This is a genomic window from Labrenzia sp. ATLA3, from assembly GCF_057180185.1.
On record NZ_JBXUKV010000004.1, the window covers coordinates 339,605 to 394,187 of the forward strand.

General features: G+C 57.8%; 64 protein-coding genes (2 of these 64 cut by a window edge). 15 read left to right on the top strand and 49 right to left on the bottom strand.

Annotation, left to right across the window (positions count from 1 at the left end):
• The 16 genes from gpJ to AC2A6O_RS13090 all read right to left on the bottom strand — a co-directional run.
• Positions 1-2,225: the 5' portion of a TipJ family phage tail tip protein gene (gene gpJ / locus AC2A6O_RS13015; RefSeq protein ID WP_498927574.1), read on the bottom strand. Its footprint begins 775 nt before the window's first position; only the first 2,225 of its 3,000 coding nucleotides appear in the window; its start codon is at positions 2,223-2,225; its stop codon lies off the left edge, out of view.
• A complete protein-coding gene (locus AC2A6O_RS13020; protein ID WP_498927576.1) occupies positions 2,218-2,640 on the bottom strand; it encodes an NlpC/P60 family protein in 423 nt (140 codons plus the stop codon). Before AC2A6O_RS13020 ends, gpJ begins: the two co-directional genes overlap by 8 nt.
• Entirely contained in the window at positions 2,637-3,161 is a 525-nt protein-coding gene (locus tag AC2A6O_RS13025) for a hypothetical protein (protein ID WP_498927578.1), read from the bottom strand. Before AC2A6O_RS13025 ends, AC2A6O_RS13020 begins: the two co-directional genes overlap by 4 nt.
• Complete coding sequence (locus tag AC2A6O_RS13030) at positions 3,158-3,577, bottom strand: hypothetical protein (protein WP_498927580.1); 420 nt, start codon at positions 3,575-3,577, stop codon at positions 3,158-3,160. The genes AC2A6O_RS13025 and AC2A6O_RS13030 overlap by 4 nt, the downstream gene beginning before the upstream one ends.
• Positions 3,574-6,609: a phage tail tip lysozyme gene (locus AC2A6O_RS13035; RefSeq protein ID WP_498927582.1), complete on the bottom strand. Its 3,036-nt coding sequence runs from the start codon at positions 6,607-6,609 to the stop codon at positions 3,574-3,576. The genes AC2A6O_RS13030 and AC2A6O_RS13035 overlap by 4 nt, the downstream gene beginning before the upstream one ends.
• Positions 6,609-6,905 (bottom strand): DUF1799 domain-containing protein, encoded by a 297-nt coding sequence (locus AC2A6O_RS13040; protein ID WP_498927584.1) that lies wholly within the window; start codon positions 6,903-6,905, stop codon positions 6,609-6,611. Before AC2A6O_RS13040 ends, AC2A6O_RS13035 begins: the two co-directional genes overlap by 1 nt.
• Before the next feature lie 77 nt (positions 6,906-6,982).
• Positions 6,983-7,369 (bottom strand): phage-derived protein YdaY family protein, encoded by a 387-nt coding sequence (locus tag AC2A6O_RS13045; protein WP_498927586.1) that lies wholly within the window; start codon positions 7,367-7,369, stop codon positions 6,983-6,985.
• Positions 7,370-7,382: 13 nt separating this feature from the next.
• Complete coding sequence (locus AC2A6O_RS13050; RefSeq protein WP_498927588.1) at positions 7,383-8,312, bottom strand: phage tail tube protein; 930 nt, start codon at positions 8,310-8,312, stop codon at positions 7,383-7,385.
• 3 nt (positions 8,313-8,315) lie between these two features.
• Entirely contained in the window at positions 8,316-8,495 is a 180-nt protein-coding gene (locus tag AC2A6O_RS13055) for a hypothetical protein (protein WP_498927590.1), read from the bottom strand.
• The gene (locus AC2A6O_RS13060) at positions 8,492-8,920 is read right to left on the bottom strand and encodes a phage tail terminator protein (RefSeq protein ID WP_498927592.1); all 429 of its coding nucleotides are present in this window, start codon (positions 8,918-8,920) and stop codon (positions 8,492-8,494) included. Before AC2A6O_RS13060 ends, AC2A6O_RS13055 begins: the two co-directional genes overlap by 4 nt.
• The gene (locus AC2A6O_RS13065; RefSeq protein ID WP_498927594.1) at positions 8,917-9,513 is read right to left on the bottom strand and encodes a phage virion morphogenesis protein; all 597 of its coding nucleotides are present in this window, start codon (positions 9,511-9,513) and stop codon (positions 8,917-8,919) included. The genes AC2A6O_RS13060 and AC2A6O_RS13065 overlap by 4 nt, the downstream gene beginning before the upstream one ends.
• Positions 9,513-9,944: a gp436 family protein gene (locus tag AC2A6O_RS13070; RefSeq protein ID WP_498927596.1), complete on the bottom strand. Its 432-nt coding sequence runs from the start codon at positions 9,942-9,944 to the stop codon at positions 9,513-9,515. Before AC2A6O_RS13070 ends, AC2A6O_RS13065 begins: the two co-directional genes overlap by 1 nt.
• A gap of 232 nt (positions 9,945-10,176) precedes the next feature.
• A complete protein-coding gene (locus AC2A6O_RS13075) occupies positions 10,177-10,395 on the bottom strand; it encodes an HI1506-related protein (protein WP_498927598.1) in 219 nt (72 codons plus the stop codon).
• Positions 10,396-10,499: 104 nt separating this feature from the next.
• On the bottom strand, positions 10,500-11,396 hold the full coding sequence (locus AC2A6O_RS13080) for a Mu-like prophage major head subunit gpT family protein (protein ID WP_498927600.1): 897 nt from the start codon (positions 11,394-11,396) through the stop codon (positions 10,500-10,502).
• Between the two features lie 31 nt (positions 11,397-11,427).
• Positions 11,428-11,838, bottom strand: a complete 411-nt coding sequence (locus tag AC2A6O_RS13085) for a hypothetical protein (RefSeq protein WP_498927602.1) — start codon at positions 11,836-11,838, stop codon at positions 11,428-11,430.
• Entirely contained in the window at positions 11,835-12,875 is a 1,041-nt protein-coding gene (locus tag AC2A6O_RS13090) for a phage protease (protein ID WP_498927604.1), read from the bottom strand. The genes AC2A6O_RS13085 and AC2A6O_RS13090 overlap by 4 nt, the downstream gene beginning before the upstream one ends.
• 355 nt (positions 12,876-13,230) lie before the next feature.
• On the opposite strand from AC2A6O_RS13090, the gene AC2A6O_RS13095 reads away from it, so the two are divergent.
• Positions 13,231-13,731, top strand: coding sequence for a hypothetical protein (locus AC2A6O_RS13095; protein WP_498927606.1), 501 nt, complete (start codon positions 13,231-13,233; stop codon positions 13,729-13,731).
• Positions 13,732-13,834: 103 nt separating this feature from the next.
• On the opposite strand, the gene AC2A6O_RS13100 is transcribed toward AC2A6O_RS13095, so the two are convergent.
• From AC2A6O_RS13100 to AC2A6O_RS13210, 23 genes are all read right to left on the bottom strand, one after another.
• Entirely contained in the window at positions 13,835-14,623 is a 789-nt protein-coding gene (locus AC2A6O_RS13100; RefSeq protein ID WP_498927608.1) for a phage head morphogenesis protein, read from the bottom strand.
• A gap of 2 nt (positions 14,624-14,625) precedes the next feature.
• A complete protein-coding gene (locus tag AC2A6O_RS13105) occupies positions 14,626-16,185 on the bottom strand; it encodes a DUF935 domain-containing protein (RefSeq protein WP_498927989.1) in 1,560 nt (519 codons plus the stop codon).
• On the bottom strand, positions 16,074-17,873 hold the full coding sequence (locus AC2A6O_RS13110; RefSeq protein WP_498927610.1) for a terminase large subunit domain-containing protein: 1,800 nt from the start codon (positions 17,871-17,873) through the stop codon (positions 16,074-16,076). The genes AC2A6O_RS13105 and AC2A6O_RS13110 overlap by 112 nt, the downstream gene beginning before the upstream one ends.
• Positions 17,870-18,460 (bottom strand): DUF3486 family protein, encoded by a 591-nt coding sequence (locus tag AC2A6O_RS13115; RefSeq protein WP_498927612.1) that lies wholly within the window; start codon positions 18,458-18,460, stop codon positions 17,870-17,872. The genes AC2A6O_RS13110 and AC2A6O_RS13115 overlap by 4 nt, the downstream gene beginning before the upstream one ends.
• Positions 18,461-18,757, bottom strand: a complete 297-nt coding sequence (locus tag AC2A6O_RS13120) for a VpaChn25_0724 family phage protein (protein ID WP_498927614.1) — start codon at positions 18,755-18,757, stop codon at positions 18,461-18,463. It lies immediately after the preceding gene.
• Position 18,758: 1 nt separating this feature from the next.
• A complete protein-coding gene (locus AC2A6O_RS13125) occupies positions 18,759-19,082 on the bottom strand; it encodes a DUF2730 family protein (RefSeq protein WP_498927616.1) in 324 nt (107 codons plus the stop codon).
• A 6-nt stretch (positions 19,083-19,088) separates the two neighbouring features.
• The gene (locus tag AC2A6O_RS13130) at positions 19,089-19,481 is read right to left on the bottom strand and encodes a hypothetical protein (protein WP_498927618.1); all 393 of its coding nucleotides are present in this window, start codon (positions 19,479-19,481) and stop codon (positions 19,089-19,091) included.
• On the bottom strand, positions 19,478-20,680 hold the full coding sequence (locus tag AC2A6O_RS13135) for an N-acetylmuramidase domain-containing protein (protein ID WP_498927620.1): 1,203 nt from the start codon (positions 20,678-20,680) through the stop codon (positions 19,478-19,480). The genes AC2A6O_RS13130 and AC2A6O_RS13135 overlap by 4 nt, the downstream gene beginning before the upstream one ends.
• Before the next feature lie 126 nt (positions 20,681-20,806).
• Positions 20,807-21,499, bottom strand: coding sequence for a hypothetical protein (locus tag AC2A6O_RS13140; protein WP_498927622.1), 693 nt, complete (start codon positions 21,497-21,499; stop codon positions 20,807-20,809).
• Positions 21,500-21,564: 65 nt separating this feature from the next.
• Complete coding sequence (locus AC2A6O_RS13145; protein ID WP_498927624.1) at positions 21,565-21,972, bottom strand: hypothetical protein; 408 nt, start codon at positions 21,970-21,972, stop codon at positions 21,565-21,567.
• On the bottom strand, positions 21,969-22,604 hold the full coding sequence (locus tag AC2A6O_RS13150) for a regulatory protein GemA (RefSeq protein ID WP_498927626.1): 636 nt from the start codon (positions 22,602-22,604) through the stop codon (positions 21,969-21,971). The genes AC2A6O_RS13145 and AC2A6O_RS13150 overlap by 4 nt, the downstream gene beginning before the upstream one ends.
• Complete coding sequence (locus AC2A6O_RS13155) at positions 22,601-22,831, bottom strand: hypothetical protein (RefSeq protein WP_498927628.1); 231 nt, start codon at positions 22,829-22,831, stop codon at positions 22,601-22,603. Before AC2A6O_RS13155 ends, AC2A6O_RS13150 begins: the two co-directional genes overlap by 4 nt.
• Positions 22,832-22,836: 5 nt before the next feature.
• A complete protein-coding gene (locus AC2A6O_RS13160) occupies positions 22,837-23,118 on the bottom strand; it encodes a gas vesicle protein V (RefSeq protein ID WP_498927630.1) in 282 nt (93 codons plus the stop codon).
• Position 23,119: 1 nt separating this feature from the next.
• The gene (locus tag AC2A6O_RS13165) at positions 23,120-23,788 is read right to left on the bottom strand and encodes a DUF3164 family protein (protein WP_498927632.1); all 669 of its coding nucleotides are present in this window, start codon (positions 23,786-23,788) and stop codon (positions 23,120-23,122) included.
• A gap of 42 nt (positions 23,789-23,830) precedes the next feature.
• Entirely contained in the window at positions 23,831-24,151 is a 321-nt protein-coding gene (locus AC2A6O_RS13170) for a hypothetical protein (protein ID WP_498927634.1), read from the bottom strand.
• The gene (locus AC2A6O_RS13175; RefSeq protein ID WP_498927636.1) at positions 24,141-24,524 is read right to left on the bottom strand and encodes a transcriptional regulator; all 384 of its coding nucleotides are present in this window, start codon (positions 24,522-24,524) and stop codon (positions 24,141-24,143) included. Before AC2A6O_RS13175 ends, AC2A6O_RS13170 begins: the two co-directional genes overlap by 11 nt.
• Positions 24,521-25,147 (bottom strand): hypothetical protein, encoded by a 627-nt coding sequence (locus AC2A6O_RS13180; RefSeq protein ID WP_498927638.1) that lies wholly within the window; start codon positions 25,145-25,147, stop codon positions 24,521-24,523. The genes AC2A6O_RS13175 and AC2A6O_RS13180 overlap by 4 nt, the downstream gene beginning before the upstream one ends.
• Positions 25,147-25,905 (bottom strand): AAA family ATPase, encoded by a 759-nt coding sequence (locus AC2A6O_RS13185; RefSeq protein ID WP_498927639.1) that lies wholly within the window; start codon positions 25,903-25,905, stop codon positions 25,147-25,149. The genes AC2A6O_RS13180 and AC2A6O_RS13185 overlap by 1 nt, the downstream gene beginning before the upstream one ends.
• A gap of 67 nt (positions 25,906-25,972) precedes the next feature.
• On the bottom strand, positions 25,973-28,138 hold the full coding sequence (locus AC2A6O_RS13190) for a DDE-type integrase/transposase/recombinase (protein WP_498927641.1): 2,166 nt from the start codon (positions 28,136-28,138) through the stop codon (positions 25,973-25,975).
• The gene (locus AC2A6O_RS13195) at positions 28,135-28,593 is read right to left on the bottom strand and encodes a hypothetical protein (protein ID WP_498927643.1); all 459 of its coding nucleotides are present in this window, start codon (positions 28,591-28,593) and stop codon (positions 28,135-28,137) included. The genes AC2A6O_RS13190 and AC2A6O_RS13195 overlap by 4 nt, the downstream gene beginning before the upstream one ends.
• Positions 28,586-29,425, bottom strand: coding sequence for a ParB/RepB/Spo0J family partition protein (locus tag AC2A6O_RS13200; RefSeq protein ID WP_498927645.1), 840 nt, complete (start codon positions 29,423-29,425; stop codon positions 28,586-28,588). The genes AC2A6O_RS13195 and AC2A6O_RS13200 overlap by 8 nt, the downstream gene beginning before the upstream one ends.
• Positions 29,426-29,566: 141 nt before the next feature.
• Positions 29,567-29,869: a hypothetical protein gene (locus AC2A6O_RS13205; protein WP_498927647.1), complete on the bottom strand. Its 303-nt coding sequence runs from the start codon at positions 29,867-29,869 to the stop codon at positions 29,567-29,569.
• Positions 29,869-30,180 (bottom strand): helix-turn-helix domain-containing protein, encoded by a 312-nt coding sequence (locus AC2A6O_RS13210; RefSeq protein ID WP_416384426.1) that lies wholly within the window; start codon positions 30,178-30,180, stop codon positions 29,869-29,871. The genes AC2A6O_RS13205 and AC2A6O_RS13210 overlap by 1 nt, the downstream gene beginning before the upstream one ends.
• Before the next feature lie 198 nt (positions 30,181-30,378).
• Here AC2A6O_RS13210 and AC2A6O_RS13215 point away from each other — a divergent pair, with 198 nt between their 5' ends.
• Positions 30,379-30,813, top strand: a complete 435-nt coding sequence (locus AC2A6O_RS13215) for a helix-turn-helix domain-containing protein (protein WP_498927649.1) — start codon at positions 30,379-30,381, stop codon at positions 30,811-30,813.
• A 21-nt stretch (positions 30,814-30,834) separates the two neighbouring features.
• The gene (locus tag AC2A6O_RS13220; protein ID WP_498927651.1) at positions 30,835-31,686 is read left to right on the top strand and encodes a hypothetical protein; all 852 of its coding nucleotides are present in this window, start codon (positions 30,835-30,837) and stop codon (positions 31,684-31,686) included.
• Here the strand turns inward: AC2A6O_RS13220 and AC2A6O_RS13225 are convergent.
• Together AC2A6O_RS13225 and AC2A6O_RS13230 are read right to left on the bottom strand one after the other, a co-directional pair.
• Entirely contained in the window at positions 31,666-32,274 is a 609-nt protein-coding gene (locus tag AC2A6O_RS13225; RefSeq protein ID WP_498927653.1) for a GNAT family N-acetyltransferase, read from the bottom strand. The two genes, AC2A6O_RS13220 and AC2A6O_RS13225, sit on opposite strands and share 21 nt — an antisense overlap.
• Positions 32,275-32,610: 336 nt before the next feature.
• Positions 32,611-33,375 carry a PDC sensor domain-containing protein gene (locus AC2A6O_RS13230; RefSeq protein ID WP_498927655.1) on the bottom strand — a complete coding sequence of 255 codons (765 nt, stop codon included), beginning with the start codon at positions 33,373-33,375 and terminating at the stop codon, positions 32,611-32,613.
• Between the two features lie 162 nt (positions 33,376-33,537).
• Here AC2A6O_RS13230 and AC2A6O_RS13235 point away from each other — a divergent pair, with 162 nt between their 5' ends.
• Together AC2A6O_RS13235 and AC2A6O_RS13240 are read left to right on the top strand one after the other, a co-directional pair.
• On the top strand, positions 33,538-34,638 hold the full coding sequence (locus tag AC2A6O_RS13235) for a hypothetical protein (RefSeq protein WP_498927657.1): 1,101 nt from the start codon (positions 33,538-33,540) through the stop codon (positions 34,636-34,638).
• Positions 34,639-34,651: 13 nt separating this feature from the next.
• Entirely contained in the window at positions 34,652-35,116 is a 465-nt protein-coding gene (locus AC2A6O_RS13240) for a hypothetical protein (RefSeq protein ID WP_498927659.1), read from the top strand.
• A gap of 142 nt (positions 35,117-35,258) precedes the next feature.
• Here AC2A6O_RS13240 and AC2A6O_RS13245 read toward each other — a convergent pair whose 3' ends face one another.
• Entirely contained in the window at positions 35,259-35,858 is a 600-nt protein-coding gene (locus AC2A6O_RS13245) for a hypothetical protein (protein WP_498927661.1), read from the bottom strand.
• 309 nt (positions 35,859-36,167) lie between these two features.
• Positions 36,168-36,959: a hypothetical protein gene (locus AC2A6O_RS13250; protein ID WP_498927663.1), complete on the bottom strand. Its 792-nt coding sequence runs from the start codon at positions 36,957-36,959 to the stop codon at positions 36,168-36,170.
• A 697-nt stretch (positions 36,960-37,656) separates the two neighbouring features.
• Between AC2A6O_RS13250 and AC2A6O_RS13255 the strand changes: the two genes are divergently transcribed.
• The 4 genes from AC2A6O_RS13255 to AC2A6O_RS13270 all read left to right on the top strand — a co-directional run bounded on the left by AC2A6O_RS13255 (position 37,657) and on the right by AC2A6O_RS13270 (position 41,375).
• The gene (locus AC2A6O_RS13255; protein WP_498927665.1) at positions 37,657-38,151 is read left to right on the top strand and encodes a translation initiation factor 2; all 495 of its coding nucleotides are present in this window, start codon (positions 37,657-37,659) and stop codon (positions 38,149-38,151) included.
• Between the two features lie 261 nt (positions 38,152-38,412).
• A complete protein-coding gene (locus AC2A6O_RS13260; protein WP_148586309.1) occupies positions 38,413-39,216 on the top strand; it encodes a class I SAM-dependent methyltransferase in 804 nt (267 codons plus the stop codon).
• A 155-nt stretch (positions 39,217-39,371) separates the two neighbouring features.
• Positions 39,372-40,334, top strand: a complete 963-nt coding sequence (locus tag AC2A6O_RS13265) for a carbohydrate kinase family protein (protein ID WP_498927667.1) — start codon at positions 39,372-39,374, stop codon at positions 40,332-40,334.
• Between the two features lie 108 nt (positions 40,335-40,442).
• Positions 40,443-41,375, top strand: a complete 933-nt coding sequence (locus AC2A6O_RS13270) for a pseudouridine-5'-phosphate glycosidase (protein ID WP_498927669.1) — start codon at positions 40,443-40,445, stop codon at positions 41,373-41,375.
• A gap of 78 nt (positions 41,376-41,453) precedes the next feature.
• Here AC2A6O_RS13270 and AC2A6O_RS13275 read toward each other — a convergent pair whose 3' ends face one another.
• Positions 41,454-43,907 carry a DUF3772 domain-containing protein gene (locus AC2A6O_RS13275; protein ID WP_498927671.1) on the bottom strand — a complete coding sequence of 818 codons (2,454 nt, stop codon included), beginning with the start codon at positions 43,905-43,907 and terminating at the stop codon, positions 41,454-41,456.
• 307 nt (positions 43,908-44,214) lie between these two features.
• On the opposite strand from AC2A6O_RS13275, the gene AC2A6O_RS13280 reads away from it, so the two are divergent.
• The 4 genes from AC2A6O_RS13280 (at position 44,215) to AC2A6O_RS13295 (ending at position 48,576) form a co-directional block, all read left to right on the top strand.
• The gene (locus tag AC2A6O_RS13280; RefSeq protein WP_148586306.1) at positions 44,215-45,420 is read left to right on the top strand and encodes a cell surface protein; all 1,206 of its coding nucleotides are present in this window, start codon (positions 44,215-44,217) and stop codon (positions 45,418-45,420) included.
• A 62-nt stretch (positions 45,421-45,482) separates the two neighbouring features.
• A complete protein-coding gene (locus tag AC2A6O_RS13285) occupies positions 45,483-46,409 on the top strand; it encodes a DUF6384 family protein (protein ID WP_498927674.1) in 927 nt (308 codons plus the stop codon).
• Positions 46,410-46,446: 37 nt separating this feature from the next.
• Positions 46,447-47,913: a hypothetical protein gene (locus AC2A6O_RS13290; protein WP_498927676.1), complete on the top strand. Its 1,467-nt coding sequence runs from the start codon at positions 46,447-46,449 to the stop codon at positions 47,911-47,913.
• Between the two features lie 168 nt (positions 47,914-48,081).
• Positions 48,082-48,576, top strand: a complete 495-nt coding sequence (locus tag AC2A6O_RS13295) for a hypothetical protein (RefSeq protein ID WP_498927678.1) — start codon at positions 48,082-48,084, stop codon at positions 48,574-48,576.
• Between the two features lie 156 nt (positions 48,577-48,732).
• On the opposite strand, the gene AC2A6O_RS13300 is transcribed toward AC2A6O_RS13295, so the two are convergent.
• On the bottom strand, positions 48,733-49,161 hold the full coding sequence (locus AC2A6O_RS13300; RefSeq protein WP_498927680.1) for a VOC family protein: 429 nt from the start codon (positions 49,159-49,161) through the stop codon (positions 48,733-48,735).
• Positions 49,162-49,300: 139 nt separating this feature from the next.
• Between AC2A6O_RS13300 and AC2A6O_RS13305 the strand changes: the two genes are divergently transcribed.
• Together AC2A6O_RS13305 and AC2A6O_RS13310 are read left to right on the top strand one after the other, a co-directional pair.
• Complete coding sequence (locus tag AC2A6O_RS13305; protein WP_498927682.1) at positions 49,301-49,909, top strand: TetR/AcrR family transcriptional regulator; 609 nt, start codon at positions 49,301-49,303, stop codon at positions 49,907-49,909.
• Positions 49,910-49,996: 87 nt separating this feature from the next.
• Complete coding sequence (locus AC2A6O_RS13310) at positions 49,997-50,392, top strand: VOC family protein (RefSeq protein WP_498927684.1); 396 nt, start codon at positions 49,997-49,999, stop codon at positions 50,390-50,392.
• Here AC2A6O_RS13310 and AC2A6O_RS13315 read toward each other — a convergent pair.
• From AC2A6O_RS13315 to peaD, 4 genes are all read right to left on the bottom strand, one after another.
• Complete coding sequence (locus AC2A6O_RS13315; RefSeq protein ID WP_498927686.1) at positions 50,344-51,006, bottom strand: helix-turn-helix domain-containing protein; 663 nt, start codon at positions 51,004-51,006, stop codon at positions 50,344-50,346. The two genes, AC2A6O_RS13310 and AC2A6O_RS13315, sit on opposite strands and share 49 nt — an antisense overlap.
• Before the next feature lie 126 nt (positions 51,007-51,132).
• The gene (locus tag AC2A6O_RS13320) at positions 51,133-51,771 is read right to left on the bottom strand and encodes a S8/S53 family peptidase (RefSeq protein ID WP_498927688.1); all 639 of its coding nucleotides are present in this window, start codon (positions 51,769-51,771) and stop codon (positions 51,133-51,135) included.
• Complete coding sequence (locus AC2A6O_RS13325) at positions 51,768-53,510, bottom strand: ABC transporter ATP-binding protein (protein WP_498927690.1); 1,743 nt, start codon at positions 53,508-53,510, stop codon at positions 51,768-51,770. The genes AC2A6O_RS13320 and AC2A6O_RS13325 overlap by 4 nt, the downstream gene beginning before the upstream one ends.
• A gap of 156 nt (positions 53,511-53,666) precedes the next feature.
• On the bottom strand, positions 53,667-54,583 hold the 3' portion of the coding sequence (peaD, locus tag AC2A6O_RS13330; protein WP_498927692.1) for a quinohemoprotein amine dehydrogenase subunit beta. The gene runs 175 nt beyond the window's last position; only the last 917 of its 1,092 coding nucleotides appear in the window; its start codon lies beyond the right edge, outside the window; the stop codon is at positions 53,667-53,669.

Here is a 54,583-nt window from a genome sequence, read left to right on the forward strand (position 1 = left end):
ACACCGTGCACCACGAGTGGCCGGCTTTCAGAGGCAGATGGACCGAAGTGAACGATGTCACCACGCTTTGGCATCACACCGCCACCTTGGAGTCTGATCGCGTGACGTTCACCTTCCGCGAGAACGACTCCCCTGACCGTAGAGGTTCCGATCGTGTCTGCTTCACTGAGACCGCTGCGAAAACGGATCGCGTAGCTTTCGCCGGGAACCATGTAGACCGGTTCATCCAGCACAATCAGGTTCTCAAGGACGTTGACCACGCGGGCAGAGAGTTGTGTGCTGGTCAGGACATCGAATGAGCCCATGACCAGATCGCCACGCGTGGCAGCCCGGGCCACACCGTCCTGGAGAGCCGTGTAGCGGGTTGCTCTGTGTTCCAGCTCGTACATGCGCCGGCGCGCTTCAATCCAGATTTCGTCCGGATCGGTTTTGCCGGGAAGCTCGATCTCTTCCGTTAGAGTGATATCGCCGGCGAAATCCGGCCACGGCACGATCCGTTCGGCTGGTTCGTAATCGTTGGTTTCGTCAAAAAACGGGATACGGAAGGCGTGAGGCGGATCCAGATAGGCTCTCGACCACCTGAAATTGTCGGAGTTGCGGGAGTTGATGTGGTCGACAACGAGTTCCTGAGGTCTATCGATGACAACGCCCCATTTGACGCCATCATGGCGCGGGGTCGCTCGCCCGGCTGCAGCAATTAGAAAAAGCACCTCTCGGAGCGACAGATCTTCGTCCAGGACGTAGTTAAACTTCAGCCCTTTTGTTTGGCAGAACTCATGCCAATCTTCCATCTGATCGATATCGACACCGTTGTCAGCAACAGGATAGGCATTTGCGTTGCATTGCAGAACGAACCGGTAAAGCGAAGCCGGATTGTCGGTCTCTCGCTCGACCCAGGCCTCGGAGGCTGCGTCCCAGTCCAGGCAGATCCGCGAACCGATCGAGCTGAAATTGTCCAGTGCACCATTGAGCTGATAAGTGCCTTTCGCACGGCCCGCGACCAGGACAAGCGGCTTTTCGAAATTGAGCGGATACTCCGGGCGGAAGGTCTGGATCGCAAGCAGAACCGACCGATCGGAAACCCGACTGTCGTTTCTCTCGTCTGTCAGCCGGGTGACTTCGATTTCATAGCGCCCGCGCGAAGGGAAGTCCCAACTGTGCTGCCGGAAGAACGCTTCACGTTTGCCGGCATTAATGTTGAGCGTTTTCACGGTCTCCCAGGTGCTGCCGCCAAGTGGCCGTTGCCGGATGCGGATCGAAACTCTCAGGGATTGCAGGTTACCGCTGTCGCTATAGCGATAGAGGCCAGCGGGGAATTGAATGATGATCGAAGCGCCGGTGCCGTTGGCAGCGGAATAGCGGACGACCGGTTCTTCAGTCGCAGCTCCGGGTATCACGTTACCAGCATCGTTGCGCGGCAACGGCCGGGTAAGATCAGTCCCGACGGACTCTTCGATGACCTGCCGGGGATAGAGCGACACGGGTTCATCATCGGGCCTGCCCTCACGAACCTCGATTTCGATCTCGTCATATTCCTCGATATCGGTGGTTCCAATCTTGTGGCCGGAAAGGGTTGCGGGTCCGTAGCCATAATTGAACAGGAAGCGGATGTACTGCAGGTCGCCGACGATTTCCGTGTAGCTGATCGCCGCGAATGGTGGTGCATAGCGGTGCTTGCCCAAAATGACCGGAACAGGATCATTCGGAGCAAGCCGGTTCTTCCAGCCACTGATTGTATAGGACTGCCTGACATCATCACTGCCGCCTCCGGCCGCGCGGGAACCGGCGCTTGTAGGTGGCACTAGTGCGTTGATCAGCAGATTGCCGATGGCTGAAACGCCCAGGGTGATTGCAGCGCCGGCTGCTGCGGCTGAGATCCCAAGGGCGCCGGCAAGCGGCACGGCCCAAAGCTGCCCGAGCGCTACCGCCGCGATGGTGACCACGACCTGCAAGATAGTGCGCAGGGCGTTCTTACCGGGCAGGATCCGCATGACAACACGAACACCTGGCCGTGGCCTAACCACAGCCCAGTTCTTCTTCTCAATCACCGCCATTCCACGCTTGGTGACCAGAACAACACGGATGGGGAGCTCGCCGGCAGTCGCTTGAGGCAGTGTAGTGGCAACGATCTCTGCAATGGTCAGGCCGGTTGGCATTTCCACGTCAATTCGGCCAGAGCCTGGATCGAAAAGAGGTGCGGCAAGGACGGGAATAGTCTCAGCCATGCAGACCTCCCGCCAGTCTCTTGTGCCGGAAATGACCGATCAGCCGATGCTTCCAGGCACCGTTTGAATAACGTTCGACCTTGGCCTGGTCTTCGCCCTGGACGTGAAGCATCAAGCCACTACCGACAACGATGCCGCAATGGGCCGCCGTCTTGCCACGCCGGAAGAGCGCGATGTCAAAAACTTGCGATGGCTCATCGGTAAGGTGCCAAGGGCCGGTCTCGACACCCCATTGAAACAGATGGTCGATCTCGCCGCGCTCTTCGCAACTCGTATAGTCACCAGCATAAGAAGCCAGCTCCAGACCAAGCTCCCTCTCATAAACCAGCACCGCGAGCCCGTAGCAATCGACACCGTCGACATCGCGACCGAATTCCTTGAAGGGAATGCCGATATAGTTGTTCGACCAATTCATCGATGCAGTCCCGGAAAGCGTTGTTTGGTCATGCGATCGGTCGGGCAGCTTTCCTCCTCGATTGGTTCACGGCTGAGGGAGAGCGTGATTTCCGAGGCGTCGCCCTCTGCTCGGATCAGTTTGAGATCACGATACTCCGTCTCGATCTCGTTCGGGGATGAGGCGAGAACCACCGCAATATGAGCGGTCGCCCGCCGCGTGATCGAATGAAGCGTTTCGGCAATCTGGTTGGTTACGTTTTCGAGGATCAGGGTTGCTTCCGCAGGCGCATCTTCCAGATCGCTCGGCAACTCGGTCGATACCAGTACGAACTTGTAGGGCTGATGGATCGGATTGGCTCCGCCGAAGGTTGATCGCGTCCCGTAGGTGAGCGGATCGGCACTGAGCCGCTGGGTCGGATCAGTGGAAAGGCGGATCGGCTCGTCCAGGTCCTGATGTTCGAATACAAAGAGCGCCACCTCGACTTCTTCCGTCGAATGGTCCTCGAAGGATTGCCGCTGGTTGAGGGAAACCCGTCTCATGGCATCACCGACACAGGAAACGTGATCAGGAAACGCACACCACGGATGATCTCGACAGGCGTGGTGTCGCCAAAGAGGCAAAGCCAGTGAGCAGACATAAGAATAGGTAGGCCGTCGGGATCGAGAAGAAGCATTCCCTCCGTGTGAAGCAGCGCCCAGCCGTCAGTCACCGGATCAGGAACCAGAAACGGCAAAACGCCTTTCCTGGTGTCATCGTTGTAGAAGTTGTCAAAGACGGCTTTCTCGTCCCTGCTCACATCTATACTCAAGGACACATTCCGGGCGGCGGACGAAAACAACCGACGGTAGCCGGGCGGGCCGGACTGCGCTCTGCGTCGTGTGCGAGGGTCCTGGTTCTGGCCCTGGTAGCCGGAACGCTCCGGCAAGGGTAACTCTATCGGCCAACGCAGGATCATCGTCTGACCCTCCGCTTTTTGACGCCATAGGTCTTGCCAAGCGTCCGTTGTGCGGCCCCGCCTGGTGTCGTCAATGCATCGGAGACCTGATCGGAAATCACAAAGCGAATGCTGCGTCCGCCCTTTTCATCACGCTCTTCCTGGACGTCGACTTCGCTGTTCGAATAGTTGTGCACGGCCACGCTGACGGGGGCCGCCGTCATGGTTGCATTTGCGGCTTGTGTCATGGCCGAGTTCGCATAGGACGTCACGTAGCCCCCCGACTGATACCCTTTGATGGCACCGCGATGCAGGGCATCTAGCGTCTTAACCCCGATCCGCCGTGTGGCGGGCGCGCTAAAGACGAACTCGTTGGCGTGGACGAGCCCCTTGACGTCGGTATCTGACCCACTGCCGGTATCGCCGCCGCCCTGAAAACCGAAGAAGCTGCCAATCCCGGAAACGAGTGACGAAAAGATGCCCCCAAAACCGCCGCCGCCACCGGTTTCACCAGCCCCGCCAAAGACCGTTTGAAGGCCCTTTGAAAGGCTACCAGCAAGGCTCTGAGACTGGCCGGCAAAGGCAGTTGCTGTATTTGCCAGCGAACCGGAACCGTTGACCAGGGACGCAGCTGCCTGACCGAGACCGCCATCAAACTGCGTCAGACCGGAGGACGTGTTCGCCAGACCACCGCCGAACGTGTTGAGTGCTTCTTCTGCAGCAGCAAGACGACCGGTCCAGTTATGCATTGCCTCGGGATTGCCCCAGGAGAAACCAGACGGACGTTCAAAACCGCCGAAGGCCGCTGTCGCTTGCCGCAAATCGCCACTTCCGAGCAGTGCTTTCATTGCCCTGCTTTCGGACGTCATCAGTTCTTTCCAGACAAAGTCGAGCTGACCCTGGACATTGCCCAGGTTCTTCCGGCCGCCGATTGCGTCGAACAAATTGAAGCGCCGATCATTATGCTGGAAGAGACCGAAGGCGTTGCCTCCGTCGCCAACCGCGAATGGATTGAAGGCGCTTTCGGCCTTGACGTGACCGAGGATGGCGGCTGCCTGGAAGTCCTTCAGGCCCTTACCCTTGAAAAAGTTCCAGACCTGGCCTGCGACCGAGCCACTATTGGCGTTGTTGTTGCCAGCAACAAGATTGACGGCCGCATTGTCGTTGGCACCGAGGCCGAAAGGTGAAAATCCGGAGAGCGGTTGCCCGTTTATCATCACCGTGGCGGCCTGCACCTGCATGGCGCCAGTTGTGACCGGTCCGCCGCCCAGGAGGCTCTTGAAGAAGCCGCCAATGCCACCGGTGTCGGAAAGCGTTGGCAGGCCGGAATTGTAGAGCGTGTTCTTCAGCGGATTGGAAACGCTCAAGCTCAAGAGCTGCTTTGTCAGATCGTTGGCGATCGATTTGAGCGCGCCTTCAATGTCCCCCGAGGAAAGCTTCTCGACCAACGTGTCGATCGAACGCTCACCGGTCGACTTCACGCTGTCCCAAGCTTCCTTGCTCCGGTCCAGCTCGCTGTTCATGTCTGCGATCGCAGCGGCGTTCTCGCGGATCCGGTCGGCTTCCTTGGAGTGCGCATCGATGCCCTGGTTGCGGATTTCCAATTCCGCCTCCAGCGTTGCCAGGGCACGTCGGCGTACGCTATCAACCGCGCCAATCAGCGTTGTTTCAAGACGGAGCTTGGCGAGCTGCTCGTTTTGGGATTTCAGGAGCTCGCGAGCTTCGGAGCCAAGATCGATGTTGACCGGCTTTTTGCCCGGCACCGGGACACGAGGTGTGGATGCTTCGCGGGCCTTGCGTTCAAGGTCAGTCCTGAGTCTGTCGAGCGCTTCGGTCTCCTGAAAGATCCCGAAAGCCCTATCAACCCGCCGATTGGCCACAGGATCCTGCTGGCCTAGTCGGGCTATGGCGGCTTTGACACCTTCGAGACTGCCTTCGAGCTTCCTTGCCTGCCGCGTAGCCGCCAGGAGATCGTCTGCCAGTTTTTTGACAGGCTTGGGAAGATCCTCCCGAAGCCGGATTTCTGCGACTGCTTTTCCGAATTCGTTGACCGTGAGTTTGCCCGTAGCAACCTCATGGACGAGTTTTCTGAATTCGTCAGTCAGTTCCTTCTCGATGTTCTGACCATACCGGGTCGCAGTTCTGAGCACGCCGGTCTGGAACAGACCCTGTCTTTCCCGTTTGAGAAGCTCCTCAAGTTCTGCGCGGCGGGTCACCAGCTCCGCAACGGTTTCAGGAATTGACCCGAAAGATGCCCTGTCGATGAAGCTTTTCGCAGCATCTGCGGCGCTCTTATAACCAGCTTCAAGTCGACCTAGCGTTTCTTCAAGGCGCTCCATGGCCTGATCAACGCTGAGAACTTCACCCCTCAATAGCCGATAGACACCATAGGCGGCATAGCCTCCCGCCGTGATCCCGGCGAAGAGCAGCGTTGTTGGATTGACCAGGGAAGCAATCCCACCAACCAAAGCCGGGATGATCTGGCCAAGCCCGCGCTTGCCCATGATCTGTGCAACCTGGCTACCCTGCTGGGCCATGACCATGAAGGGAGACTGACCACCCGCCAGACTGACGGCGATATCCTGCATCTGGAACGACAAGTTCGCCGCCTCGTGAGAAGCGAGCCGGGTACTCTGGTTGTGTTGTTTCAGCCCGGACTGAGCCTGCCGAAGACCGACTGTGTAGGCAGCAAAACCTGCCTTGGTGCGTTGCAATGCAGCTGCAGCCTCGCTCGAGGAAATCGCACCTAACCTTTGTGCATTCCGGATCTCATCCAGTTCAGCCTTATACTTCCGTTGCGCCGCGAACAGGGGATTGTATTTCGCCCGAAGATCGTTGAGCGCACTGCCGTATGCGGCAATATCATCACCCCGGTTCCTGGCTGAGGAACGACCAATTCCGAGTTGCGCATCAATTGCAGAGCGCAGTGAAACTTCTGCCTTTTTGGCCTCGGTGCTAACCAGGGTAAGGGCTGCTTTGGCATCATTGGCACCCGACTTGACCCGGGTCGCATCAAGCGAAGCCACCATTTCCATGCGAAGGGACTGCGCCATCAATCCACCGCCTCATTCAGCACCTCAAGCGCCTCAATTTCCATGATCCGAAGATCCGAAAGCAGGCGTTTCCAGACGCGTTCGCTCCTGCCTTTGAGAGCCGAGGCGGCGGCGGCATAATCCAGCCCGATCCAATGGAGCCCTGCAGCACCGGCAACAACCCGCCACTGCGTTTCCACTGTGAGAAAGGACGTGACTGCCTTCCAGTTCACCCGCCACACTTCAAAGGCCTCGCTGGTATCCGTGACAAGATCGGGCGCAACACGAACGCCGAGATCCGCAAATTCCGCTGCCATCTGCGCATCGAGGACAGATGGCTGCGATTGATCAGACCGGCCGACGCGGGCCAGAGCCCAGGCTCGCGCGGCCGCTTTCAGTTTTTTGCCGAAGGGCCGTCGTGCGTGGCTTCGGCCCGCATCGCCTGGGCGTAGGCTTCATAGACGCCAATCCGGAACCAGGTCTGACTGATGCATTGTTCCAGCGCCTCGGGGGTGAACGGTTGCTCGTTTCCATCAACCCCGATCACACCACGCCAGTCCTTCATGACTTCGCGGATCACATCATGCTGGTGTGCCTTGCGATCCTTGTCCGTTTCCAGCGCAGCAAACGCCTCGTCCAGTTCGTTCGCCCGAACCTCGTCCAGCGCCGCGAACCAGGCATCGAACGTCTGCTCGATGATTGTGCCGGCATTCTCCGGATGCGGAATCCGGACGGTCACGGGCCACCAGAAGCGATAGGTGTCGGTGATCACGAAATTCATGAGAAAGCTGCTCCTACTTCACCGTGATGGTAAGTTCGTCATTGCCGGTGTCTGGCTTGAAGATCAGCGGCAGTGAGTAATTGACGACACCCTGCGTCTGTCCCTGACCCGGCCGGCCGACTTCGACCACCGGTGCATCCAGTTGCACGATGTTGCCGGCGGTGGTGCCATGAACGAGCTGACAAGTCCCCGTGGTCCGGGCAAGCGCCCTGGAGAACCAATCGACGGTCGCAAGAGGTTCAGCTTCCACGACGGCGGTACCGGTCATCTGACGATTGGTGAGCTGCATGCGCTCATCGCCGATCAGAAAGCGCGGCTCCACCTGCTGGCCGAGATCCAGCGAAAAGCTCTCGGCGACCCGGGAAGCGCCATGCAGCGACAGGGTGGTCACCGCCTTGGAAACCGGCAGCGGTGTCTGAAAGCCCGTTAGATCGACGGTTGGTAATGCTTGGTCGGAAATCGTCCCCAGCAGACCCATAATCGTAAAACGGAACCGGGGAATGCGCTTTGGGGCAAACTCGACGCTCGTGTTGCCGCGCGCCCCGAGGGCAACGTGCCGGACGCCGTCCTGGTTGAAGTAAATCGAGACGCTTTCTTCTCCATCGGAGACGGGCTCATAGGCGACTGAAACGCCGGCATCGATGGTCTCGGACATGGAGCAAGCCCGCAGCAACGCTCCATAGCCCGGCACGTCGCCGGCAGCGCCAGCACCGGCGACCTCGACGGAGAATTCCAGTTGAACGTAATTGCCTGTCAGGATCACGCCCTGGTGACCGAGGAAGGGCAGAATCAGATCCCGGGCTTCCTCGTCCCCGGCGATTGTGGTCACGGAAACATCGTTCGCCTGGATCGCGTTGGTGGCACCGGTCGGAACACTGTCCGTGCCTTCGGTCACCTCGATTTTGGCGAGCAGCGCCATCTTGCGGTACTTACGCGTTGCCATGGCTTAGGCCTCCTTGCGCGGTTTCGCGGCCGGCTTTTCACCCTTGGCCGGTTCGGGCCGGTCAGCATGTGCCGGCGCAGGGTCACCCGGCTGGCCCGTGCCTTCGATCCGGGTGCGTTCGCCGCTGTCCTTGTCGCGCTCATAGCGGCCACCGAGGCGCGGGCTGTAAGGCTTGTCTTTCATGGTTGTTCTTCCAGGTAGGAGGGCGCGGAATAGCGATCCTCAAACCAGACGGTGCCGCCGCTAGCCTTGATGAGGTCGCCGGAAACATGGGTGACGGGCTCGTCTGCAGACGCCGGTACGAAACCGATCAGGCGGGAGCGAACGAAGTCCTTGAAGAACTCAAGCTGATCGTCAGCGGCTTCACCGAGTGCATCCGTGAAGTCGTCGAATACGATGACGACAGCGATATCGCTTTCCAGGCGCTGCAGGACGCGGCCGGTCGCACGTTCGTTCTCGCCGCTGGCGTCCTCTGCCGACATGACATAGGCACCGGGCGTCGCCTGGACGTTCTTCTCCAGCTTGGCAAAATCCAGCGCGCCGCCGACGGTCGCAAAGACCGTTTGACCGTCCTTTAAACGCTCTTTGATTTCGGAGACGAGGCTCATGGCTGTCCTCCTTCGATCACGGCGTTGTAGTGGTCGCCCGCAATCTGCTGGATCGTCTCGCGATCATCCTGCGAGAAGCCGAGATAAGGCCGCGCCGGAATGACAATCGTGCGTTCTCCGAAGGTGACTGGCTTCGAGAAGGCGCGTTTGTGGGCCCGCTTTGCGAACTGCGTTTTGCCGTCCACCTTGCGGAACTTCACCTGCCGCGATTGCGCATGCTGCGTGATCGTGCCGCCCGTTTGGTGGATCCCCGCATAGACGACATTCGTGCCGACGGCGGCCTGAGTGTCGGAACTCTCTCCGGAGATTGACTTGTAGAGCCGGTTGGTGTCGCGCAGCAGCTTGGGCGTTAAGGGCGCATTACCGCGTGTCTTGCGATTGGCCCGCGCCTTCGCAGTCCTTGGAGCATGTGCCGGCCACTTGACACCGTCCGGGCCGCTTTCCGTTTCGAACCGGCGCTGGACCGAAAACAGCATGGCGGCGGCCACGTCGCGCATCAGGGCAGACGTATCGCCGCCAGCTTCCTCAACGCGCGCCAGAGCAGCGTTGATGTCCTTGTCCTCGATCGTGAGGGCTTCGCGGATCCCGGCCATCAGTATCCCCCGAGAGTGTCACGGGAAAAGATGCGGTCCGGAGCGGAAACCTGTACCTGACCACCGGCAGCTTGAGCCGATGCAACACCTTCCGCTTCAAGCTGGACGATGCCACCGGCAACATCTTTCAACCAGGAGAGCGCGTCTTTGTAGTTCCGGTAGACAGCGCCGTCCTTCTCGGCCCTTTCACCATGAAGATGGTAGCGGGCGATGTTGGCGACGACAGGCACCAGGACGTCCGGTACCGGTGTCAGCGGCAGGGCATAGCGCTTGGCCAGATAGCTGTCCGCCATGGTCTCGGCATCGGCGATCGCGGCCGTCACCGTGGTGGCATCGATCATGATTGCCGGCCGGTTGGTTCGGTCCGTGAGCTGGATCAGCTCCTGAGAGCCGAACCGGTCGATCAGATCCTGTTGAGTGACATAGGCCACGGCGGTTCCTCAAAAAACTTGCGGGCGGCGACCTGAGGTCCTTGTTTCAGGTTTCCCAAGGGCCGAAACCGGGGAAACCGCTGGGGGCCTTGCGAGCCGTACCAGACCGCCCTCTCTGGGGTATTCGATGGCCGCTGTTTCTGCCGGCACCCAAGCGGGTCTCTTAAATCCGGCAATGGGGCTTCGCTTCGTGGCTACCGCCACCGGCTCGCGGCGCTCCCTTCTGAATGCGTCAGAGGTCCACGACAACCAGGTCGGGATCTGCCTTCAGGATCTTCAGTTCCTTGTCCGAGAACTTGCCTTCCGGATACTCGACCGGCTGAGAAGGGTGACGGACGCCGCAGCGGCGAATGCCGGCCTTGGCCTTGCACGTGATCCGGTGTGCCATCTTGGCAGCCTTGCCCTCTTCATCGGCGGCTGTCTTCGCTGCGGGTTTGGTCTGAGTAGCCATTGCTTGGGTCCTTGGGTTGAAAGGCTTGCCAACGGGCACTTTGAAAATGCCGGTTGGGAAGCCCGCCACCGTGTGACCGGCGGCGGATTTCATCGATAGCGTGCTTATGCGAGCCAGGGCACGACCAGGACTTCAGCGGTCCCGGCCCACTTGTTGGTTTCACCGCCATTGACGAGCTTGCTCTGCACGATCTCGTTAGCGGCACCTTCCAGCGCCGGGGGAACGACAAGCAGGCGGGGATTGATCCCGAGCGGTTTGCCGAAATCGGCCTTCAGGCTGCCAAGGCCGACACGGGCAACCTCGTAGTTCGCTGCGTTCAAGGTTTGCTTCGAGCCCCATGCCATCTGCCAAAAGCCGAAGCCGGCTTCGGCCCGGCCGTCCAAGCCGTAGATGAACTGCTTCTTCATGAAGACGTTCGAGTCGTCTTCCTTGTCCATCCGGATAAGCTTGTTCGGGCGTTTGCGATCCTGAAAGATGAGCGGCTTCAGCGGACGGCTGACATCGAGAAGGAACCAGGCAGTGCCCGAGCCACCATCGGTGTTGGCAACGGACAACTCCTTGCCATCTTCATCGAGCACCGGATGGTCGGTGTCGAAGAAGTTCTGTCCGTCGTAGCATTTCTCGGAAAATCCGCTCTTGAGAAGAGGCCAGACCAGTTCATCAGGGAAGGTCGTTGCGGCCATGCCAAGATCGCTGAAGAGCGGTCCATAGATCCCGAGATTGTCGTCTTCGAAATCGTCCCGGTCCACTTCGACGGTCAGTTCAAAGGGCTTGTTTTTGATCGAGTAGCCGTGCTTGGCGAGTGAGTTGATGACGCGGTCGCCGACCCATTCCCGGAAACGAGGAAACTTTCCGAGCCAGCCATATTCGTTTTCACGGGTGGTCGATGGAACCGTTGTGGCAACACGGCTGGCCATACTGGTCGCTTCGTTCAAGCCGCTCCGAAAGGCCGCATTAAACCCGACATAAGCCGATTGAAGCGTTTGTGCATTGATATCCATTTAGAGGATCTCCTGTTGTGCCTGCGGCGGCTTAGCGGAAATCGACCCAGACGCCGTTGGCATCCACGTCGAAGATTTTTCCAGCGACAGAGCGGGTGGACGTGCCGTCGGTCTTGGCGACTGTCTGGTCATCCACGCCGTAGCAGTCGCTGCCGATGTCGGCGGCGGTGATTTCGTCGCCGCCAGCCGAGTTAGCGAAGCGGAAGATGCCGACATCGACGCGGACCTTCTCTGCACCATCAGTCCCGGCCGAATTATCGACGCGCTCCTGCGCCCGGCCGATGCCTGTCAGCGTCGTCGCGGTGGACATCGGAACAGCAAAGCCATCAGCACCCATGGCAACCATCGCGCCGGCATAGATGAGAGTGGAGCCTTTCACGGTCGGCTCACGGCGATCGCCGGAGCGTTCCGGCGTGCGCCGGTCTGTTGCGAGCGCAGTCATTCGCCGATCCCCTTCTTCGCGGCAATCATGTCGTCACGGCTCAAGCCCATCTGGGACATGACCTGAAGATCTGTCCCGTCGAGATCCGCGTCATCGCTGGCACCGGGCTTCTTGCCATTGCCGAGTTGCGTGCTGGTCAATGCGGGAGAAGCAGCAGCAAACGCTTCAAACTTCGCCAGATCGGATTTGGCGAGTTCCATGCCCCAGTCCTTCAATGCCGGGGCCAGCTTGCCGCTCTCGATCGCGGCATCAACAGCGGCTTCGGCCTTGTCACCGTCGATGGTTGATTTGAGGGCCTTCAGATCATTCTGAAGTGCGGTCACCTGTTCAATCGGCACATACTTGGCCGGATCGGGCGTTGCGCCGGCCTTGGCGGTTTTCACCGCGGCAGCGACCATTTGCGTGTCCGCCTCCTTGTCGAGACCGGCAGCGAGCGCAATCGCAGACAGGCCGGATTGCAGTGCGGCGATCGCCGACAGAGCGTCGGCTTCCGTCGCCCCCTCGGTCAGGCCGAGGGCTTCCAGAATGGGATCCATGGTTGGTCCTTCGCTGAGAGTGAGTTTTGCGCCGGCTGCAATCGCTTCCAGGTCGATCGCCGGCATATTGAGCAGCGCCACGTTGGCAAGGCGGATGACGCGCCCTTTCTTGTCCGTGCCGAACAAGGGCGACAGGTACCGGTACTCTTTCGCCTCGATGGCGGTGGCCGCTGCTTCCGTCCAGTCGACGAGACCGTAAATGCCGTCGTCGCGAACTTCATAGTCCTTCACCCAGCCGGCAGCTTTCGCGCTGGCACCACCGGCTTCACCGGTCGAAAGCACCTGATGATCGTAATCGACCATCATTTCGGTGTTGCCCAGATGGGCCCTGGTCCGCTCGACGATAGCTTCCATCGCCTGGCGGTCGCCGGAGATGAATGGGCCGCGACCATCCCGTGCCTTGAACGAACCGGCAGGCATCAGCTTCATCCATGTACCGCTTTTTTCGGCAGAAACAGGATCGGCTGCAGCGATCAGAATGATGGTGGAGGTTTTGGTCATGGGGCCAAGTTAGGCCGCCACGCATGCCGCTTCGGGGCTGACGGGCGTCAGCCAAGGCAAATCTCGTATGTGGGAGTGATTTTGACCCTATCAGACCCTATCTGGATGCGCCACCCGGCATTGCGGGTGTGGCGCTGAATCTGGATCAAAATTAAACGGGGTTTAAACAGCACCAGCGCGTTTTCTCGCTCGGCCAAGTCCGTAACTCGCGAAACCGCATCTTTTTGCTTCTGAGGCCGTTTATTCGCGGATCGGAAAAAGGGATCACTCCCAGCTAGACGGTCACCAAATACTAATGAGTGTGTTTCATCAAAGTTCGATCAAATCCAATTCAATTAAAGCGTAGGGTCGCAACATGACAATTTCAAAAAACGAAGACAGCCCAACAGAGTGGGAGAAACAGAAACATCGTGAAGATTATGAGCTCAAGGTCAAAGAGTACGAACTTTCAAAGCGTCAGCTAAAGTCAGAAAATTTCAGAACACTTATGATTGGTGTCACTGTCCCAATCACTTTGGCGATTATCACGGGCGTTCCTGCTTTAATTCAGGCTTACCAAGATCGCCAGATCGAGGAGCAACGCACGACAGCAGAGCAATTGAAAAGTGCTTTTGAGGCGGAGAGCGCACACTTGATTGGTATCCGGCTGATCTCACAACTTTTGCTCGGCAGCAACATGCCAGACGACGTTGACGAGGAAACCCAACAATTTTTGGGAGAAACGATGATGAGGTACATCGAAGTACTTGAAGATGAACGAATGACGAAAGAGGAACTTAGATCTCTTGAAATTAGGCGTGCTGAACTAGAATTGGAAAAACTAGAAGCTGAGATTGAGATCATTAGAAACAAGTAGGCTAACCGGTTTCGTCGATGATCTGGTTCGGTCAGCAGGAGCCCGCAATCCTGTCTCAGCATTCATTGTACTTTAAGCCCGCCCCCAGGGTTTCTGTGGCGCATTATTCTGGGATTGGGAAATCGCGCGTCTTCCGGCTAATCAACCGTTCCATTGTGGCCTGATGACCAACTTCCCCGGGATTATAATCCCAGCCTGGATCGATCCCATCCGGGATCTGCCTGATCTCACCCGTCCGCTTGTTCGTCCAGGGCGTGTAGGAAATGGGTGGCGGCTCGAATTTCAGTTCTTCGCCTTGGGTAATGAGACGGTCGATATCGCGCTGCGACAGGCTCTGCAGCGTGCAACGGCAGTTCCAACCATTGGGTGGGCCATAGAGCTTCCAGAACGGGTGATCGATCGGCAGGACGAGATTGTGCAGCCTCTGATGCTCAGGCCGTGTTATTCCATCTTGGACGGCGACGTAGCGCAGGAAAGGTCGGCTGGATTTTGTACCTTCGAAGCTGGCCCAATGCCCGGCCGCATAGGAGACGTTCATGTTGGCGTCGAAGATAGTACGTAGCCGGCGCATGCTGCCAAGTCGGACCTTCACCGGGTCGCCCGTCTGCGGATCCACCTCGATCGCTTCACCCCACCATCCCTTACGCACCAGAACCGGCCGGATCTGCCGGGAAAAACTTTCGAAGGTCTCGCCTTCTTCAAGGGCCATTAAGAGCGCGTTCCAGATGTCGGCAAGAATGTCATGGCCAGTCGATTTGGCGACCGTGAACATCGCCGCATGATCCTGGGCATACACATCAAGCCATGAAAAGGTTGGGTTGAGCGAACCGCCCCGAGCTCGGAGCGCTGCGATCGCGGCCTTGGGCGGCAGTGGAGTGAAGTCGGCCGCCATGATCAGTCGAGATCCTCGCCGGCCTCACCGGAGATCCGGGCGGCAAAGCTCGCTTGGGCGAGCTTGTCGGCCAGGGCCGTCACACCCATGGTTTCCAGCCGGCGCAGAAAGATTGCCCGGGCCTCCTCGATCGAAGTCGCCTCCGCCAGTTCTTCCTCAAGCCCGGCAATGACCGGCCCGACCAGCGGTGCCCAACCCTCGTCGTCCAGGATGCCGTCAATCGCTCGCTCGAACGGATCGGGCTCATGGCGGAGTAGATTGGAACGAAAGGCCTGCGCCTTCCCCGGCTTCTTGTCGACAGGTTCCTTTTCCGGGGCACTCGTCTCAATCTTCGTCTTTGCCGGAGGCATCAGCAGTTCTTCGTCCTCGTCCGGATCCGGCAGGCCGATCTTGTCGCGGATCGTCGACATGCCGACTTTCAAACCAAGCGGCACGAGTTTGGTGACATTGCTAACGAGCTTGTCGATGTCGACATCATCCGGCCGGCCGATCTTGATCACCGGGTATTTCTTGCGAGGGCCAAAATTGAGGCTCACAAGCGAACGGACAAGGTCCCGGTTCAAGGTGGCGGCAAGTTGCCGGCTGTCCGCCTGCTCAATGTCTTCGCGCACACCGTCATGGACACTGGCCGTTGCATATCCCCCAGCGGTTGCATCCGTTGTCTGCGTCTGACCCAGGACAAGTTTCGAAGTCTGCCGGTCCAGCCAGTCCGAACGCTTTTCATATAGCTCGTGCGAACCACTCAAGTTTGCAGCGACAAACTCGATTATCATGCTCTGGGGAACGATTGCGGCATAATCGGTCCCTATCGCTGAGACCGCCTGCAGGAGCTTGGCCTTGTCTTCTTCCGTTGCTCCTTGCCCGTATTTGCCCAATCGCAGCGGCTGCCCATAGGCCTCACAAAAGATCGCCCAGTCCTTGGCCGTGAAGGATTTGAAGAGAAACGCCCAGGCAGCGCCACGTGCTAGACCGCCCCGTATCGGCAACCCGGACTTTGCCTTGCCAAAATGCTTGATCCAGCCGAAGGGCTTCAGCGGCTCATCACCACCGGCCCCTCGTAGCAGCAGGGTTTCGCCGTCGTCACAGTCGAACCGGAACCAGCGTGGATCCCGCCACTTGAACGCCTTCGGCCGCCACTGACCTTCGGACGTGTCCCAAAGGATTTCCGTGGCAGAGAACCCTTTACCAACCGCATCCAGAATGTCGAACAGCTCATCGCGGAAAACATCCCGTTCGATGACTTCGCGGACTATGTCCGCATCCCGCACGTCTTCGGGGCTGTCACTTGCTGCTTCGACTGTGATTTCCAGATTGGAAACCTGCCGCTTCCTCGTGCCAAGCACACCGGAATAATGCTCGTTGCGCTCTTCCATATCTTCAGCAAGTGCCAGATAGGGTTCCGGATCGCCGTCAATACTTTCGCGCAGGATCCGAGCCAACCGTGGCGGTGTCAGGCCGCTCGCCGGATGGAACGCCTTGGACCGGTGCACCGCCTGGACCGAAGGGCCAGCTTGTTCTTGTTTGAGTGCCGCCGTTGCAATCGGACGGCCGTATTGATCCAGAAGCTGAGGTTTTGCCATCCGTAAATTCCTCTCGATCGGCGCAGGCTCGACATACGGAAAGTCGCTTCGCCGGACGTGGTTTCTTCCTGTCGGCCAGGTTTGGGTGGAACCGGTTTGTAGTCGAACTCGCTCCACTTCATGCGGCTGGCGTAGTGGGCCAGGGCGAGCGCGATTGCATAATCGCCGTGGCGCTTTTTGGCCTTGGCACTCTGCTCGCCTTTTTCACTCGTCCGGGTTTCCGGCACACGGGGGATGCCCCGTACAAGCTTGACGTGGCGCAAGTCCGAAACGTGATCGCTGTCCTTACCGAGGCTGATCGTGTCGTCTTCAAAAGCGACCTTCAGCGGCGGCATCTCCAGCCGGTACCAGGTTTCCGAGAACTTGATCGGCATGATGAGGCCTGCGCCCTCCAAGGGATCTTCGCGCAGACCAAACAATCGGCCCATGTCTTCAGCCACCGTCCACCCCATACCGGTGGCATCGAACGCAGCTCCGACAAGCCGTGGCCTTACGGCATCGAGGACCATCTTGGTGATTAGCTTCTGTTCCGCACCCGGCACGTTGCGAAGTTCGAAGGAAAGCACCTCGCGGCGTTTCAGATCGCTCTCGATCGCCAGAAGACAGCCGACGGTCAGATCCGCAACCCGGGCGAAGTCGAAGCCGAAGGCATAGCGTACATCCATTGGCAGATCGGCGAGCACCACTGCCAACTCAGCCAGGAACGGTGCCATCAGGATTTCCTGTTCCAGCGTCGACCGGTGCAGAAAATCGTTCGGAAGCTCCAGGCGCAGCACGGGAGCTCTTTCCTTCATGCGCGCTTCAATCAGCGGCCCGGACAACCAGGAGCCGGCACCCATAGTCGGGATGCAGAACAGCTCTTCATCCGCGCCTTCGCCGTAAAAATCGATCAGCTTTTGCCGCCACTCGGCTTCCGCTTCCGGTGTCCAGTCCTTGCCCTGGACAAGACAGATCCGCTGATAGAGGCCGTCCTGAAGCGCCTCGTCCAGGTCGACATGCATGTGCGCGTAAGGCGTCCGCTTGCCGAGGATGTCCTGGATCTGAAGATTGAACTCGTTCTCTGTGCCGTCATGGGTCGAGCAGACAACCACCTGACCGCCCCACATCAGAAAGGCGAGCGCCGCTTTCAAAAGCTCTTTCAGGTTTTCAACGAATGCCGCCTCATCGATGATGACGAGACCCTGCTTGCCGCGCAGAGATCGCGGTGCCGACGACAGGCCAATGATCTCGAAGCCTGAGGCAAAGCGAATCCGAAAAGCCTGGATCTGTTTGGTCTCATCCGGATGGTTCGGATCTGTGTCCTCAAACAGGAACTCGTCCTGGTCGATCGCGGCGACGGCAAACGCACGCGCCCACATGGCACAAGCGTCGATGAATTCCCGGGTCATCTCCTGGCTATAGGAGATGTACATGGCATCCGAGCCACCTGCCTTTTTCTCCCTCGCGGCTTTCAGCACCGCATAGGAGGCAAGGCCCCAGGTCATGCCGATCCGGCGCGACTTCTCGATAAACAGAACTTCGACGCCGGTTCCGTCCAGGAGGCCGACCGCCCTGGACTGATATTCAAGAAGCACATTCGGCAGGCCAACCTGATCGGCGATGTCGTCAATCTCGTTGACGGTCTGCCGGCGCAGTTCCGTCCACTGCTCCTTGGAAATGGGCGCGTTCATGACTTGATGCCCAGGATTTGGGCCTTAATCGCTTCAGTCGTCTCGGACGTAAGGCCCTTGGTCTTGGCAACCTTGTCGACCACCTTGGCGGCTTGATCGGCGAAGTCTTTCTCCACCTTCAACCGGCGCTGCGTGGAAACGCCCTGGGCCTGACAGGCCGACCTGAGCGCGTTGGCAAGGCTCATCGCTCCCTTCGGGTCCAGGCCGCTTTCACCAGCATCGGTGAGCAATTCGAAGATCAGCGTCTTGATGGCCTCGGCGGCGATCAAAGTGAGATCATCGGAGGCTTCCGCGTCAAAGCGCTCGGAGATCGACGCGGCAATCTCGCGGGTGTCTTCCAGTCGGCGCGTCAGGTGCGCCTGTTTCATGGAATAGCGGTTGAAGGCCGAGCGGCTCGGGATCGTAAATTCCAGCTCGCCGTTAAAATCCCTTTGAAGCTCCTCCAGTTTCAGGAAGAATTCCTCGTAAATGTCCTTTTGGGTTCGGTCCCGGCCTCGCAGTTCGTTGGCCGCCCAGGCAATGACCTGGTCGCATTCGGGTGGCAATTGCTCGATGGCGTTCAAACGCCCTCGTCCACGACTCCCCATTCAGCCCTCCAACGAAGGCCGGCCAACGCCTTCCAGGAACGCGCGCCGTTCGACATGGTCCAGACCTGGCTGGCGCAGCTCCGCAACAAGGACCGAGCCGACTTCGGTCACCCTAACCGCTCCCAGCTCTTCCAGCCGGCGGATCTGCGTGCGGATGTAATCGCGCGTTTTGAGGTGCCCGAAATTTTCAAGAACCTTCCGAAGGATGGTCTCGTTGAGACGGTTGTCGGTTTCCTTCGCCAGCTCTTTCAAAACGATCAGCCGGCAATCCTCGGCGACGACGTCGAGATAGCTCATATCAGTTGCCTTCCTTCAAAAGGTAGCCTTCGACGCGTCGCATCGTGCGCGAAACGCCCGACACGCTTTCGTCCAACCGGCCGATCGTGCCCTTGACCTCGGCGACAGCGAGCTTGAGCTCGGTGACATCGTCCTTGCTTGGCATGTGTTTCAGCTCAGCCTGGATCCACTGGATCTGGCTCCCATGGTCAGTGAGCTTGGCATCGACCGTTTTCAGGTGTTCGGAATTGGCCTTCGCACGGGATGTCATCCAGGCATAGACGGTCGTAGCCAGCGAAATGATGAGGGCAAGAACGCCAAGCCATTGGTATAAGCCTTCGGGCATCCGGCCTCACTTCAACATCTTCAAGGCACCGACCACGGTGCCGGTATAAAAAAGCCAGCGGATCATCTGGCCGCCCCATTCGGTGAGAACCGGAACGGTCGCGACCTTCCAGCCGAACAGAAACACGCTGTCCAAGATGACCGCCGCCCACCAGAAGCCGAGCGGCAGCACAAACAGACCGGCGAAGATCCAATAGGGCAGATACTCGAGCTTCGATTTCTGCAGGTCCGCCATGATGCGGGTTTCCTGCACGGCCGCGCGCACGGTCTCGATCGTGATCTGCGTTTTCAGCCGCTCCCGCTCATTGCCGAGGACTGCCTTGCGTTCCATGTAGTGGAGCGCTTTATCGACCAGTCCGGAGCTGGCGAGCTTCAGGATCCAGGTGAAAAGAAACGTCATCCGACATGCCTCCATTCCCTGGCATCGGACAGCCGACGCTGCTTGATCTCCCTGGCGACCCAGAAGATGGCGATACCGATGGCGGCCATCGCCAGCCACTTGTTGTCGCCGATGGTCTGAAGAATGGGCTGAAGTGTCTCTGCAAACGACTTGATCGTATCGCTGAAACCCTTCAACGCTTCAGGGCCGGAGCCAAGACCGAGCTGCTCGAAGACTTCAGCGAAACCACCGGTAAACACCGACAGGACACCTATCCAGGTGAGCCGGTCGGCCTGTTTGACCGTCTTGGATCCAGACTTGCGCAGATCCTTGATCGTCATGTCTTCGCGGGTGCCGCCCGGCTGCGCATTGACAGGAACGGCAGTTTCCAGGGCTTCGCTCGTCTTCGGGCCGACTACACTGTCTGGTGTTAGACCGTGATCGACCTGGAAGGCGATCAGCGCGCGGCGGGTAGCAGGGCCGAAGTCACCATCTGGTTTGCAGTGATAGCCGAGTGCGATCAACCGCTCCTGCAATGCCTTGACCCGGTAGCCTTCGGAGCCGAGCCGCAACCAGCCGGCGTCCACATCACTCTTGCCCGTGCGCCCGGCAACACGCTCATAGGCGGACTTCATCATGCCGGCATAACGGGCGACCTGACCGGGTCCGTTGTAGCGACGGGCGATCGCCTGCCAATCCTTGCTTCGGATTGCTTGCAGAAGGCCAACCTTTTCCAGATAGGTCAGGAAGGCTTCGACCTGTGCCGCCTCGGAGGCAGAAAGCGCCAGGACGAACTCCTGTACGGTCGCATAGCCGCAGAGCTGTGCGTTGAACCCCATGATCTGCGGACCGCCATAGGACCCAGACCGGAGACCAGCGGTCTCATCGACCTTAGTCATGGCTTCCAGGCGCTCCCAACGGGCGTCGGATCCTGCTCGCCCCAGGCCCTTGTAGTTCGACTTCGACCAGGACTTGGCGGCAAGCCCCAGGCGGCTTGCGGAGGAGCGTAACTTCTTCGGCAGTTCACGCCAAAACACATGCATTTCGGGAAGGATGATCAGCCGGCCTTCATCGTCAAAAGCCCGACCGTTGCTTTCAACCTCGATGATGGCGAAGAGGACAGCCTCTTCACACTGCATGCGGGCAGCTGCGAGCTTGATGACACTGTCATCGCTCAGCTTGCCGCCGCCTTGCTTCAGTTTCGTGATGATGTTGGACATCGGGCCTCGTCCTGGCGTCTAGGGAGGCCCTAAAGATCAAGTCTTAGGTGGGAAATTGGGGGCTGACGGGCGTCAGCCAGAGTTGAATGGGAACAAAAAGAATCTTGGTACCAGTAACTAACCTTGTCAAATGGAGGGTGTCCCGCCAAAGAGGCGTTCGAGAGAGTTCAAGATTTTCTCGACGTTCTCCACTGTCTTGGCAAGAGAATTGGACCGCTTCACCCAGTCAACCATTTTCAAGCGTTCCAAAAAACCATCTGTCATTTCCTTTGGTACAGGCAGAGGCTTTTCATTCTCAGATCGATCAATAAATCGTTTGATGCTTCTTGCATAAATTTTTAGCTGATCAATCCGATCTTCCCTTTTGTCTGGGTCGTTGATACCTCGTAACTCATGGAGAAATGCATCAAGCGCCGTTTCAAGTTCCCGACATTTGTCATGGAAGTCAACGTTTAGCAAAGGTGGCTTGGCATAATTTTGGATCTCATCAAATTCAACGATGACGTAAGTATCTGCCCCCTCACGCCACGCGTCTAGAGCGTTACTATCCGGCCAATTCTCCGCTAAATGAAATCTCGCACCAAGAGCCGTCAACATAGGCATACCAATGGCATCTAACGGATCGTTAAATTTGTCTGCATCGTAGGCACAGCTCGCAATCATTTTTCGATTTACGACATCGGCGATTGTATTGTTCCTAGTTTTCTCGCTCGATAACCGCAGCATATCCGTCGAATCGATTTCATATACGTGCACGGCCAAAGCGTGAAAATCTGTTTTTTGTAGTTCCGTATGAACCCAAGCGAAGAAGCTATTCATTTCAATATCCGATAAATCAAAAATGGTGTCGCTCGATGAAGGCCTCGTTACAGGTTAGAAATCGACTATAGCAACTTTCCCTGACTGTCATCCTCCTCCCGCAAGCGTGCCCTCATCCGGAATGCGGCCCGCTCCGACAAGCCTGCGCGTCTTGCTGCTTCTCGCGCACTGGCCCCTCCTTCAAGTTCTTTCGCCAGCCTTCGGCGTGCTTTTGCCATGCAGCCCGCCGGACCACGCGGAATGACGACATGCCGGGCACCGACCTCGCGACCTTCCGGAGACAGCGTTCTGAGCTGTCCGCAGATCTTGTCGGCGGCCTCCCGACCTACAGTCTCGACAATCCAGTGATCGTCCGGCGCTCGCGCCGGAATTGAAACCCTTGTCCCGCCAACACGCTCAGCTATCGCGAGCGCAGCAGCGAGACCAGCCACCTCCGCGATCTCACCAAGCAGGCCAGGCAGATCATCGCTCACTTCTTCACCGCCCGGTAGAGCTTGCCGAGCCGGTTCATGGTCTGGATCCAGTCGTTAGTGGACAGCATGGCCGGATCGTTCTTGGCACAACAGGCAAACATGTAGTCGGTCAAGCTTCCAGCAGGCGTCCGGTCAAGCCTCAACAGCTCCGACCAGATGTGCAGACAGATCTGAAACCGGAAATCATTCAGCAGCGGCGACTGGTTTTGATCCTGGGTGAATAGGTCGTAGTTCTGTGACGCCCGGCGGATCCAGAGCTTCAGGGCATCGATCGCTTTGTTCGCTGCCTTGCCGTCCTGAAGGAACCGGTGATGATCGAGGCCCGTCTGCCGCTTCAGAAACGCGATCATGGCCTCATCGCTCTTGTTGGCGATGACACCGAGATTGTGACCGGCGATCCAGAGCGCCTGCAGCTTCTTGGCGTATTTGCCGGTCGCCCGCTTGCCCTGGGCCGCGTTGGGGTCCTGTTCTGGAAGGAGTTTCTGCAGGGCGGAAATGACCTGAAGCTGCTCGGCCTGAGCCATCCCTTTGCAAGACCGTTTCCCGGTCTCCCGCTCCAGTAAATCCCGGTACGTGTCATCGTCCAGGTTAGCGTTTCTTTTCAGGACGTGGATCTTGGCGTAGACGTTCATGATCCTGTCCTTTCTTTGGCGATCTCGCTGACTTCCAAGATGGCTGTCGCGGCCAGCCGCATGTAACTGGACTTCCGGCGCTTCCAATCTTCGGCAAGACTGGTGTCGGTGTCATCGCTCAAGGGCTTTTCGAAGGTAGACAGGTTGGCGAAGGTCAATTCGCTGGCGATGTGAGGCGCGTAGTCGCTCTTGAACATCGCAAAGGCAATGCGCTCGCAATGGCTCATCTGCGTTAATCCTTGTAGGGTAATCGGCCGTTGCCATAACCGCCCACTGCACCTGCATCACCCATCGATTCCATCCGGGTGGCTGGCTGCGGCGCGGCGTTCCGCCGGGCGTCTAGTTCACGTTTCAGGAGTTCGTTGGTCACCTGCTGCAGATCGCCCAGAAGGGCCTTCCGGTTTTGCAGGCGATACCGGCTGTTCTCGGCCTTGCGCAGCAGAAAGGCTCGCCTGTCGCGCAAGGCATCGGTCTCACTCAACACACGATGATCGGAGTTGGTGAGGCGGGACATGTCACGCCGCCTTCGCCAGATCGATCGTGATGGTTTCCCAGTCCTCGTCCGGATGGTCGCGGCGGTAGAAGCGCAGGTAGCTCTTGGAGCCGGTGACCCGCATGGAGTCTTTGAGAGCGACCATGGCCCGCTGCCAGCGCCCATCTTCGATATCGAGACGGAGCAGCATCAGGATCTCGGACTTGTTGATCTGCCCCTCTTTGTCCGTATTGAAGGCACGGGTGACGATGGTGCGGATCTCCGAGCGGCTGTCCGAGGCCCATTCAATCAGGCATTCATCGATTAAGCCCTTCGCGGTCTGGATCTCCGGGCCGAAGTCGATGAAATCCGCGACCTGCACCTGCACCCTCATGCAGCCGTCGATGGTCTGGAACGTGGTGTTGCCCTTCTTGCCGCCCTTCGTGGAGTTGTATTCCTGGGCGAGCAATGCGGTCAGGCTCAACAGGTCCGCAAAGGTGTGATTGCGGAACCGGGCGATCTGGCCGGACAGCTCTTCGGCAAAGCCGATAACCTTGCGCACCGTCTCGTCTTCCAGCTTGTGCTGCGGCTTGACGTTTTCCAGCGGGACAAGGTTGCTCTTCGCGTCCCGCATGTACTTTTGGCCATTGATGACCTCGACACCGTCTTCCGGTGCGTCGATTACGGCGGTTTCAGTTGCTGCATGTTCCATCTTCAAAGTCCCTTTAAAGTCCCACTAAACGCCGGGAGATACTCAAGCTGCTCCGCCCTCATCCGGGTCTCGACCCAAGTCGATCCCGAAGAAGAGGACACTGTGTGGATTGCTGTTTGATGCGCCCTCAGCGGGCACGGGGCGCTTGGCGACCGGGAAAAGCTCGATCTTTGGATCGGAGAGATCGACCAGCACCGGATCGCGGCGCACCGCGTTGGCTTCCAGCTGCTTTGCCATCCGGACGCATTCTTCCAGGATCTTGCCGACAAACTCCGTCCGAGTTGGCGGCAAGATCAGTCCTCCGAACGCATCCCTGCGGATGTCCAGCTCACGTGCCAGAAACTCCAGATCTTCACTGAGCATGGCTGCCTCCCTTCAAACGGGAGTGAGGACAGCGGTTCCTGCAGGCGCGATAGAGCTTCGACCTGGTTGAGTTGGTCACTGCTTTCGGCTTCGCCTGCCAGCCAAGGCACACGTCCCGACCGATCTCACCCAGAACAGGGCAATGGACCGTTGCGCCCATCAGAGCGCCGCGCACCTTGTCCTCAACCTTCGAAAGGTCGCCCTGGTACTTGTTACCGATGGTCTGGCTGATCACGGCCGGGGAATAACCGAGCCGCGAAGCACAGGCATTTAGGCCCTGGCGCTCGGCCATGTCCGCCAGCTCCGCAACCCAGTCCGGCACGCCGCCACCCCAGGCCTTGGACGCTTTCTGCTGCATAGAAAGCCCGTTCATGCCGCCACCTCGACAGCCACGGGCTTGCCCATGATTTCCTTGCGATTGGCGTCATAGACCATCTTGGAGGCGAGGATCTTCGGTGCTTTCGGACCGGTATCCATGGAAGGCTTCAACCGCCAGATCGCAGGCGCTTTTGGGGATTGCTTACGGAGCGTCTGCAGGTAACCAGCCTTTTCCAAATGCGAGACATAGTCCCGCACCGTCTCGCGCTTCATGACGATCTCATCCGTCGACGCGGCGATCGTCAGTTCGGTCACATCAAAAGTCTTGAGCGATCGTATCGCCACCCAGATCTGATCCTGGACACGTCCCTGACGGCCCGGCGAGCCGTCCGCATTGAGACAGGGTGTCGGCGCCGGCCGCTTCACCAGTCGATAAACGCCAGTGCGGAATTTGCCCGGCTCATCCCCGGAGACACGTTCGGCAATCCCGGCCAAGATCAGCCGGCGCAGAAACTCTTTCACCCGGCCGATGCCTTCGTCGTCACAACGCTGATGGATTTGCTGGAGTGTGAAGCACCCCTTGTTCTTGCCCAGGTCTCGGATGACGCTCCAGTAGTGGTCGTTGCCGCGATAGATTGGCTCACCGGCTGTCACTCTCAATTCAAGCTGGATGGGCATCAGGCAACCCTCCGCGCAATGCGGCGGGGCGGTTCTCCCGTGTAGAACCAACCGCTCTCAAACGAGCCGGCATCGAAGGACCCTTCCCGGCTGTTCCGAGCGTATTCCAGCATCTTGTTGAGGTTGACGACGATGCGCCGCGCCCGGCCCTGGGCCTTGTCGACCAGCACATCGAGCAGATCGTCATCGATATCGAGGTTCGGGCAGAACAGGTTCGCCAGAGCCCTCGCGTCGTCGATATCGCAAGGCTCCGCAGGCACCCACTCAAGCACCCGGTTGTGCACCCGCTCGACGTTCATCAGTTTATTGGGAAGCTGCTCCTCGCCGATCAGCAGTACAGGCACCTGACTGTGCTCCTGGATCTCGCGAACCAGTTCCAGCATGCCTTTGTCGGCCAGCTTGTCCGCCTCGTCGATGATCAGCGGCCGCTCAAAGTCGTCGCCAAGAGCCATGATCGCTTCTGATGTCAGGTCCGCGATCGAGGACTTGCGCGGTTTCACATCCGCCTCGGCCAGAAGGTTTTCCAGGAACTTCTTGCGCGTCCAACTGTCGCCCACCTCCAGACGCAAAGCCCGCTTCTTGTTGGTGGCGTAGATGGAGGCATAGGTTTTGCCGTAACCGGAAAAGCCGTGAAACACGCCAATGCCCGGTAAGTGAGGCCCGCGATTGATCAGGGTTTCCATCAAGACCAAAAACCGGGAAACGTTCTTCAGGGCCGCGAGGCCACCGGCATTGACAGAGTTGTCTCCGTTCGTCATTCTTCACTCCGTTATCTAAGTGATCTGGCTCTGAAGGTTGCCGCCTTCAGGGCCGTTTTCTTGCCCATTAAGACGCGGGCGGCACGCGGTGTTTGAGCCGTTGGGTGTCTTCCCACATGAGCCGCATGGCCTTGTAGACAGGCCCATTCTTGAAGTTTGCGAGCCAGATGGCGTCGTCGTCTGATATCCCTGCCCCCTCCTCCAGACGCTGCTCCAGTTGCAGGGCACGCCGGTAAAGCGTCTCGTGACTTTCGGGATTGCCGAGCCTGTGAACCCGTGCTGCCGGCTTGGCGGCTGGAACAGCTCCATCGGCCTTCAGCTCCGCCATCATCGCGGCTTCGCGGTCGGACAGGTCGCGCGGGGCACGCCGCCTTTTGGCGTCGGCTGCGGCAAGGGTCTTTGCCGTTTTGTGTTCGTCGCGCTGTTGAGGGAAAGCGACCACGCTGGCATTGTGCTGGTAGGCAGCGCGCTGTGCTTCCATGACGGTGCGCGGCGTGATCTTGCGCTTCTCCCGGCGAAGGTCCGCGAGCTTCTCCTGCTCGTGCGCCTTCTGCATCGCTTTCGCCTGGGCAGCGATGACAACGGGGTCGGCACCTGCCAGATCCGGACAGATGGCTTCGCCCAGATAGGTTTCCCCATCCGGCTCAAACAGCCACAAACGGCCGAGGTCTGAGGGGTCGTGGCGGCAAAGTACATCGGTGCCGGGCATCACACCGAACGGCATGTAGTGTTCGCCGTTCACCTGAATGCCTTGTTTCGTAACGCGGCGCTGGCCTCCGTTGCTGGCGATCGGCGCGAGCAGAACGTCCAGGGCCGCAATGTCCGATACCGCGCGCACCTCGCCTTTCCAGGCGCTGGCCACTTCAAATGGCGTTTTCCGCTTCAGGCTTTCGTGCGGTGTGTGTGCGTATTGCTCGCGAGACCAGCGGTCGGTTTCGGCCTGCAGATCCTTGGCGCTGAGTTCCACCTGAAACATCTTCGCGTCATCTGTGCCCAGGCGATCTGCAAAGCTCTTGCGGGCTTCGATCACCTTGCGGTCGGCGACAGAGTGGCCGACAAAGCCCGGCAGCGGTGCACAGCAATCGCGCTGGAACGTGCCGATAACCCGTTCCACCGTGCCCTTCTGTTGCGGGCTGTAAGGCGTCGAAAAGTCCTGCTCGATACCAAGCGCATCCAGCAGTCGAACCGTTGCCTTGGCGGCGAAATCCGAGCCGTTGTCCGTCTTGATCAGCTCCGGCACGCCCCATTCCAGAAGGCACTTGCGGATCAGCAGACCAACCGCTGCCGCCCGCGCCGTATCTGTGATCAAAAGGACGACGCGCTTCGAATAGAGGTCGATCGCCATGTAGAGGTTCTTGCGGCCGTCCGTGGTCATCACGTCCACCGGCGAGGCGTCGATCTCCCATTTCTGGTTTAACCGCTCCACCCGGTTGGCACCGGTGGCGGCAAACTGGACATGGCTGCGATAGGCATCCGGGTTTGTCAGCTTCAAAAGCTCGTTCCGGTATTCGCTTTTCCAGCTTTTAAGAGCGTTTTGAAACGTCCTCAAAGGCGGCATCGGCACACGGGCATCGCCCACCTGGACGGTCGTGCCAAACTCGGCGATTGCCGTGTTGCGGATGTGTTTGGCAGAGAGGAACTGATTGGACGCATAGACAGCAAGGCAGTAGTTGCGCAGCCGTCCGTCCTCGGCCCGGTCCAGCACGCCAGTGCCTTTCCGGGCTTTCGACGGATCGGCGGCCAGCTTGTTGATGTCTGTGCGAACCGCGCCGCGCCAACGATCCAGTGTGCGCAGGGACAACCGCTTGACGGCTTCCCTCACCCAATCAGGAACCGGCACTTGCCCGGCCTCGTAGAGGCTGACAAACAGGTGATCGGAAGCCTTGGCCCCCATGCCGCAGGTCTTGCGGAAGCGTTCTGCGACCTTGAGAACGATCAGCCGTGCATCGCGGGCAGTCCGCTCCTTGGTGGACAGGGTCGTATCCGTCTCCGTCACAAGGTCCACACGGTCCACGTGAACGAACGATCCGGCATAGGCAAGCCGCTGCGGCAGCGGCAACAAGTCGATGTGATACTCAAGGCCACCGCCGCCTTCCCTGCCCTCACGCTTTTTTGCAAGCCCGCTATCCGCCCAGCTTTCCCGGTCTGCCAGCTTCTGGATGCCGCGTTTGCTGGCAGGAAAGCCGTCGAGCTTCAGGTCGGCGATCTCCTGGGCCGTGAGCCAGAGCTTCATTTGGTCCTCCGGATTTCGGCCTGCAGTGTCTTTTTCCGGGTCTCGATCATCCGGGCGTGATCCTCGATCAGCGCCAGTTCGATGACGTTCTCGTAGCGCTTGGGGATCACGGCCATGTCGAAGCCTTCAGCCAGAAAGCCGAGCAGCTCGGTCTTGCCGGTGACGTGGATCAGCGCGATGAAGCGCTCCACCGTGATGTTGTTCTGGGTCTTGGCTTCGGAGGCATAGGCCTCAAGCGTGTCTTTCGAGACCTTGTAGCCAAGCCGTTCGCTCATCTGGGCAGCGACGGTCGGGCGGTCCTTTCCACAGTCCTTCAGCGCCCTGGCGATGGCCCGGCTAATCCGGGACGCCAGCCGAGTGCCGGGGAAGGCATCGGGCTCGAAACCGACAGAGACGCGCGGCGGCGTCCAGCCGGTGAACATATCGATGGTGAAGTCGTCGCGATGTTTACGCATCGAGCCAGCCCTCTTTTTTGACAAGCTCGACGATCTCCGCCCTGTGCTGTCGAAAGACGCCCAGGCGCGATGCTTTCGGCAGATTGGGAAGATAGTCGCAAACGGTTCGGAACCGCTTTTCGCTGTCACTTTCCGGAGCCTTTCCGGAAATCTTCAAAACGGCATCGGCTATGGAAGAGACCGCAGGCCGGTCGCCTAGGATCAGCTCCAGCACCTGGGCCTGAGTATCAGCGTCCAGACCGGCCAGCGCTTTCAGATCGCTTTGCTTCTGAGCGTAGGCAGTGCCCTTCAGGCGCTCGCGGGTCTCAGGTGACAGGCTTTCAAAGATTTGCACCGCGAGCCTGACTGATCGATCAGAAAGGCCGGTGCTCTCGGCAGCGTTTTGGCAAAAGGCAAAAATTGCCACTTGCCTCCTTTCGCCGCCTGTATGCTGATTGCCGCGCTTGCCGCCATGCTTGGTTTCCGGATGCAGCGCCTCGTAAATGCGCTTCATTTCGGCTAGCGCCTCGCACCGTTCCAGAGCGTTGAAGTCTTTGCGGCCAAGGTTCTCAAGGATCTCATGCAGGCGCAGTTCGTCTGCTGCCTGTTCGCCCTGCGGTTCAAGTACGCGGGCGTCGATGTCTTTCCACTTGGCGATGCCGGCCGCTGTCAGACGATGCGCACCGGCAACCAGGGTGAACCGCCTGCCGTTGGCGACAACGTCAATCGGCGTTTTCTGGCCGGTTTCCTGAAACATGCCGGCCAAGCATTCTGCCCAATCCTGGTCCACGTCCCGAAGGCGACCTTCGGGAATGTCGATCAGGGAAACCTTGATGGACTGATACGCGCTCAATTTGCACCTCAATGACTTCGGGGAAAAAGACCGGGCGGCTCGTCTCAAGAATTCGAATGCCGCCCGGCAAGGTAGTGACGTGGCCTGAATTACGGCAGCGCCGCGTCTCACCACTGACGCAGGTGACGCGCTCCATCTGCCCTAGGTCCGCCTGAACAGGAGGGCAGCCAGAAGCTTTGAAAAGAGAGAGTTGCGAGGCCGTTTCCGGTAGCCGAAAACCGTGTATTGCCGCCTGTTGGCTTCCGCTGCGGCGATCACCTCAGCATCGAGGAAGGCGTCCCGCTCGGCCTGACGTGCAACGATCGGATAGAGCAGGCAATGGGCGATCAGGAGCAGCGTCAGCAGCAAAGCGACAGCGCCGCCAAGACCGACGAGGTAGGGTACGATGCTCATCACTCCCCCGCCCGTCTGCGCGGACAGTATCGCCTGATCGTGCGCGCCCATCAGGCGGCCTTCCTGTCCGGCCGGGCCGAAGCTTTCTGGCTAGCGCCGTAGTCCTCGAATTTGCTATCAAGGATTCGTGCGGTCCGCTTGGGATACCGGTCCGGAAACAGCTTCTCTTTCGGAGTTTTGAGGAACTCGGCAATAGCCTCCTCAGCGATAGAGACCGGGCGTTTCCAGACGTGGGAAAAAGAGCCGGGTCGTCTGTTCTTTGCCTTGGCGAGTTTAGCCAGGGTCATGCCTTGCCGGTGAAGTTCAGCCATGATCGAATGCTGATCCCAACCGTCAAGCGGTACCTGTTTGGGCTTTGCCATCGGGTGCCTCGCTGGAAAACGGCTTGTTGCAGCAAGCCGTTTTCTTTGGTGTTGGTGTGTAACAAATCGGCGCGACGTATCGGGCCGACAAAAATAGGGGTAAAGTGATTTTTCGTTTTAGTAAAGCGAAATTTCGCTTTTCAGTGTGAACAGTTGGCGAGGCCTGAAAAGGAACCAAAGACGCCGCTGGCAAAGCGTTTGCGTGATGTCAGAAGGGAACTGGGTGACCCTGAGCGAGCCGAGGTTGCAGAAAATCTCGGCGTCAGCGTTTCAACACTCGCGTTTTATGAGCGTGGTGAAAGTGAGCCAACTGCCAGTGTTCTGGCAGTGTATAGGGTCAAGTATGGGATCAACTTAGAATGGCTAATCACCGGGCAGGGTTCGATGCGCGTAGGAGCAAACGTGCGCATCGAGAACGTGTCTCTGGCTGATATCCGCAGCTTCCTCTGGAACATCTGCGAAACCTACTATGAGAAGCTGCCAAGGCGCACCAAACCGGCCGCCTTTGCAGATCAGTGTCTAGCGATGTTCGACTACCTGCTTACTCGGGAAGACGTGAAGACCGAAGCTGCGGCCGAGGTGATTGAATTTAGCGCTGAGCAGCTGAAGCGAGGAACGAACATTAAAGAATGAGTTTATGAATGGAGGGACTAAATGGCAGAAGAGGGCAGCGCGGAAGACCCTGCAGACGGCTCGGAGATCCTGGACACCGCTAATACAATAAATGAGATGTCATCTAAAGGCTGGATGAGCGACTTACTGGGACCTGCAGCCAAAGTGTTTGGGAAATCATTGGGTGCATGGGCGCAAGATATTGTCGACGGAAAAAAATTGAACGTGCATACCCACATCGACGAAGTTACTCGACACAATCCCAAGCTCTCGCTACCGGCGACACCTGCCGCAGCCAAGCGGTTTGAAGAGTGGTTAACGGGAGCAGCCGAAGCAGAGCCTGAAACACCTGAAGCGTCGCTATGGCAGAGCCTGCTCGAAGATATTATGAAAGATGGCGGTGCAAACGAAGCATACCTAATTGGACTTGCCAAACAAATCTCAAAAAAAGATTTGCTTACGATATCTAGAGTAGAAAAGGGAAAATCAATCGAAAATATATACGCGGAAAAGCTTGAAAAGATCGGCCTTTTGATAGTAAAAAACAACTATCTTTATGGACTTACGTTGGTCGTTAATATTATATTATTATACGCTTTCTATAATATCATATTTTTAGGAACTCAGGAAAACATTGAAATTCAGGCAGATAGACTTTTTTCCGCTTCATCTTTCTATCAATTAATTATTCCTTTCACTTCTGTTTTCTTGATATCGATAGCTTTGGTTTCTAGCTGGGAAGATTTTAATAATTCCTCCCACATTAACAGGCCTAGAAAAAACACAACTCTAGCATTCTTCTACGACACACGAGCATCTTTAACGCCTACTGGCCGTGAAATTCTTAAGAAAACACTTAAGTACGCACCGAAGTCATTCCATGAGAATGGTTAAATGCGGCTTCTGCAGGGATCTGTTTAGCCGCTGAGCAGCTGAAGCGCGCATCCGGTCGAGACGAGCCATAAGCTCATCGTATTCCGTGACGCGGTAGCCGATCTCGGGAAGTGCGACACCGGCGATAACACGGTCTCTGAACACTGTAGGCTTGCAACCAAGTACCGGATAAATGCGGCGGTAAGGGTTGGATTTGAAGGCCCAGACGCACGCGGGCCAGAGACCTTCGGACTTCAAGAACTTTGCGAGTTCCTGCATGGCGAGCGGCCCCGATGCTCCGCCGCGATGATCCGGCAGAATGTAGCAGGCATGAAACTCGCCGAGGGCGTCAATGGCTGGGTCTGTGTTCGGCTTGGCGACAGCGAAACCGACCACTTCCTTGGCGGCCTCCAGAACGAAAACGGCCTGCCCTTTTGGGCGTTCTTCAAACCAGCGCAGCCATTGCCAGGACCGGTAGTCGAAGCCACGTTGCGCTTGGACCTCATCGGGCATGAAGGCGTAGACTTCCCGCCAGCAAAAAGCGTGAATACTGGCAATTCTTACAACGTCAGACAATTCCGCCTGACGTATACCCGTGATGATAGACATTGCGCTTGTTCCCCTTTAAATTGCAAAGGCTTAGGGTGCAAGGGGCGAACAATGCGCGATGATTTTCTGCGCCAGATTATTACAGATAAAGTTTCTGGAAACGTAGGTTGGCTCAAGCTAGGCGTTATGACCGCTCTGGCTTTTTCAATTGGATTTGCGACTGCTGCCGGACTGTTTTCTTATTCCTCAAATAGGTTGACGGATGATGACCTTGCAAAGCTGGCGGAGCTGGCAGCCTGTTCCACGGGTGAGCCCGCTTCATCTTTGTGGCTGCAAGCCCAATCTGACAATACATGGGATGTCGTTGACGACCGATACAAGGTTGCAAAGCGCTTTCTAGTAGATATCGATATCGACCGTTGCGGTGTCAGGGAGACCGCGAACGCTCAGATTAATCAACGGGAAATCGAGACTTTTTCTCCACGCGACCGCTACAACTGAATTCTTGTATCTAACCACGCGGGATCCGTAAGTCTCCTCTGAACTGACCGCGACATTGATTAGGTTTGGGCTGACCTGTGCTTCCGGCGGAAACATCGTGACGATGGTTCCGTCTCGTTGCAAGGCAAGTGACCAGCAGTCGCCACACTCACTTTGCAGGTCGACGAGCGCAAATGGCGATGCAACAACGACGAAAGTTAAGGATCCAAGCCTTTTAACAAGCGGAACAAACGAAGCTCCCGACGTGCGGCCCACCACTTGTTTTCCTACGACCAGGTCCGAGCCCGCCAAGGATTCCTTGAAATAGGTTCGATCAGAAAGATTCAGAGGAGAAACCGGATACTTATAGCTGTCATGAAGCAGCTGACCGTGGTCTCCAATCACGATGATCGCCCTCGCTCCAGGCACACCGGATGCCAGACGCTTAAGCTCGGTATGAACAAGCCTGTCGTTTTTGACCGAAGAGACGATCACAGCGCCCGCATCGATCGCCTGATCTGCGGCGAACAATATGCGCTCTGCGGCCAGCTGATTGGTTCTTGCTGACCGAACAGCGTCGGAGACAAGCAACGAAGCATCTGTTGCTTCCAAATCGTCTCGCGCATGCACGGACCCAACCAGAGACAACGTAAAAACAAGAACCGAAATAATTCGAACCACTTAGGCTACTCCCCCAGAAAGCGCCTGCGATTGCAGACGCATGAATGCTCTGGGTAGCGGCGTAGCGTGACTCAACCGTGACTCGAAATTTACATTGAGAGGTTGTGCATTTTCGGGTTAGATACTTGCTGTTCAGGCTCATTTATTTGGAGCACTTTGATCATGAAATTCACCATTTCTCTTTGCATCTCGTCATTCTTGCTTGCTACGGCGTTGCCAGCCTCGGCTGAAACCAAAATCGTTTCATGGAACGTCTCCCCGCAGCTGTTGGAAAGCGTACGGGCTCGTCAGAAGGACATGAGCGACCTGAACGTCGCACTTGAGCCAGACGTGCTCATCCTGCTTGAGGTCGCGGGGCTCGAAGAGGCAAAAGTACTGGCAGACGGCCTCAATTGGCCCAACTACTATTTGGCTGTGACCGATTGGGCCAAGATGCGAAACAACGTGTCTTTCGCGTTAGAAGCCGCGGTCATCAGCAAACTGCCAATCGAAAAGGTAATCGAATACGATCCAAAACCGGATGGTACGCACCCGGTGATTGACCAGACCGGCGCTGAAGTCTCGGTTCCAGTATCTGAAGTCGAAGTCGATGCCGCTGGCATCCCAGGCATTAACCAGTTGAGCGGCTTTGACCGGGTATCAATGCGCGTCGACCTGAGCAACGGTTTGTCTGTGTTTCCGGTTCACCTGAAATCCAGCCGCAATTCAACGTGTTACCTTGCAAGCGATATCAACAAAAACCTGAGAAGACTTGGGCTTCCAGAAAGTCCCAACGTTCCTGGTATGTTGGAAAACGGTTTCGCAGCGGCGACCAAGGAAACCGTTAGCAGCGCCATGAAGCGGGAACGCGTGATCGCTGCAGTCAAGCTGGAAGCTGATAAGGCAGTCGCCGAGGGCAGAGACGTTCTGATCGCCGGAGACTTCAATACCTCGTTTGAACCAGGCAAGGTTGGTTCGTCATTCGACGATTGCACCCTCCAGGACTTCTCCTGCGAAAAGGCCCCCTTTCCCGCCGATGCGTGCTCGGATGGTGACGGCTTCGATGACACCTTTGCCATTCTGTCTGAAAGCCTCGTTGGCAAAGGAAAGTGGACCATCCTCACAGAGAGCCTCGGCAGCACATACGACGACAAAGCTTTTGCCGATCGCGCTATTGATCACATGGCCATACCTGTCGGTCACGAAGCGAAATTCGAACGCCTAGGAAAGGGATCAGACACTTATGGCTCTGACCATTTTCCGATTTTTGTGACGCACCGCTAAATTGGAGGGCTCTATGCTACTGATTTCGTTTAACGAGCAGACAGAAGAAAGAGTAATTGGCCCCAACGGATCAACCGACGGCACAGTTCAAATAAAACGGACACCAATCGATAGTGATCGGGAATCATCTCATGCGGCATGGAAAGGTATTATTCGCTCTGCCTCTGCGTATGAACACGAAATATTAAAAAACAAGCAAACTTCCGAGAGTAGTGTTAGATTTTCTGACGGCGGAAACATAACAGATATATATGAGAGTTTTAATTTTTACTTTGCTGGTGGGGCCACTGCCGCTTGGGCGTTTTTTAAAGAAGCGCGACCTCTTATCGAAATTTGGCTCAAGAACCGTAACAGTCGGGGAATATCTGTTGAGACGGAAATTGACGGGCAAAAATACACTTTTTTTGCTGCAGACGCTAAGGAAGTTGAAGAAAAGATAAGAGAGTTAAAAGAAATTTCTAAGCGAAAGGCGGAATGACCTTATCATCTAATTGGCTACAATCTTCCAAGTCGCTTTCGCAACTGAATGTGCCGAACATTGGACCGGATTCGCATAACGCGCAATATGGAAAATTTTGAAATAAAACAATTAGAGAATGTCTCAAAACAGGCTTTTGGCTTCAGTGCTCGCTGTGACCAAACCTTGCTGTGAATTTGACATACCCAATGACGTTTAATTCTTCCAAAATCTGCGTAAGTTGATCCGTTGTTCTAACACAGGTACTAAAGAAATTTCGGTAACAGCTCTCATTCACTGCTCCTGGAATTCCTGATCCAATGCATGCAGCCACCCCACTTAAATGACAACTCTTAGCGGTATCTTTGGCAACTCGCTTCGCCTTTTCACTATCATATCTATAAACTTCTGGATCAGCTTCTAACTCAACGTATCCTTCGATGTGTATTCTTTTCGTTACCGGGGTTTGAACGCATTCCCCAATACATATACTCGTATCCACGTTTTTCGTTTTAGTTCCGCCAGTCCACGCACCGCCACCATGCTCTCTAATTTTGATCCTATCTTGAGCTTTCTTCTTTTCTTCCGCTAGTCGTTTCTCCAATTCTTTAGGATATTTCTCGAATAGCCTTTGCTCTAGCGTTGGTTTAAAAAGAAGATTTTGCATATCCTTGGCCATAACATTCGAAATCAAAATTTCACATAAAGTAAAAATCACAAAAAGAATAGTAAATATAGATTTTACAGAGACCAAACGGCACATCACCTAAACCCCACTAACAACTACACATTCATTAGAATATTTAGAAGATATACAAATAGTATACATGTGGCCTTTGGATATTCAACGTTAAATTGAACTTCGCCTTCCTCCATTGCAAGTTAGAATGACGAAAGCGCGTTTGTCATCGCCAATGCGAATAAATCGATGTTTTGAACTCGATTTCCGCCAGTCTCGAAAAACCTGAAAACTCTCAAATAGAGTTACATCTAATTGAAGGAGCGGGGACCGCTTAATTCTACCCGCCTCTCCAGAATCGCATAATGTGTCATATGGAACAGATTCGTGCAGCTATGTCTTTTTACTTAGGAGCTTTCGCATTTTGTCCGAAAACAGACTTTTGGCTGCTTTGGTTTCCGCGATTTGACTCGCCAAGTATATTAGCGCTTCCCTTACAGTCTCAGCGTGGATGAGACAATCTTCGTCGCTTTGAGCATGAAGCCCTTCGCTGAGAGAAGTATGAAGAATTCCCAACGGATTCATTCCTTCAATCTGAAGCGAAGTAGGGAGTAAGTCTTTCACAAGGGCAATTTTTTCAGATGTCTGTCGAGTGCTGCTAATCTTCTCGTAGGCTTTGTCGAAAAGAGTTCGTTCTCCTTCGGGAATTAATTCTCCAACGTCCTTAATTAGTGCATCGATTATTTCCTCTGTGATACGTCGATAGTAAGCAAAGGCTCCGATGCCGTATCCTTGTGACTCGCAGATGAGTCCTCGAGAAAGATAATGTTTGTGATCACCAAGCATTTTTTCAATGCGTCGGTCACCTTTAATTTCCCAAGCAGGGAATTGACCTATTTTCATTATCCAGTCGAAATCATCTGAGACCTTTAGGAAGAACTCACGCTTATCTTTACCACATCCGGTGCATTTGTATCGGCAACGAAGATTGTATTTCAATGTGTCCTCATTAGAAACGCGCGATGCATAATAGTATTCATTTTCCATCAAATATGTTTGGACCGAACCGCACAACTCACAATGAAAATTGATACTTGGCTTACGGATAAGATCCATGGTTTCGGGGATTTTTGTACGAAACACTTTGTATAGAGGGTATTCCTCCAAAAATTGTTTGTCTGGCAAGCCAATCACCGCTGTCTTATTGGAACTCGGATAGGGAACGAGATATTATCGCAGTATCTCGCTCGAAAGTTAATTCAACAATTGACGGAATGTAACTTCAAAGACTCAGTCGCAGTTCCCACCTTTGTGGATCGTATATGCGATTTCGCGCGACTACACCGCGAATATTTGCTGTTCCTTGCTAGGTGAGAACTGGTCGATAAAAGTGCGTACAAGTTCCCACCTTGTTTTTGCCCGACGCTTGAATTCAAAAGGCAATTTCGAATGGCTCTCAAATCGCCACCGCGCAAGCCGCACCATTTCCGCCAAATGAACTTGCGCGCCAATTCCCGCATGGCCCCGCGCGTTTCCGCCACAAACCGGCAGACTTCCGCCAAAAACCCCGAGATACCGGATAATCCCAGATAATCCCGTTAACCGCCATCCGTTCTTGCGCGTTACACGAATAGCGTCTGCACAGAATCACTGTGCCTGCGGCAACCCTGATAGGGCAACGAGCCATTGCCGCCTGTCAGGTCATAACCATTGGCATGAGGAAATTGGACGCGACTGCACCGGGTTTGCAGAGGCCCAAGCGTGATTGTTCCGTGGCTATGAGGACGCGTCTCAACCATATCTCTAAAAACACTTTTGCAGAGAGCTGCGGTTCGACTAGATCTACGCTTCTTTTTATCTAATCGGCTGGGAAGTTGTTTACGTGAAACCCTACCAACTAACGTGCCTCGCGCTTGCATTTGGTTTGTCTGCCTGCGCGACAGCAACACGCGGCACCAATGAGACCGTACTGGTTTATGCCTCTCCGGAAGGTGCGCAAATCGCCACCTCCGTCGGCCTGACCTGCAACACCTCGCCCTGCTCGCTTCACGTCTCCCGCAAACAGGAATTCACCGTTACGGTTTCCAAGGCAGGCTACAAGACCCAGACTGTCCAGGTGAACACCAAGGTCGCCCCCGGCGGCGTCGCCGGCATGGCTGGCAACGTTCTGATCGGCGGCGTTATCGGTGTCGGCGTCGACAGCGTGTCAGGAGCCACGCTCGACCACTCGCCCAATCCGGTCCTCGTCGAGCTTGTGCCGAACAATCCCAGGAACCCGAAAACGCCTAAGGGTGACCTTTCCGAAATCAAGGAAAAGATCGCTGCCAAACAGCGCGCTCAGGAAGAGGCCGTGATGCGGAAGTCGGGTGGAGTCTAGCAAAACCGGGACAAACTGAACGAGCAAGATCTCCAAACCGCGAGATCCTGGATGTCTGAAAAAGTAACGCTTTTTGCCTGGAACTGCATATCCTGACCGGAGGCAGGACAGCATTGCAAATGAATGCGAAATTTTGCGGCTGTCGCGACGCTTCCTGTGGTTAGGCTCGAGAAGAGCTGGCTCCTCTCAAATCAAGCGCATTGCGGTTCCTGCCTGGAACCCGTGATGGATAGAGGCCAGTAATTGGCGTAGCATCTTGTTATGAATGACAAGTCTCGAAATGAAGAAGTGCAAAGGCACTATGCGACGCCCCGCCATCTCGTGACGCGAGGCTCATTTCAGGCGAAGTATGCAACTGTCAGCTGGTTTGGCTGGCTGATTGACCATATGAATTTGCAGACAGCGATGGAAGTCTTGGACGTAGGGAGCGGTCCGGCATGGATTTGGCGTTCACAGTTTGACCGTCTGCCAGACGACCTTCGTCTTTCTCTCATAGACACATCTCAGGGCATGATTGAGGAGGCCTTGGCGAACCTGGCGACGTTGGAGAAGATCGAGGTCGTCAGCGCAAAGGTAGCCGATGCAGTCACCCTCCCACACCCAGATGAAACCTTCGACGCAGTGCTTCTTTTTCACGTCCTTTACCACGTAGATGATCCACGATCCGCGTTACGTGAAGCGAGACGCGTTTTGCGCCCGGGTGGCCAGGTTTTCGTAAGCACAAATGCGTTGGAAAACATGAGCGAACTGCACACCATTGGCGCCGAGGCCTTTGGAGGCAGCCCCGTCGATCCAGGAGCCGCATTGTTCTCGCTTGATGATGCTGCGCAGGTGGTGGGTGACCTCTTCGGCAGTGTACGGCGATTTGATCTTTCGGACACTATGACGTGCACCGATCCGAAAGATGCGGTTACACTCCTACTGTCGATGCCGCCAGGAATCGCGGCGCCTGAGGCTCAGCAGAGGCACCTTGCAGAGCTGATCCGCAAGGAAAGCGATCGCTTGCAAGGCACTTTAAAAACCACGCGTCGAAATGGCCTCATCGTCGGCACCAAGGCCCCATGAAGACGGAATTCGTTCTCGTTAACTGCTAGTCTCTTGCGTTTTCTGCTCCCCCATCCAAGCTGAACCGGCGGTGCCGCGCACACACCGTTGCCGCTTTCGACTTAATCTGATAGCCCGCGCTTTCAACGGTTGCCTGCGCCCGGCGGACCAAGCCTTTGGTTCTGGTCCCGGCCCTTTATGAGACAGTCCAGAACGTGACTTCAGCCCAGTCCTCTCCCGTCATCGCCATCGGTGCGATCCATTACGACACGATCGCCCATGCCAGCGAGCCGATCCGCCCCGAGACATCGACCCCTTCCAGACTGAGTGCGAAGCCGGGCGGCGTTGCCACGAATATAGCCCGTGCGCTGGTGCGTCTTGGTGTGGGCACGCATCTGGTGGGAGCACTCGGGGACGATGGTGCCGCTGACATGCTCTCCCGCCAGCTTCGCCAGGAAGGCCTCGGTCTCCATGTGACGACCCGGGCAGGTTTCGCCACGGGCCAGTATCTCGCCCTGCATAATCCGGCCGGTGATCTGGCGGCCGCCTGCGTCGATGATCGTGTTCTGTCCGAAGCCCCGGAAGACCTTTTTGATGTCATCGTCGAAAACCTTGCGGCGAGCGCACCGCAGGAGACGATCTGGTTTCTGGATGCAAACCTCCCCGCCGCGATGCTGGCCCGGCTGACGGGCCTTGCCCGGCCCGGCCGGCTTATTGCCAATGCCGTGTCGGATGCCAAGGCCATCCGTCTGCGTGCCGTCCTTGGCGAGCTGGACTGCCTGATGCTGAACCGCGGCGAAGCAGCCACGCTCACGGGTCTGTCGCGTGATGCGACGTCCGAAGACCTGGCCGCTGCCTTGATGCAAAGCGGCCTTAAGAGTTTTGTCCTGACCAGCGCCGCCACGGACGTGCTTGTGCTGGAAGGAGGAATGCTCCACCGCTTTGCTCCGCTTCAGACAAAAATTGTCGATGTCACCGGTGCTGGCGATGCCTTGACGGCGGGCACCGTCGCCGCCCTTTCAAAAGGCTACGGTCTGAAAGAAGCCGTTCCGTTTGGTCTGGCAGCTGCCGCCCTGACCTTGCGCTGCACCGGCGCGCTCGCCGATGAACTCAGCTGGGATGCCCTCGCCAACTTTTGACCATATGGACAAATTGCAATCTTGGCGCGCTTCGGTCTTGCGCCTATAAGACCCGCAGAATTGACCCGGCTGAAAGCCGCCGGACGAAAAAACAGAAAGGCACACGCCGTGACCACCCCGACACCGTCCTCCGCCATTAAGGATCTGATCGTCTACAGCGATGAAGTGCGCGAGGCTCTTGCGAACGGCAAGCCGGTCGTTGCGCTGGAATCGACCATCATCACCCACGGCATGCCCTTCCCGAAGAACGTCGAGACGGCCCGTGACGTGGAAGCCGATATCCGCGCGGAAGGCGCTGTTCCGGCGACCATCGCACTGATGGACGGCAAGATCATGGTTGGCCTTTCCGACGCGGATCTCGACCGTCTGGCCCAGGCCAGCGACGTGATGAAGTGTTCGCGTGCCGACCTCACCTTCGCCCTTGCCACCGGGCGCTACGGCGCGACCACCGTCGCCGCCACCATGATGGCGGCCCATGCCGCCGGCCTGAAGGTGTTCGCCACCGGCGGCATCGGTGGCGTTCACAAGGGCGCTGAAGAAAGCTTCGACATTTCCGCGGATCTGGATGAGCTTGGCCGCACGCCGGTCTGCGTGGTGTCCGCGGGCGCCAAGGCGCTGCTCGATATTCCCAAGACGCTGGAAGTGCTGGAAACCAAGGGTGTGCCGGTCATTGCTTTCGGCACGGAAGAACTGCCGGCGTTCTGGTCGCGGGCAAGCGGCCTCAAGGCGCCCTACTCCCTGAATTCGGCGGCTGAAATCGGCGCGCTTTTGAAGATGCGGTCCCGCTTTCCGGACCACGGCGGTGTGCTGATCGCCAATCCGGTGCCGGAAGCCGCCCAGATCCCGCGGGACGAGATGACCGGCTACATCGATGCCGCCATCGCGGACGCGTCGGCCAAGGGCATTCGCGGCAAGGAGGTAACCCCCTTCGTGCTGGGCGCCATACTGGAACTGACCGGTGGCCGCAGCCTCGACACCAACATTGCCCTGGTGCGCAACAATGCCCGCCTGGCCGCACGCATTGCGGTCGAACTCGTCTGACCACGGATTGAACGAAGGAACGTCCGGGCTTTCAACTGGGACTATCCAGAAGCCCGGACAGGACGCCCTAACCAGACGTCAGGACGGCTTGTCCTCTTCAGGTTGAACGACGGGAGCCGCCTGCCGGCGCTCCAGCGCCTCGGCCAACCGGTCAATATCCTTGATATGCAGGTCGCGCTGCGGGAACGGGATCTCGATACCCGCTTTGCCAAGTTCGTTATAAACCTCGAAATAGAGGTCCGACATGGTGATCATCACATTGCCGATGTCTTTCAGAAAGCACCGCAGTTCGAAGTTCAGCGAGCTGTCGCCCAGCCCCATGAAAAGCACCTGCGGCGTCGGATAACGCGCGATGGTGTTGTTTGCCCTAGCTGCATCGAACAGGATCGACTTCACCTTTTCCAGATCGCTGCCATAGGCAACACCAACCGGCAGGATGAGACGTCCGGACTTGTTCGTCAGCGTCATGTTGGTGACCCTTCCGGCAATCAGATCCGAATTCGGAACGATCACGTCGTGACGGTCGAAGGTTTCTATGCGGGTGGAGCGGACGGAGATCTTGCGCACATAGCCCGATTGACCGGACACCTCGATCCAGTCCCCTTCCTTGATCGGCCGTTCGATCAGAAGGATGATGCCTGAGACGAAGTTGGAGACGATGGTCTGAAGACCAAAACCGATACCGACCGACAATGCACCGGCGACCACCGCAAGGCTGGACAGGTTCAAGCCTGCCGTCGAAACCGCGATCAGCGCTGCCAGCGTAAGCCCGGCATAGCCTGTACCCGTCACCAAGGCGTTCTGCGCGCCGATATCCATGCTCGTTTGGGGCAGGACGGTGGTTTTGAGCAGGTTCTTCAGCCAGCGCGTCACCATGACGCCCAAGCCGAAAATGGTGACAAGCACGAGGAAGGAATCCAGCGACAGGTGAATGTTGCCCAGTTGCACCCCGTTTGTCAGCAATTGCCAGGCGCTGACGATATCCGTGGGACGCGCGCCCCATGTCATCGCGATCAATGGGGCGAAGATCATTGTCAGCACACAGATGAGGCCGAAGGAAACCAGGATGGGGACAGACTCGTCCTCGCGCTTGCCGAGCGCCGCTTTCACGACGACAAGCACAAGATGATAGATCAAGAACCCGAAGCCGAGCTGGGCAACGGTCATGATCACCGGCAGGATGGCAACCCGGGCGAGCTGCACATAACCGAGCAGTGTCACGCAGACGGCCAGAACCGCCGACGCCTTCATCAAGAGAGACAAGAACAGCAGAAAGCCCGAGTCCTGCGGCTTCACCGAGCCTTCCTCGGGTTGTTCCGCGGACGGCTCGCTTTCCGGCTCATCGCTTTCGGCAGCATCTTTGGAGCGGATGATGCCGGCCAGACCCCACAGCATGATAGCGGCAACGGCGATGGGCGTAGCCGAGAGAACTGAAATGGCCGCCAGATCGAAGGCATTGTCCAGTTCGAAGGCCTCGACTGCCACTTCCAGCGCCATGAAGACGCCGAGACCCTGACAGAGACGCAATCCTATCTTTGCTTCCCTGTCGCCCAGATCCAGCAGGCGCCAACGGCTCTGGCCCGGCGCGAACAGCGTGTGCCCGAGCCAGTTCGCGATGATCATGACCAGCGCCATGACGGGTATCGCGATCACCGCCGTGCGAACCGAATTGGGATAAATATCCAGAACCGGGAAGACCGCAATCAGCGCCACAGCCCCGATTGTCGGCAGCACGATGAAACTGGCGTTGTAGATCAGCGCCAGCACCAATGCCTTGACGCCGGTTGCCGGCCTTTCGCAATAGCGCTTCAGCGCGCGGGAAATGGGATGCTGCAGAAAGCTCAGAAACAGGATGCCGAAAAGCGTCAGGCCGAGCGCAACTGGCACCTTTTCGTCAAGTTCCTGGGAAATGCTGGGGCGCGTAAGCTCGTTTCGCACGTCCCGCTCCAAGCGCTTTAAAAACTCATAGATTTCCTCGAACCCGGTCTTCCAGGTCGAGGGCGCCAGCGGTGACGGATACCTGTCGAACAGCTTGTCGAGCTGCCTTGCCCACTGTTGCCGGTCCACCTCCCGAATGTAGAACACAGCCTCATCGTAGTTTTCCGAAGCCCGGCGGATAGGCGTGTTGGCGACCGCAAACGCATTGCGCAGCTCCTTGCGCCGCTCCGCGATGACATCGGCTTCCTTCTCACCGTCGGCGGGCGGCGGACCAAGACTGTCGAGCTGCGCTTTAAGAGCGCTGGCACGAATACTGCCGCGGGAAACAATGCGCGCATTCTCATCCCGCACGGTGACCAGTTGAGACCGCAGCTGGTCAAGCGTTCTTGGCGAAATACTGCGACCTTCAAGTGCGGTCGTTGCACGGCTGAAAAGGTCGTCGACGTCCGCTTGCGGCATCGCCTTGGCGTTGCTGTCATCACTCTGCGCCACGGCCGGAGCCGCTGTCTGGGCCCTGGACGAGGCCGCAAACGGGCCACCCGTGACACCAGCGACAAAAACCGCAATCAGAAGAATGCTCTTGAGAAATTTCATGAAGGCGCCAACAAACTTGCTACGGACTGAAAGACGAGACGGCGACAGGCGCTTGCCTGTCGACTCACTGCCATGACCTTATGTGCGAATTTCGGCAGATAATGCACCATCAAAACACATTTGTCGCAAAACCGGTCTAAGCAAAGGGGGATGGCAGTTTTTGCAAGCTGCCCGGCTTTGGCCTGAAATGCGTGGCAAGCCGTTGACAGAGCGGCGCAAGCCTGCCCTAACATGCAAAATTATGACGTTAACAGGACGCAGCGGCAAGAGACCCTAAACCGGGCCGCGTCCTTGAAGGAGGTCACACATGACAGACGCGGCAAGCCCTCAAACCCCGCAGACTGAAACGGCTCCGGCTGGCAGCTTTTCACCGCTTCAGTATCTGGACCGCGCCCTGTCGACGCTTCGGGATATCGGCATCACACCGGAAAGCGAGCAGGATGCCCCGATCAATGCCCTGCTGGAGCAGATCACGGATCTCTCGCCGGACAAGGTGCTGATCATCACCCGCACGCTGGCCCAGGCCTCCAATTTCAACGAGGTTGTCCGTTCGCAGGTTCAGCAGATGGATATCGGTGAACGCTATGAGCAGATCACCGAAGCGTTCAATTCCATCCGCGACGATGCCAAGGCCCTGGTCGACCAGTTGGCCGACGGCAAGATCTCCTTCACCGAGAACCTGTCCAACAAGTGGCGCGATTTCCGCCGCGGGACGATATCCGACCGCTTCGACGATATTCGCGGCACCTACAAGGATGTCGCCAGGGCAACAAAAGATCAGATCGAGCGGGAACAGACCATTCTGGAAGCCTATCGGGACTTCCGGGGCGCCCTGAAGCAGGCGGAAGTGACCGCGCTTGAACTTCTGAACATCGCGACCGGAAAGCTGGACGCCGCAAAGGCTTCGCTTGAAAGCGCATCGGGCGATGTCGAAGCCTACACCGGCGGCGATCCGGCGCAAAAGGCGCGCCTGGAACTGGCACGCGACGAAAAACTGCGTGAAATGCAGGACGAGGAAAAGCGCTATCAGATCGCCAAGGATCTCTCCGACAACCTGACCATCGGTTACAACACCTCCGAAGTCATCATGGCGCGTCTGGTGCAGACCACCAATGCCAAGGAACGTGTCTACGCCCAGTCAGTCAGCTTCTTCTCCACCAACGAATCCGTTCTGACGGCGCTCAACGCCTCCTTCACCGGCCTGCAAGGTCTGCATGAAAGCACGGAAACTCTGAACGCCATGAAGGATGGCATCAACAAGAGCCTGGAAACGCTTGCGGACATCGGCGACGAAGTGCAGAAGAAGGCGCTTGAGGCGGGGTATGGTCCCACCGTCGCCGCAGCTTCGGTGAAGAAACTGGTCGACTCCGTCGTCAACTTCCAGATCCAGTCGCGCGAAATCATCGACGAGATGCGTGAGATGTCGACGAAGAACTCCGAGGAAATCCGCACAGCCGTGGAAGATGGCAAGCGGCGGCTCGCCAAGCTGACCGCCCAGGGCAAGACCTTTTGATCACACGATAATCCGGCAGGCCGGACCCTCCGGCCCGCCCCGTTTCAAGAAGACATTCATTCATGGCAAGCAATTCCGACGCCCCGCTTGATGATCTGATGATGGCGATGGACGTGGTCGACACGCTGCGTCATGAAGAAGGCCAGGTGGCCCGCGAGCTGAAAAGCGACGAACGCGATGCTGCCATGGTGGAGCGGCTGCGGCAGGTCTACGCCTCGCAGGGCATCGATGTTCCGGACCACATCCTGAAGGCCGGCGTCGAGGATCTGAAGCGCGATCGCTTTGTCTATTCACCGCCCTCCGCCGGGTTCCAGCGAACTCTGGCGATGATCTATATTTCGCGCAGCACCTGGTCGAAATGGCTGGCGGCGGCCTTGGCGATCATCATCGTCTGCTTTGCCGCGTGGTACTTCATCGTCAAGTTGCCCGCGCAGCGTGCGGAGGCAGATTTGCAGGCAAGGCTCCAGGCGCTGCCGGCAACCTACTCCGAACTGGTCAAACGTATCGACACCCTGACCGAAAACACCGAAGTCGAAGCCACCGCCGAGCGTTTGGCCACCGACGGCAACCTTGCCCTGTCGGACGGCAACAACGAGGCAGCCTTCAAGGCAGAGGCAGACTTGCGCGATCTGGCTGGGCGTCTGCAGGAAGTGTTCGAAGTTCGCATCATCTCCCGTGAAGGCGAGCCGACGGGCGTATCCCGCATTCCTGAATCCAATCCCGACACCGAAAACTATTACATCGTGGTGGAGGCCGTGGACCCGGACGGCAAGATCCTGGATCGCAAGATCGTGTCGGAGGAAAGCAGCGAGGCCGAACTGGTCGACAAGTGGGGCCAGCGCGTTTCGGACACCATCTATAACGCCGTTCGCCGCGACAAGATGGAAGACGGCATTGTGCAGAAAGGCGTGCTCGGGCAAAAGCGGCGGGGCGAGCTGGACATCAAGTGGCGCACCGGCGTTCAGGACGGAGCAATTACAAAATGGTAGCTCGTAGGATTGCACCGCCTCAACGGGAGGCATCGGCATGCTGACAGGACGCCAGACGCTAGGCACGATCGAGCAGTCACTCGCCGATCTGCGCCGGGAAGAAGCCGAGCTGAGCAAACGGATCGAACGTTCGACAAGAGCGCTGACGGACCTGCAGGAACGCCAGAGCGAAGCCTACCGTGATCTTGCCCGGTTCCGTCTCGACACCGACAGTGCCGGAACCCTCAACACACGCCTCGACAGCGCAGCACGGGAAGCTCGTAAACTTCTCGACAAGCGTACTGCCGATTACAAGGTCCTGACCGAGCAGCTGCGCCAGTGTGAAAGCGACCGCAGCCAGCTGCAGAAAAAGCGGGTTGAGCTGGACACCGCGCGTGACGCGGCCGAAAACCAGATGGACGAGTTGATGGAGGCCGTCGACGGCCGCCTGGAAGGCGATGCCGCTTACCAGGCGCAGCGTGAACGGACAGAAGCAGCCATTGCCACTGCCGAGGCTGCTGCTGCCAAGGCGGCGACCTCCGAAAAGGACCGTAAGGAAAAAGGCAAGGCCTATGAGGCCGATCCCCTGTTCATGTATTTGTGGCAGCGGGGTTTCGGAACACCCGCCTATGCCCATCGCGGTCTTGTGCGCTCGCTTGACCGTTGGGTCGCCGGCCTTGTCGGCTTCAACGACGCACGTGCCAACTTCGCCATGCTGACCAGCATTCCGGAACGGATGGCCCGACATGCGGAGCGCTGTGCGGAAATCGCCCGGGAAGAACAGGACAAACTCGCCGAATTCAGCCGCAACGCCATGACGGATGCGGCCGGAACAGACCTCGTCGGTACCATTGAAACGCTCAGCGCGGACATCGAGCGTATCGACAACGAACTCGACACTCTGGACCGGCGAATAGAGACACTTTCCTCCGCCCTTGCCGAGTTCTCCAGCGGGGAAGACGCCGATTTTCAGAAGGCGGAAGAGCATCTGTCCGTTTCGCTGCAGTCGGACGATCTGAACGACTTGTGGCGCGCAGCGCTCGACACCCCCTCTCCCGAGGACGAAAAAATCGTACAGCGGATCGAGGATTTGAGGGAACGCGTTGAGCAGGTCGCCCGCGAAATCCGTCAGGACCGGGAGCTGCAGCGCGATATTGGTCGACGCAGGGGGGAACTCGCGGAGGTCATCAAGCGTTTCCGTTCCAATAACTATGGCAGCTGGGGGTCGACGTTCTCTGACGAGAAGCTGACCACCGTCCTTCTGGGCGAGTTGGTCAAGGGGGCGATCACAGGTGCTGAATACTGGGCGCGTGCCGAACGTTCGCACAAACGCCGCAAACCGAAGGGGCGCCAAGTTGCGTTCCCGAACGGTTCGGGCCTTCCCAAGTCCATGGGAGGTTTTGGCGGCGGGTTCGGCGGCGGTTCGGGCAAAAGGTCCGGCAACAGCGGCAGCTTCGGCGGTGGCGGATTTAAAAGCGGCGGCAGTTTTGGTGGTAGCGGCTTCAAGACTGGCGATACATTCTGACCTCAGACGAGGAAAACTTCGCCGTCCTGCCGCCACAAGGCTTCGTTAGGAGTGTTATGTCAGTTTACGACCAGAACAGGGTGGCGATCACATGCAGTTTTCTTGCGCTTTGCGAAGACGTGTTTTAGATCGGCTCCAATTATGACCATTTTAACCTTGGGACTGCCCATGCGACGTATCTTTTTATCCGCTTTTTGCGCCCTTGCTGTTGCTGCCTGTCAGTCTGGCCCCACTCAACGGTCATCGCTGCCCGATCAGCCGAAGCTGAGTGTGCCGGCCGGTGCGCAATCGGTGAAGATCGCTGCCGATCCGGCAAGCGTGCGGTCCGCCCTCGTTTCCAGCGCCAAGGAACGCGGCACCGTCGTGTTGCAGGATCAACCCAACATGGTGGTTCTGGAACGGCCGATGACCGGCCAAAATCCGGCGCTCGATTCTGAATTCGGACCGTCCGACAACGGCCAGCGGGTGATCCGCATTCGTGTTCGCTTCACCGGCACGCCTTGCCAGACACTTGCTGTGCAGGACCTTGCCGTGATCAACAATGTGCGAACCGCGCTGGAGCAGAGCTTCGTCCTGCCGGGCAACCCGAACACGATGCAGAGCCTGCAAGGCCTGAAATCGCGCGCGGAACAGGGCAGCACCTGTCCGCCGCTGTCTTCCTGACGGGCACACCGTCACTCTAAGAATAAAAGAGGCGTGGCCGCATCTCCGGCCACGCCTTTTTCGTATCGAACTGTGCCGGACTGCACCGGAGCGGCTCACAACAGGGCGGAACCTCACCTCACTCCGAACGCATTCACCGGCAACACTTTTGACCTGTCACGCCGGTACAGCTTCAGCGGCGAACTGCTTCAGAAACTCTTCGCTCGGCGGGATCGGCTTGATCACGTCGATCATCACCCCGTTTGGGTCGCAGGTGATGAAATGGCGCTGACCAAAGGCCTCGTCCCGTAAAACCTGCAAGACAGGCAGCCCGTTTGCCCGCGCTCTCTCATAAACCGCGTCCACATTCTCAACTTCGAAATTGAGCAGAAGTCCATTCGCTCCCCGTCCACGGCCGGTTTCCGGAATGGTTTCGTGGGTCTGATCCAGGATGGCGAGGTTGACGTTTTCGTCTTCTTCCGACTGCAGATGCACATACCAGTCGGCTTCGAACACCGCCTTGAAGCGAAAATTGTCAGAATAGAACCGGACTGTTTCGGCAACTTTGTCAGTCATGAGGACAGGGTAATACTGGGTACATTTCATCGCTTCTCTCCTGTTCATCGCCAAGCCGGGTGGCAATGGCCCGCTCCGTCCGGCCTCGGCCACGTCTTGAGGCTTTTCAAGCGCAACAAATATACATACAATCTGCATGTATCTTTTGATTAACATACAGGCTGCATGTATGCAAGATAAGAGCCCGGAGAAGACTGGTGAGCGGCGCACGCAGGCGGAACGGCGCGCGGAAACGCGCAAGGCCCTGCTGGAGGCGGCGCGCGCGCTGATCGTTGAAAAAGGCTACGCGGAAACCGGAACACCGGAGATCGTGAAAGCCGCCGACGTTACCCGTGGCGCCCTCTATCATCACTTCGCCGACAAGGCGGATCTGATGCGGGCACTGGTCGAGCAGGAAGCCGAAGCGATTGCGGCAGAGATCAACAGTCAGACGAACACCGCCCAGACACCGCTCGATGCCTTTATGTCAGGGGCCAGTGCCTATTTCTCGGCAATGTCCGTTGCAGGCCGGGCCAGGATCATGATGCTGGAAGGACCAACCGTGCTGGGTCTGGCGGAAATGGCTGAGATCGACCGGCAAACCGGCGGCGCAACGCTTCTGGAAGGCCTGCGCCACGCGGCCCATCATGGTGCGCTGAAAGACGTTCCGTTGGAACCGTTGGCCAATCTGCTTTCCTCCGCGTTCGACCGTGCGGCATTGGCCATTGCGAATGGGGGGGACAGACAAGCCTATGAAACCGCGACCCGCAAACTGCTGGCCGGGCTCCTGACCGACTGACGATCAGCGTTCATGTCGCGATGCTTCAAGACGGCGGACCAACAAGCTTCTAAGGCTGGCGACGAACCAACCAAGCGGGAGACCCAAGTGATCCTCAGATACACCATCCTCTATGTCGACAATGTACCCGCGGCGCTCGATTTTTACGAGAAGGCCTTCGGACTGGAGCGGCTGTTCCTGCATGACTCCGGCGACTATGGCGAACTGGCAACCGGAGAGACGAAACTCGCCTTTTCCTCCAAGTCGCTGATGTCTCAGCTCGGCAAGACACCAGGCACGCCCAACCCAAGTTCACCGGTGTTCGAACTGGCCTTTGAAACGGAGGACGTTGCAGCCTCCCTCGCCCGCGCCGTCGCCACCGGTGCAAACAAGTTGCAGGATGTGCGCGAGGAGCCCTGGGGCCAGATCACCTCCTATGTGAGCGATCCGTTCGGTTACCTCGTCGAGATCTGCTCGCCGGTCCAGTTGCCGAGTGCCGGTTGAGACAACAGCGACATGCAATAAGGGTCCCGGCGCAATTGCGCCGGTGAGCCGCCAAACCAGCGTCTCAGGTCACGCGTCATATGGGCCTGGTCGCTGAAACCGCAGGCGGACGCGATCTCCACCAGCGGCAGCTCGGTCGCCAGAAAGCCTGCCGCCCTGCGGGCCCGCGCGAGCAAGCGCCAATACTCCGGTGGTGGCAATCCCTGCTCCCGAAACCGCCTCTGCAGTGTTCGCACCGAAACGCCCGCCTGCTTCGACACCCGCTCCACGGTTGCCAGCGGCAGCGTCAGGGCAACGATCACATCGTCCAGATCGTTGGTCTCATCAAGGGCATTGCCGAGGATATCTTCCAACTGCGCGCAATCGCGCGCGACGGCCGCAAGAACCTCGTCTGTCACCACGGCCCCAGGGCGCAACCGGAACCCCGTGATTTGTGTTCCCTCCGCAAGTTCTGAAACACGCGGCTGAAAATCCAGATCCGTCAGCAGAACCTTTTCCCGCCTGCCCCGCTCGCGTACCACCAGCACATCACGGCAGCCATCCGGAAAGATCAGGGCATTTTCCGCCCTGTCGATCCGGTGATGCCATTTTTCGAATCTGACCATGCCGCTCATGAGGAGATCTTTATCAGCTGGCCAGCACGCAAGCGAGAAGCCTCAACGTGCGCCCCCCTCCGCGTCTGAAATGATGAAATGCGATCTCGCTGGAGAGGTCCATGCTGCAAATTCACTTCGGTCAGACTAGAGCGCTGCCTCGCGCCGCTCCCGCCCCCAATAGCGTGTAAAAGTCTCAAGTCCGTCCACGGCGGATCTGTCCGCCTTTTGAGCCGATTTCGCCAGCAGCCCGGCCAGATGCGCTGCCGCCGCGCTTGCACCGCGGATATCGTCTCGCTCTATGGCAGTCGGACAAGCCCCGAAGGTTGCGTGGGGCAGGTCCAGCCGCGAAAGGTCTCCTGGCTCACAGCGCGCATCGCCTTGCACTGACAGGACACCTTCAAAGGCCGCCGGGTAGGCGTTGCCGCCCCGCGCCGGTGCGGAACCGACAATCAGACTGCCCGCCTGTTGCAGCCGGGTGACGGCCACTGACAGCTCGATGGTTGAGCGCGCCATACCGAAGGCACATAAGACGATGTCTGGCGGATCTTGCGCAAGCCAGGTGAAGGCAGCACAGACGGCCTCCAGCGACGTCGAAAGCTGCCCTGGAAACACAATGGCATTGACCAACTGAACATCTTCCGCGTGCGCGCTCAGGGTCTGTGCCATGGCCTCGGCATGGCCCGTTGCAAGGTCAGCGCCATCCGGCCTGCAAAACCACTCTTGCGCCGCCAACCCCGCCCAGCCCTGCGGCAAGGCACCGTCTATCAGCCCGACCCGGATCACGAAACGGCCTCCCCCGCCTGCAATGTCAGCTCGCCGTCAAAAGCGCCATACCGTTCAGCGTCCCCATGGGTGACGACAAGGCGGGTGCGGTCGCCAAATCGGCTGTCGATCCGCGCCATGATCCGCGAAACCCGGTCCGCGTCGACTTCCGACAGGCTTTCGTCAAGGATCAGAACCTGAAACGGCTGCAGCAGGGCCCGGGCAAGACACAGCCGCTGGCGCTCGCCACCGGAGAGGTCCAGCCCGCCCTCGCCCAGCATCGTTTCAAGTCCTGCACCTGCGAAACGATCTTCCAGTTCCACGAACTGCAGAACGGCGTGCATGTCGTCTTCATCCGCGGCAGCAGCTCCAAGACTAAGGTTGTCCGCCACGGTGCCCGAAAAGACATGCCCCTTTTGCGGCACCAGAGCGACGACCGCCCGAACATCGTGGAGCGACAGCTGGCGCAGATCCGTGCCATCCAGAAGGATGGTTCCAGCTTTCGGATCATCATGGCGCTGAAGCAACGACAGCAGCGATGTCTTGCCGATGCCGGATGGTCCACTCAGCCGGATTTTCTGCCCCTTGGGCACGGTCAGGGAGACATTCTCGAACAGAGGTTTGCCTCCATCCGGCGCATAGGCAACACCGGCCAGCACCAATTCGCCGCCATCGGCAGCCAGTGGCACAGGCGACGCCGGATCCTGCACATCCGGCACCGCGCTCATGATCCTGTCCAGCCGGTCGAGCGCCGCCTTCATGCGGGCCTGTCCGTGCCAGAGCGAGATCAACGACTGCATCGGGCCAATCAGGAAAGCGAGGTAGGCGGTGAAGGCAATCAGAGACCCGAGCGGCATCGTGCCGTCGATCACCGCCAGCCCGCCGACCAGAAACACAGCACCGCGCAGGATCGCTGTCAGCAGCATCGGCACCGCCCGCGTCACCTCGTTCCACATCTGCGCCGACAGCAAGGCCGCAACGAGGCTTTGCTGCCGCGCTTCAATCCGATTTGCCGCCGCACCGGTCGCGTTGAGTGCCCGCAAGGCCCCGAGACCGGTGATGGTCTCCGCCAGGCCCGACGCCAGCACCCCGCGCGCGTGCCGCACTTCCCCTGCCTTCTTCTGGGTCACGGGCCGGGCACGGGCGAAAAACAACAGCTCGACCGGTGCCAATGCGAGCGCCAGAAGGGCCAGTTTGGGCGCCAGTACAAACAGCATGACCAGACCGCCGATCAGCCTCAGAAGGCTGCCGCCGCCATTGACCAGCACTGCGAAGGTGAATTGCTGCACTTCCCCGGCATCGCCATCCAGACGGCTCATGAGTTCGCCGATGGATTGTTTCGCCTGCCAGCGGGGCGACTGGGCAAGGATCCTGTCAACGGCCGAACGGCGCAGGTCTTTCAAAAGTCGTGCCGAAAACCGCAAGTGCAGCAGAGAGTTGAGCGCCCCAAGCGCCAGCGCCGCCAGCCCCACGCCAAAGAGCATGGCCACAAACAGGACAAGCGCCTGCTTGTCTCCGGCCATCAGGCCCCGGTCGATGACAAGCTTGGTAAGATACGGCGGCACCAGCGCCGCCCCTGCCGCCACAAGGGACAACAGAAACAGCATCGCCAGCGGCCACCGGTAGGGCGCGACCAGCGGCACGAGCCATGCCGCCTCGCGGCTGCCGAAAACCCGGTTGAACAGGCCACGCAGCAGCAAAGGCCGGGACGGCGCTGGCCCGGCCTGGTCTGCTCCTTGCAAGGAAACTGCCTGTTTCATCCGCTTTCCATGCCTCTCATGTCTCTTCATTGTCATCCCGGCGAAAACCGGGACCGAGGAACCTCATCAAACCGTTGCTCGAACAGGAGTTCAAGGTGTCCTCGGCCCCGGTACGTGTTTCGCTTTCCGGGATGACAACGAAGTTTATCGCGTGACCTAACTGCCTGTGTTGATCACCTGCATCGTACTGGCAGCCATGTCACCGCCCGAAGGCAGGTAGATTTCGCCGATGCGTTCCAGGGTCTCGGCATCGTAGACGCCGATATCGTCATTGGTCCCGCCGACATAGATTTCCGTGCCGTCGGAGGAGATGTTGATACAGTAATAGGTGTGCGGCAGGTCAACCCGCTTGATCAGCTCCTTCGTCTCGACATCATGTTTGGAAAGCTGAGTGTAGACACCGTAGAGCTTGCTCTTGTCGTTGGGGTCGCGCACAGCGGAGAACATGATGACTTCCAGGCTGGCGAAATCCTGCATTTCGCTTTTCCCTGTCGCCAGGTCAACCGATTGGTATCCCCACACGAAATCGGCAATCTCGCTCATCGACTCGTCGGTGAACTTGGCGGCCGAATACAGCAGCAGGAATTCGTTGGCCTGCGTGCCGATGGGCCAGAAGGCCAGCACGTCCGGCGGTGAGTAGGTCTTCCGGTCCCAGGACGCATTCTTGATCTTGATCGAGATCTCGCCTGTCTTCGGGTCGATGGCATAGATCTCGTGTCCCGCGGCATAGATCATGCCATCCTCGCCGGCCGACATCACCGTCATACGGCGCGGGGCTGGGAAAGTACGCACAGGTTCGGCGTCGAGACCCGCAGCCGTCTCGTAGACCGCGACTTCCGGCTCCATGATCTCATAGCGGTCGGCATGCAGCCGCACCGGATTGCGCACCGTGTAGACTTCCTTGCCATCCTTGGAAACGGCCAGGGACGCAATTGACTTGCGCCGGACATTGCCTTCGGACTGATACGCCGAAAACACGGTTTCGCAGGTGGAAAGATCAACGCCGAACACGTCTTCCCAGCGATTTCCGAGGATGTAGGCGATCTTGTTGTCCGGGGACATGACGATGACAC

Excerpts from the sequence above, each read along its gene's own strand:
- AC2A6O_RS13060 (WP_498927592.1), bottom strand. The coding sequence starts at position 8,920 with ATGAGCCTCGTCTCCGAAATCAAAGAGCGTTTAAAGGACGGTCAAACG.
- AC2A6O_RS13220 (WP_498927651.1), top strand. The coding sequence starts at position 30,835 with ATGGCAGAAGAGGGCAGCGCGGAAGACCCTGCAGACGGCTCGGAGATC.
- AC2A6O_RS13050 (WP_498927588.1), bottom strand. The coding sequence starts at position 8,312 with ATGGCAACGCGTAAGTACCGCAAGATGGCGCTGCTCGCCAAAATCGAG.
- AC2A6O_RS13025 (WP_498927578.1), bottom strand. The coding sequence starts at position 3,161 with ATGAGACGGGTTTCCCTCAACCAGCGGCAATCCTTCGAGGACCATTCG.
- AC2A6O_RS13100 (WP_498927608.1), bottom strand. The coding sequence starts at position 14,623 with ATGGCGGCCGACTTCACTCCACTGCCGCCCAAGGCCGCGATCGCAGCG.
- AC2A6O_RS13035 (WP_498927582.1), bottom strand. The coding sequence starts at position 6,609 with ATGGCGCAGTCCCTTCGCATGGAAATGGTGGCTTCGCTTGATGCGACC.
- AC2A6O_RS13285 (WP_498927674.1), top strand. The coding sequence starts at position 45,483 with ATGGCAAGCAATTCCGACGCCCCGCTTGATGATCTGATGATGGCGATG.
- AC2A6O_RS13180 (WP_498927638.1), bottom strand. The coding sequence starts at position 25,147 with ATGCCCATCCAGCTTGAATTGAGAGTGACAGCCGGTGAGCCAATCTAT.
- AC2A6O_RS13245 (WP_498927661.1), bottom strand. The coding sequence starts at position 35,858 with ATGTGCCGTTTGGTCTCTGTAAAATCTATATTTACTATTCTTTTTGTG.
- AC2A6O_RS13260 (WP_148586309.1), top strand. The coding sequence starts at position 38,413 with ATGAATGACAAGTCTCGAAATGAAGAAGTGCAAAGGCACTATGCGACG.
- AC2A6O_RS13175 (WP_498927636.1), bottom strand. The coding sequence starts at position 24,524 with ATGAACGGGCTTTCTATGCAGCAGAAAGCGTCCAAGGCCTGGGGTGGC.
- AC2A6O_RS13125 (WP_498927616.1), bottom strand. The coding sequence starts at position 19,082 with ATGCCCGAAGGCTTATACCAATGGCTTGGCGTTCTTGCCCTCATCATT.
- AC2A6O_RS13205 (WP_498927647.1), bottom strand. The coding sequence starts at position 29,869 with ATGGGCGCGCACGATCAGGCGATACTGTCCGCGCAGACGGGCGGGGGA.
- AC2A6O_RS13155 (WP_498927628.1), bottom strand. The coding sequence starts at position 22,831 with ATGAGCCATTGCGAGCGCATTGCCTTTGCGATGTTCAAGAGCGACTAC.
- AC2A6O_RS13305 (WP_498927682.1), top strand. The coding sequence starts at position 49,301 with ATGCAAGATAAGAGCCCGGAGAAGACTGGTGAGCGGCGCACGCAGGCG.
- AC2A6O_RS13240 (WP_498927659.1), top strand. The coding sequence starts at position 34,652 with ATGCTACTGATTTCGTTTAACGAGCAGACAGAAGAAAGAGTAATTGGC.
- AC2A6O_RS13275 (WP_498927671.1), bottom strand. The coding sequence starts at position 43,907 with ATGAAATTTCTCAAGAGCATTCTTCTGATTGCGGTTTTTGTCGCTGGT.
- AC2A6O_RS13150 (WP_498927626.1), bottom strand. The coding sequence starts at position 22,604 with ATGAACGTCTACGCCAAGATCCACGTCCTGAAAAGAAACGCTAACCTG.
- AC2A6O_RS13195 (WP_498927643.1), bottom strand. The coding sequence starts at position 28,593 with ATGCGTAAACATCGCGACGACTTCACCATCGATATGTTCACCGGCTGG.
- AC2A6O_RS13020 (WP_498927576.1), bottom strand. The coding sequence starts at position 2,640 with ATGAATTGGTCGAACAACTATATCGGCATTCCCTTCAAGGAATTCGGT.
- AC2A6O_RS13080 (WP_498927600.1), bottom strand. The coding sequence starts at position 11,396 with ATGGATATCAATGCACAAACGCTTCAATCGGCTTATGTCGGGTTTAAT.
- AC2A6O_RS13160 (WP_498927630.1), bottom strand. The coding sequence starts at position 23,118 with ATGTCCCGCCTCACCAACTCCGATCATCGTGTGTTGAGTGAGACCGAT.
- AC2A6O_RS13030 (WP_498927580.1), bottom strand. The coding sequence starts at position 3,577 with ATGATCCTGCGTTGGCCGATAGAGTTACCCTTGCCGGAGCGTTCCGGC.
- AC2A6O_RS13090 (WP_498927604.1), bottom strand. The coding sequence starts at position 12,875 with ATGACCAAAACCTCCACCATCATTCTGATCGCTGCAGCCGATCCTGTT.
- AC2A6O_RS13110 (WP_498927610.1), bottom strand. The coding sequence starts at position 17,873 with ATGAACGCGCCCATTTCCAAGGAGCAGTGGACGGAACTGCGCCGGCAG.
- AC2A6O_RS13135 (WP_498927620.1), bottom strand. The coding sequence starts at position 20,680 with ATGTCCAACATCATCACGAAACTGAAGCAAGGCGGCGGCAAGCTGAGC.
- AC2A6O_RS13235 (WP_498927657.1), top strand. The coding sequence starts at position 33,538 with ATGAAATTCACCATTTCTCTTTGCATCTCGTCATTCTTGCTTGCTACG.
- AC2A6O_RS13165 (WP_498927632.1), bottom strand. The coding sequence starts at position 23,788 with ATGGAACATGCAGCAACTGAAACCGCCGTAATCGACGCACCGGAAGAC.
- AC2A6O_RS13300 (WP_498927680.1), bottom strand. The coding sequence starts at position 49,161 with ATGAAATGTACCCAGTATTACCCTGTCCTCATGACTGACAAAGTTGCC.
- AC2A6O_RS13170 (WP_498927634.1), bottom strand. The coding sequence starts at position 24,151 with ATGCTCAGTGAAGATCTGGAGTTTCTGGCACGTGAGCTGGACATCCGC.
- AC2A6O_RS13115 (WP_498927612.1), bottom strand. The coding sequence starts at position 18,460 with ATGGGGAGTCGTGGACGAGGGCGTTTGAACGCCATCGAGCAATTGCCA.
- AC2A6O_RS13065 (WP_498927594.1), bottom strand. The coding sequence starts at position 9,513 with ATGGCCGGGATCCGCGAAGCCCTCACGATCGAGGACAAGGACATCAAC.
- AC2A6O_RS13280 (WP_148586306.1), top strand. The coding sequence starts at position 44,215 with ATGACAGACGCGGCAAGCCCTCAAACCCCGCAGACTGAAACGGCTCCG.
- AC2A6O_RS13085 (WP_498927602.1), bottom strand. The coding sequence starts at position 11,838 with ATGACTGCGCTCGCAACAGACCGGCGCACGCCGGAACGCTCCGGCGAT.
- AC2A6O_RS13130 (WP_498927618.1), bottom strand. The coding sequence starts at position 19,481 with ATGACGTTTCTTTTCACCTGGATCCTGAAGCTCGCCAGCTCCGGACTG.
- AC2A6O_RS13120 (WP_498927614.1), bottom strand. The coding sequence starts at position 18,757 with ATGAGCTATCTCGACGTCGTCGCCGAGGATTGCCGGCTGATCGTTTTG.
- AC2A6O_RS13325 (WP_498927690.1), bottom strand. The coding sequence starts at position 53,510 with ATGAAACAGGCAGTTTCCTTGCAAGGAGCAGACCAGGCCGGGCCAGCG.
- AC2A6O_RS13190 (WP_498927641.1), bottom strand. The coding sequence starts at position 28,138 with ATGAAGCTCTGGCTCACGGCCCAGGAGATCGCCGACCTGAAGCTCGAC.
- AC2A6O_RS13055 (WP_498927590.1), bottom strand. The coding sequence starts at position 8,495 with ATGAAAGACAAGCCTTACAGCCCGCGCCTCGGTGGCCGCTATGAGCGC.
- AC2A6O_RS13045 (WP_498927586.1), bottom strand. The coding sequence starts at position 7,369 with ATGAATTTCGTGATCACCGACACCTATCGCTTCTGGTGGCCCGTGACC.
- AC2A6O_RS13140 (WP_498927622.1), bottom strand. The coding sequence starts at position 21,499 with ATGAATAGCTTCTTCGCTTGGGTTCATACGGAACTACAAAAAACAGAT.
- AC2A6O_RS13225 (WP_498927653.1), bottom strand. The coding sequence starts at position 32,274 with ATGTCTATCATCACGGGTATACGTCAGGCGGAATTGTCTGACGTTGTA.
- AC2A6O_RS13095 (WP_498927606.1), top strand. The coding sequence starts at position 13,231 with ATGACAATTTCAAAAAACGAAGACAGCCCAACAGAGTGGGAGAAACAG.
- AC2A6O_RS13315 (WP_498927686.1), bottom strand. The coding sequence starts at position 51,006 with ATGAGCGGCATGGTCAGATTCGAAAAATGGCATCACCGGATCGACAGG.
- AC2A6O_RS13290 (WP_498927676.1), top strand. The coding sequence starts at position 46,447 with ATGCTGACAGGACGCCAGACGCTAGGCACGATCGAGCAGTCACTCGCC.
- AC2A6O_RS13040 (WP_498927584.1), bottom strand. The coding sequence starts at position 6,905 with ATGGCAGCGGAATTTGCGGATCTCGGCGTTCGTGTTGCGCCCGATCTT.
- AC2A6O_RS13075 (WP_498927598.1), bottom strand. The coding sequence starts at position 10,395 with ATGGCTACTCAGACCAAACCCGCAGCGAAGACAGCCGCCGATGAAGAG.
- AC2A6O_RS13185 (WP_498927639.1), bottom strand. The coding sequence starts at position 25,905 with ATGACGAACGGAGACAACTCTGTCAATGCCGGTGGCCTCGCGGCCCTG.
- AC2A6O_RS13295 (WP_498927678.1), top strand. The coding sequence starts at position 48,082 with ATGCGACGTATCTTTTTATCCGCTTTTTGCGCCCTTGCTGTTGCTGCC.
- AC2A6O_RS13210 (WP_416384426.1), bottom strand. The coding sequence starts at position 30,180 with ATGGCAAAGCCCAAACAGGTACCGCTTGACGGTTGGGATCAGCATTCG.